At 60.0% G+C, this 57,245-nt stretch carries 50 protein-coding genes; 13 read left to right on the forward strand and 37 right to left on the reverse strand.

Features of this window, described 5'->3' with window-relative positions; translation table 11 throughout:
* Positions 1–193: 193 nt before the first annotated feature.
* Complete coding sequence (locus tag GA0061102_RS09350) at positions 194–880, reverse strand: hypothetical protein (RefSeq protein ID WP_092846189.1); 687 nt, start codon at positions 878–880, stop codon at positions 194–196.
* 164 nt (positions 881–1,044) lie between these two features.
* Here GA0061102_RS09350 and GA0061102_RS09355 point away from each other — a divergent pair, with 164 nt between their 5' ends.
* Positions 1,045–1,347 carry a TOBE domain-containing protein gene (locus GA0061102_RS09355; RefSeq protein WP_245297954.1) on the forward strand — a complete coding sequence of 101 codons (303 nt, stop codon included), beginning with the start codon at positions 1,045–1,047 and terminating at the stop codon, positions 1,345–1,347.
* Between the two features lie 347 nt (positions 1,348–1,694).
* Positions 1,695–2,753, forward strand: coding sequence for a sensor domain-containing diguanylate cyclase (locus GA0061102_RS09360; protein ID WP_092846193.1), 1,059 nt, complete (start codon positions 1,695–1,697; stop codon positions 2,751–2,753).
* Between the two features lie 266 nt (positions 2,754–3,019).
* On the opposite strand, the gene GA0061102_RS09365 is transcribed toward GA0061102_RS09360, so the two are convergent.
* From GA0061102_RS09365 to GA0061102_RS09435, 15 genes are all read right to left on the reverse strand, one after another.
* Entirely contained in the window at positions 3,020–4,474 is a 1,455-nt protein-coding gene (locus tag GA0061102_RS09365; protein ID WP_092846195.1) for an NCS1 family nucleobase:cation symporter-1, read from the reverse strand.
* 399 nt (positions 4,475–4,873) lie between these two features.
* On the reverse strand, positions 4,874–5,698 hold the full coding sequence (locus GA0061102_RS09370) for an ABC transporter ATP-binding protein (RefSeq protein WP_092846197.1): 825 nt from the start codon (positions 5,696–5,698) through the stop codon (positions 4,874–4,876).
* A complete protein-coding gene (locus GA0061102_RS09375; RefSeq protein ID WP_092846199.1) occupies positions 5,695–6,684 on the reverse strand; it encodes an ABC transporter ATP-binding protein in 990 nt (329 codons plus the stop codon). The genes GA0061102_RS09370 and GA0061102_RS09375 overlap by 4 nt, the downstream gene beginning before the upstream one ends.
* 2 nt (positions 6,685–6,686) lie before the next feature.
* Positions 6,687–7,544, reverse strand: a complete 858-nt coding sequence (locus tag GA0061102_RS09380; RefSeq protein ID WP_092846201.1) for an ABC transporter permease — start codon at positions 7,542–7,544, stop codon at positions 6,687–6,689.
* 3 nt (positions 7,545–7,547) lie between these two features.
* Entirely contained in the window at positions 7,548–8,552 is a 1,005-nt protein-coding gene (locus GA0061102_RS09385; RefSeq protein ID WP_092846203.1) for an ABC transporter permease, read from the reverse strand.
* A 118-nt stretch (positions 8,553–8,670) separates the two neighbouring features.
* Positions 8,671–10,572 carry an ABC transporter substrate-binding protein gene (locus GA0061102_RS09390; RefSeq protein ID WP_092846205.1) on the reverse strand — a complete coding sequence of 634 codons (1,902 nt, stop codon included), beginning with the start codon at positions 10,570–10,572 and terminating at the stop codon, positions 8,671–8,673.
* Positions 10,573–10,763: 191 nt separating this feature from the next.
* Complete coding sequence (gene arfA / locus GA0061102_RS09395; protein ID WP_092846207.1) at positions 10,764–12,272, reverse strand: arabinosylfuranosidase ArfA; 1,509 nt, start codon at positions 12,270–12,272, stop codon at positions 10,764–10,766.
* Positions 12,273–12,494: 222 nt separating this feature from the next.
* Positions 12,495–13,421 (reverse strand): ArsR/SmtB family transcription factor, encoded by a 927-nt coding sequence (locus GA0061102_RS09400; protein WP_092846209.1) that lies wholly within the window; start codon positions 13,419–13,421, stop codon positions 12,495–12,497.
* A gap of 391 nt (positions 13,422–13,812) precedes the next feature.
* Entirely contained in the window at positions 13,813–14,889 is a 1,077-nt protein-coding gene (locus tag GA0061102_RS09405; protein ID WP_167667941.1) for an ABC transporter ATP-binding protein, read from the reverse strand.
* Positions 14,890–14,903: 14 nt separating this feature from the next.
* On the reverse strand, positions 14,904–16,823 hold the full coding sequence (locus GA0061102_RS09410) for a glycoside hydrolase family 127 protein (RefSeq protein WP_092846213.1): 1,920 nt from the start codon (positions 16,821–16,823) through the stop codon (positions 14,904–14,906).
* 19 nt (positions 16,824–16,842) lie between these two features.
* Positions 16,843–17,706 carry a carbohydrate ABC transporter permease gene (locus tag GA0061102_RS09415; protein WP_092846215.1) on the reverse strand — a complete coding sequence of 288 codons (864 nt, stop codon included), beginning with the start codon at positions 17,704–17,706 and terminating at the stop codon, positions 16,843–16,845.
* Positions 17,703–18,617: a carbohydrate ABC transporter permease gene (locus GA0061102_RS09420; RefSeq protein WP_092846217.1), complete on the reverse strand. Its 915-nt coding sequence runs from the start codon at positions 18,615–18,617 to the stop codon at positions 17,703–17,705. Before GA0061102_RS09420 ends, GA0061102_RS09415 begins: the two co-directional genes overlap by 4 nt.
* 65 nt (positions 18,618–18,682) lie before the next feature.
* Positions 18,683–19,921 carry an ABC transporter substrate-binding protein gene (locus GA0061102_RS09425; protein WP_092846219.1) on the reverse strand — a complete coding sequence of 413 codons (1,239 nt, stop codon included), beginning with the start codon at positions 19,919–19,921 and terminating at the stop codon, positions 18,683–18,685.
* Between the two features lie 42 nt (positions 19,922–19,963).
* The gene (locus GA0061102_RS09430; RefSeq protein ID WP_425348523.1) at positions 19,964–20,977 is read right to left on the reverse strand and encodes a LacI family DNA-binding transcriptional regulator; all 1,014 of its coding nucleotides are present in this window, start codon (positions 20,975–20,977) and stop codon (positions 19,964–19,966) included.
* Positions 20,978–21,359: 382 nt separating this feature from the next.
* Positions 21,360–23,348: a DUF4139 domain-containing protein gene (locus tag GA0061102_RS09435; RefSeq protein ID WP_092846221.1), complete on the reverse strand. Its 1,989-nt coding sequence runs from the start codon at positions 23,346–23,348 to the stop codon at positions 21,360–21,362.
* A 323-nt stretch (positions 23,349–23,671) separates the two neighbouring features.
* On the opposite strand from GA0061102_RS09435, the gene GA0061102_RS09440 reads away from it, so the two are divergent.
* Positions 23,672–24,172: a hypothetical protein gene (locus tag GA0061102_RS09440; protein ID WP_208858627.1), complete on the forward strand. Its 501-nt coding sequence runs from the start codon at positions 23,672–23,674 to the stop codon at positions 24,170–24,172.
* Positions 24,173–24,208: 36 nt separating this feature from the next.
* On the opposite strand, the gene GA0061102_RS09445 is transcribed toward GA0061102_RS09440, so the two are convergent.
* Both GA0061102_RS09445 and GA0061102_RS09450 read right to left on the reverse strand, forming a co-directional pair.
* Positions 24,209–24,517: a hypothetical protein gene (locus GA0061102_RS09445; RefSeq protein ID WP_092846223.1), complete on the reverse strand. Its 309-nt coding sequence runs from the start codon at positions 24,515–24,517 to the stop codon at positions 24,209–24,211.
* Between the two features lie 304 nt (positions 24,518–24,821).
* Complete coding sequence (locus GA0061102_RS09450; RefSeq protein WP_092846225.1) at positions 24,822–25,697, reverse strand: haloalkane dehalogenase; 876 nt, start codon at positions 25,695–25,697, stop codon at positions 24,822–24,824.
* Positions 25,698–25,879: 182 nt separating this feature from the next.
* Between GA0061102_RS09450 and GA0061102_RS09455 the strand changes: the two genes are divergently transcribed.
* A complete protein-coding gene (locus GA0061102_RS09455; RefSeq protein WP_092846227.1) occupies positions 25,880–26,482 on the forward strand; it encodes a TetR/AcrR family transcriptional regulator in 603 nt (200 codons plus the stop codon).
* Between the two features lie 283 nt (positions 26,483–26,765).
* Here GA0061102_RS09455 and GA0061102_RS09460 read toward each other — a convergent pair whose 3' ends face one another.
* From GA0061102_RS09460 to GA0061102_RS09470, 3 genes are all read right to left on the reverse strand, one after another.
* Positions 26,766–28,289: a multicopper oxidase family protein gene (locus GA0061102_RS09460; protein WP_092846229.1), complete on the reverse strand. Its 1,524-nt coding sequence runs from the start codon at positions 28,287–28,289 to the stop codon at positions 26,766–26,768.
* Positions 28,290–28,398: 109 nt separating this feature from the next.
* On the reverse strand, positions 28,399–28,698 hold the full coding sequence (copM, locus tag GA0061102_RS09465) for a CopM family metallochaperone (protein ID WP_245297958.1): 300 nt from the start codon (positions 28,696–28,698) through the stop codon (positions 28,399–28,401).
* Positions 28,699–28,820: 122 nt separating this feature from the next.
* Positions 28,821–29,015, reverse strand: coding sequence for a heavy-metal-associated domain-containing protein (locus tag GA0061102_RS09470; RefSeq protein ID WP_092846233.1), 195 nt, complete (start codon positions 29,013–29,015; stop codon positions 28,821–28,823).
* 164 nt (positions 29,016–29,179) lie between these two features.
* Here GA0061102_RS09470 and GA0061102_RS09475 point away from each other — a divergent pair, with 164 nt between their 5' ends.
* The gene (locus tag GA0061102_RS09475) at positions 29,180–31,681 is read left to right on the forward strand and encodes a heavy metal translocating P-type ATPase (RefSeq protein ID WP_092846235.1); all 2,502 of its coding nucleotides are present in this window, start codon (positions 29,180–29,182) and stop codon (positions 31,679–31,681) included.
* Between the two features lie 56 nt (positions 31,682–31,737).
* Positions 31,738–32,187 carry a Cu(I)-responsive transcriptional regulator gene (cueR, locus tag GA0061102_RS09480; RefSeq protein WP_092846237.1) on the forward strand — a complete coding sequence of 150 codons (450 nt, stop codon included), beginning with the start codon at positions 31,738–31,740 and terminating at the stop codon, positions 32,185–32,187.
* A gap of 173 nt (positions 32,188–32,360) precedes the next feature.
* Here cueR and GA0061102_RS09485 read toward each other — a convergent pair whose 3' ends face one another.
* Positions 32,361–33,599, reverse strand: a complete 1,239-nt coding sequence (locus tag GA0061102_RS09485) for an NADH:flavin oxidoreductase/NADH oxidase family protein (RefSeq protein ID WP_092846239.1) — start codon at positions 33,597–33,599, stop codon at positions 32,361–32,363.
* A gap of 87 nt (positions 33,600–33,686) precedes the next feature.
* Between GA0061102_RS09485 and GA0061102_RS09490 the strand changes: the two genes are divergently transcribed.
* Positions 33,687–34,172, forward strand: coding sequence for a MerR family transcriptional regulator (locus tag GA0061102_RS09490; protein ID WP_092846241.1), 486 nt, complete (start codon positions 33,687–33,689; stop codon positions 34,170–34,172).
* A gap of 168 nt (positions 34,173–34,340) precedes the next feature.
* On the opposite strand, the gene GA0061102_RS09495 is transcribed toward GA0061102_RS09490, so the two are convergent.
* Genes GA0061102_RS09495 through GA0061102_RS09535 form a run of 9 tightly spaced genes read right to left on the reverse strand, consistent with a single transcriptional unit; the run spans position 34,341 to position 43,711 of the window.
* On the reverse strand, positions 34,341–35,222 hold the full coding sequence (locus GA0061102_RS09495; protein WP_092846243.1) for an intradiol ring-cleavage dioxygenase: 882 nt from the start codon (positions 35,220–35,222) through the stop codon (positions 34,341–34,343).
* 7 nt (positions 35,223–35,229) lie between these two features.
* Positions 35,230–36,984, reverse strand: a complete 1,755-nt coding sequence (locus GA0061102_RS09500; protein WP_092846245.1) for an FAD-dependent monooxygenase — start codon at positions 36,982–36,984, stop codon at positions 35,230–35,232.
* Complete coding sequence (locus tag GA0061102_RS09505) at positions 36,977–38,092, reverse strand: branched-chain amino acid ABC transporter permease (RefSeq protein WP_092846247.1); 1,116 nt, start codon at positions 38,090–38,092, stop codon at positions 36,977–36,979. The genes GA0061102_RS09500 and GA0061102_RS09505 overlap by 8 nt, the downstream gene beginning before the upstream one ends.
* A 7-nt stretch (positions 38,093–38,099) precedes the next feature.
* Complete coding sequence (locus GA0061102_RS09510) at positions 38,100–38,963, reverse strand: branched-chain amino acid ABC transporter permease (protein WP_092846249.1); 864 nt, start codon at positions 38,961–38,963, stop codon at positions 38,100–38,102.
* The gene (locus GA0061102_RS09515) at positions 38,950–39,672 is read right to left on the reverse strand and encodes an ABC transporter ATP-binding protein (protein WP_092846251.1); all 723 of its coding nucleotides are present in this window, start codon (positions 39,670–39,672) and stop codon (positions 38,950–38,952) included. Before GA0061102_RS09515 ends, GA0061102_RS09510 begins: the two co-directional genes overlap by 14 nt.
* Positions 39,672–40,391 (reverse strand): ABC transporter ATP-binding protein, encoded by a 720-nt coding sequence (locus GA0061102_RS09520; protein WP_092846253.1) that lies wholly within the window; start codon positions 40,389–40,391, stop codon positions 39,672–39,674. The genes GA0061102_RS09515 and GA0061102_RS09520 overlap by 1 nt, the downstream gene beginning before the upstream one ends.
* 49 nt (positions 40,392–40,440) lie before the next feature.
* A complete protein-coding gene (locus tag GA0061102_RS09525; protein ID WP_092846255.1) occupies positions 40,441–41,721 on the reverse strand; it encodes an ABC transporter substrate-binding protein in 1,281 nt (426 codons plus the stop codon).
* A 56-nt stretch (positions 41,722–41,777) separates the two neighbouring features.
* Complete coding sequence (locus GA0061102_RS09530) at positions 41,778–42,839, reverse strand: maleylacetate reductase (protein ID WP_092846257.1); 1,062 nt, start codon at positions 42,837–42,839, stop codon at positions 41,778–41,780.
* A complete protein-coding gene (locus GA0061102_RS09535) occupies positions 42,836–43,711 on the reverse strand; it encodes a dioxygenase family protein (RefSeq protein ID WP_092846259.1) in 876 nt (291 codons plus the stop codon). Before GA0061102_RS09535 ends, GA0061102_RS09530 begins: the two co-directional genes overlap by 4 nt.
* A 98-nt stretch (positions 43,712–43,809) precedes the next feature.
* On the opposite strand from GA0061102_RS09535, the gene GA0061102_RS09540 reads away from it, so the two are divergent.
* Positions 43,810–44,760 carry a LysR family transcriptional regulator gene (locus GA0061102_RS09540; protein WP_092846261.1) on the forward strand — a complete coding sequence of 317 codons (951 nt, stop codon included), beginning with the start codon at positions 43,810–43,812 and terminating at the stop codon, positions 44,758–44,760.
* A gap of 85 nt (positions 44,761–44,845) precedes the next feature.
* Here the strand turns inward: GA0061102_RS09540 and GA0061102_RS09545 are convergent, their stop codons facing one another.
* The 5 genes from GA0061102_RS09545 to GA0061102_RS09565 all read right to left on the reverse strand — a co-directional run bounded on the left by GA0061102_RS09545 (position 44,846) and on the right by GA0061102_RS09565 (position 50,357).
* Positions 44,846–45,286 (reverse strand): lipid-binding SYLF domain-containing protein, encoded by a 441-nt coding sequence (locus GA0061102_RS09545; RefSeq protein ID WP_092846263.1) that lies wholly within the window; start codon positions 45,284–45,286, stop codon positions 44,846–44,848.
* Positions 45,287–45,556: 270 nt separating this feature from the next.
* On the reverse strand, positions 45,557–46,444 hold the full coding sequence (locus tag GA0061102_RS09550; protein ID WP_245297955.1) for a branched-chain amino acid ABC transporter permease: 888 nt from the start codon (positions 46,442–46,444) through the stop codon (positions 45,557–45,559).
* A gap of 22 nt (positions 46,445–46,466) precedes the next feature.
* Positions 46,467–47,204: an ABC transporter ATP-binding protein gene (locus GA0061102_RS09555; RefSeq protein WP_245297956.1), complete on the reverse strand. Its 738-nt coding sequence runs from the start codon at positions 47,202–47,204 to the stop codon at positions 46,467–46,469.
* A gap of 97 nt (positions 47,205–47,301) precedes the next feature.
* Positions 47,302–48,456 carry an ABC transporter substrate-binding protein gene (locus GA0061102_RS09560; protein ID WP_092846265.1) on the reverse strand — a complete coding sequence of 385 codons (1,155 nt, stop codon included), beginning with the start codon at positions 48,454–48,456 and terminating at the stop codon, positions 47,302–47,304.
* A 20-nt stretch (positions 48,457–48,476) separates the two neighbouring features.
* The gene (locus GA0061102_RS09565; protein ID WP_092846267.1) at positions 48,477–50,357 is read right to left on the reverse strand and encodes a branched-chain amino acid ABC transporter ATP-binding protein/permease; all 1,881 of its coding nucleotides are present in this window, start codon (positions 50,355–50,357) and stop codon (positions 48,477–48,479) included.
* A gap of 168 nt (positions 50,358–50,525) precedes the next feature.
* Between GA0061102_RS09565 and GA0061102_RS09570 the strand changes: the two genes are divergently transcribed.
* Genes GA0061102_RS09570 through GA0061102_RS09590 form a run of 5 tightly spaced genes read left to right on the forward strand, consistent with a single transcriptional unit; the run spans position 50,526 to position 55,627 of the window.
* Positions 50,526–51,407: a MurR/RpiR family transcriptional regulator gene (locus GA0061102_RS09570; RefSeq protein WP_092846269.1), complete on the forward strand. Its 882-nt coding sequence runs from the start codon at positions 50,526–50,528 to the stop codon at positions 51,405–51,407.
* Positions 51,408–51,452: 45 nt separating this feature from the next.
* Complete coding sequence (locus GA0061102_RS09575; protein WP_092846271.1) at positions 51,453–52,115, forward strand: cysteine hydrolase family protein; 663 nt, start codon at positions 51,453–51,455, stop codon at positions 52,113–52,115.
* A 22-nt stretch (positions 52,116–52,137) separates the two neighbouring features.
* The gene (locus tag GA0061102_RS09580; RefSeq protein WP_092846273.1) at positions 52,138–53,484 is read left to right on the forward strand and encodes a glutamine synthetase family protein; all 1,347 of its coding nucleotides are present in this window, start codon (positions 52,138–52,140) and stop codon (positions 53,482–53,484) included.
* Between the two features lie 14 nt (positions 53,485–53,498).
* Positions 53,499–54,317 carry an N-formylglutamate amidohydrolase gene (locus GA0061102_RS09585; protein ID WP_092846275.1) on the forward strand — a complete coding sequence of 273 codons (819 nt, stop codon included), beginning with the start codon at positions 53,499–53,501 and terminating at the stop codon, positions 54,315–54,317.
* Positions 54,317–55,627, forward strand: a complete 1,311-nt coding sequence (locus tag GA0061102_RS09590; RefSeq protein ID WP_092846277.1) for an aspartate aminotransferase family protein — start codon at positions 54,317–54,319, stop codon at positions 55,625–55,627. The genes GA0061102_RS09585 and GA0061102_RS09590 overlap by 1 nt, the downstream gene beginning before the upstream one ends.
* Before the next feature lie 303 nt (positions 55,628–55,930).
* On the opposite strand, the gene GA0061102_RS09595 is transcribed toward GA0061102_RS09590, so the two are convergent.
* The gene (locus GA0061102_RS09595; protein ID WP_092846279.1) at positions 55,931–57,124 is read right to left on the reverse strand and encodes a LacI family transcriptional regulator; all 1,194 of its coding nucleotides are present in this window, start codon (positions 57,122–57,124) and stop codon (positions 55,931–55,933) included.
* Positions 57,125–57,245: the final 121 nt, after the last annotated feature.

The following is a 57,245-nucleotide window of genomic DNA, read 5'->3' on the forward strand; positions in this document are numbered from 1 at the left end:
GTCGGACGCTGCACTATCCGGCTCGCGGGTGGCGTCCGGGCCGGCATTTGGAATATTAGCATCTACCACAGGTTTAGCGACCTGCCCGGATGGGCAGGGTCGGTTCCGCGCTCGATTGGCCTACTGTCCTGATGTTCCTGCGACGGCCCTTCCTTGGCCGTTGGAGGGCAGCTCTTGTCCCGAGCTGCACACGCTATTTCCGAACCTTGCCAACGGTCAGCCGGCCGCTGCTCCCATCGGACAGCGTTACCTTTCCCCATGCCGACATGAGGTCCGCCGCTCTCGTGACTTCGATCCGCCCCGTGCGGCCATCCGAGCATTTGACCGGCAGGGCGATTGTCGGGCGCCGATCCGTCAGGTCGTAAGTGCCTGAGCATTTTGCCGAACGCCGTGACGACTGAACCGAAAAGCGGCCGTTGCTACCCGATGCTATGGTCGAGCCCTTGAACGTCTCGCCGGAATCCATCTTAGCGGAAGCCGGAAGAACGATGTCGGCTTGCCTGTTGCTCTGCGGCTTCGACGGTCTCGAACCGGCAATCCTCAAGGCCCTCGCAATGCTCGGGGTCATGACACCACTTCCGGCAAATTGAACATAGTCGTCATAGGGAATGGCGCCTCTCGCAATAGCAGTCAGGACCCGGCGGCAGAACTCAAAACGAACATTGGCCTCAGGCACGCCCATGAGCTTCGCTAGTCTTTCCTGCACCTGCGGATTGATGCCGTGATGGCTACATTCCTCGATATTCCAGTTGAGAGCCGAGGGATCGCTCAGCACGTTCTTATCGTTCTCGTACCCACTCTTGCGGGCGATTGCTCCAGCATTCGCCGACAAAGGAAGCGCGACCATTGCGATGGCCGCCAAGATCATGAGCCTTTTCATTCTACCTCCCATTGCGCTGTTGATATGTTTAGCGTTCCCGCATGGCTTGTGAAGTGCCATTAACGGGTGAGGAGAAAAGATATTCGACTATCCCCCGCTTACCGGTCTGACCGACCTCTGTCAGCCCGACTTTGAATTACCCGGCTATCGGTTGGAGGGTTCTATTGCTATGCTTTGACCCTAGCAATTTTGACCGCATCGGCAGCCGCGACGCGATCGGCATCCGGCCGAAGGACCTCTATCTTGGCGATGCCCAGACGGGCGGAGCATTTCAGGCCAGGGTCCGTGTGCAGGGTGTCGAGCTGGTGGGGGCAGAAAGCTATGTCTACGGCGTTCTCGCCGATGGCCAGGCGATCGTGTTTCGCGTCTCCGGGCGGCCGCAGATTGGCATCGACAGCGAGCTTACCGTCGCAAGCTCAACCAATGTCCTGCGTTTCTTCGTTAGCCGGGGTAACCGAACGCAATAGCCATTGTGAAACATTGCTGTGCGCTTGCAACCGAAGCCGCTGCGTGGCTTGGCCTAGCTTTCGCACGGACAGGTGGGAGTTTCCTGGGCGCGATTGTTCGATATATGCAGGCACTAACACTAACATCGAACTCGGATCACCCAACAGGGCAGACCGATTGTGCATAGGCGAAGTCGGCCCGATTAGTTCGACGGAGGGACCTCAGTGGTCTTTGTAATCCACCTCCAATTTTGCAATGGCGTCTTCTGATCTGCCAAGCGCAAAGTTATCCTCCGGTTTCTCATCTCGGATTAACGATTTTACGATAGGAATTGTCCAAGGGGAGCATCATCGAAAGCCGGTGAAACATGGAAAATGCAGCAGATGACACCGAATTGAGCTTCCATCGCTCCGGTTGCCGTCTAGCGTCCGCCTCGCAGGCTCCACTCTACTCCTTGCTGGAGCGACTCCACGCCGTCCTAACAGGTCCTTTTGACAGGCAGACCATTTGGCAGCTGCATCGTCAGATCAATCAGCAGGCTGCGCTTATCCGCGAGGCCGACATTGCCCTGGCCGGCGCCGAGATCTTCGAGCGCGCCTCCGTGGCTGCATCCATGGGCACATGGCGGTGCGAACTGCCGAGCGAGCAATTGACGTGGAGCGGTGGAACCTATGACCTTTTCGGCTTTCATCGCAGTCATGGACTTGTGCGTGGCGACATCCTGAGAACCTATTCGGAGGAATCCCTGGCCCGTCTGCAGAAAGTCCGCAGTGATGCCATCGAAACAGGCTCTGGCTTTAAACTTGATGCGGAAATCCAAGGTCCGGATATCGGGAAACGGTGGATCAGAATATTCGCCACGGTCGAACGCCAAAATGGGGAACCAATCCGGCTCTTTGGTATCAAGCAAGACATTACGGAAGAAAGAACCGTCTTTGAGCATATGCGGCATCTCGCCGAACACGACGTAATGACGGGGCTTGCCAACCGCACTCAATTTCAAGTGCAGCTTGCCAAGATCTGCGGGCCAAGCGGATCAGGCGGAGCCCTGATGCTCATTGACCTGGACGAATTCAAGGAGATCAATGATACGCTCGGGCATGGCGCTGGAGACGAGTGCCTGATCGAATTCACGCGTCGGCTGTCGACGATATGCCAATGCGCTGATCTGATTGCCCGCATTGGCGGAGATGAGTTTGCGGTCCTCTTCAGCCCCGCCACCGATCGGCACACCATCGAACGCGTCGCTCAGCGTTTGGTTGACGCGGCAAAGGCGCCGATGAACTATTCCGGGTCCGTTTTCAATGTCAGCGCTTCCGTTGGGGTTGCCTTTGCAGAGGGCGAGACGCCGACCGCTCTGTTCACGAAAGCCGACCACGCGCTCTATGCCGCAAAAGCAATCGGCGGCGACGCCTTTCAAGGCTGAAATGACGTTGTCTTCGACGTAATCGCCAGCAGATAACCGGCGCATGCGGCCCGCGGTCTGGCCAATATATGCGATTGAGGGGAATCGAACCGAGAACCCGGTGCTCACGCAGGCAGCATAAGGTGAATTCGCCTTTTAGAAGACAATTGCCAACTCGTGAAAACTGAAAAAAGGATGACGTGCGGTGCGCGCCATCCTTTCTCTAATTTCGTTGTGCCGGTCCCTAAAGTAGCGTCAACTTAATGATCCGCCGGCAACGGCCCTGGTCACGTTGCAGCCCCGACAGCGGAGCCGCGAGTGCTTACACGAAGCACGTAGTAGACTGCCCCACCAATGCCGACGCCGAAGAACCAGCCATAGGTCGCCCACCATTCCGGCAGGATCGACGTGAAGGTCGGCAGGATCGACGAGAACAACGCTCCAACCACGAGAGCGATAAAGGCATTTCTATGCCAGCCGGCCTGGAACCGAAACTCGCCACTTTCCTGGTAGAGCGCAGCAACATTTAGCTCGCCTTTCCGGATCAGATAGTAATCCACCATCATGATCCCGAAGATCGGGCCCATGCTCGAGCCGATGAAGTTGACGAAGTGCGCGGCACTCGTCTCCCACGGCGCGAAGGGATAGAGTATCAGCGCGATCAGGGCCGCAATATAACCGCCCCGCTTGAAGCTGATCTGCCGAGGGAAGACGTTGGAAAAGTCGAATGCCGGCGAGACGAAGTTTGCGACAACGTTGATACCGAGCGTTGCTACCGCAAAGGTCAATGCAGCAAGCAGTGCCAAGAACCAACTGTCGAATTTCGCCGAGATCGCCTCAGGATGTAGCAGCACTTCGCCGTAGACGGTGAAGGCAGCGGTCGTTGTCACACCAGCGACGAGGCAGAAGGCAAGCAAGTTAATTGGCAGGCCCCAGAGATTACCCCTCCGCAAAGTTTTTACGTCCGTGGCATAACGCGAGAAGTCGCAGAAGTTCAGATAAAGCGCTGCAAAGTAAGTGATCCAGGTGGCGGCCACGGCTGCAAGCGCTGGGAAGGAACCCGGCTCACCGGGTACACCTGCGTCCTTCGTCTTTTCCAGCAATACGTCACGCGGGATTTCACTACCGAAGGAGAAGGTGCCTGCCTTGACGATCAAATAGATCGCAAGCACCAGCATCATGATCCAGACGGCGGGACCAGCCAGATCCTGAAATTTGCGCACCGTCTCCATGCCGCGCTGGATGATCAGAAGCTGCAGCGCCCATACGACGACGTAGCAGATGACCTCGAGCGTTGAATGGCCGAGCAAATGGCTGTTTTGATGGTACGCTAGAATGCTCTCGTTGCGGATGAGAAGAGCGACGATGGCACCCGAGGCAGCCGCAGTCTGAGCGCCATACCAGAAGCAGGCGACGACAGCCCGCACCAGTGCGGGGACATTTGCGCCGAAGGTTCCAAAGGAAGCGCGGGCAAGAACAGGGAATGGCACGCCCGTCTTAACACCCGCATTGCCGACCAGGCTCATAAGGAAGAAGATGACCAGCGAGCCGATACCGATCGCGATCACGAAGTTGATGAAACTGCCGCATAGCAGGAAGAGACTTGCGGCAAGATAATATCCCCAAAGGCTGTGAACGTCCGACGTCCACACATTGAAGATACTGAACGCGCCCCATTTCCTCTCTTCGGCAGGCGCCAAGTCTTCGTTATACAGTGAAGGCGATGGATTTTGTATTGTCATTTCCCCTCTCCCCTATGTCTCCGAGTCCGTTGGACTCGAGGAGCAGCATGCTCCCAAAACGGCCATGTGACAATTGGGATATGGTAAGTGTTAGGATACGTAGAGTTCCGTTTCAAAGAACACGGAATGCCGCCGAGGAGTCGAGGCTCGAATCTATCGATGCGACCGGTAATTTTAGACTCACCATTGATGAAATGAGCGAAATCGCAAGATTGGCGGCACCGAGAGCCGAATTGCAAACCCACCCGGCCTCGCTCCAGCTTAAGACTGAGACCGGCTCGTGCAGTCTCATTGCGATAGTCGCACTGAAGTGATCCAGGCGCACACGCCGAGCGGATGCAAGAATGCGGTCCACCCAAAGCCACGACAAAGCTGGCTCAGCGCGAGGCCGGCAAGCGCCTAGGCCAGCGATGCTGGTTCCATATCCGGGCTAGCGGACAGGACTGCTTCCTTTAGGGCGCGCGAATAGGGATGCTGCGGATTGTCAAGCACAGCGCGCGCACCGCCTTGCTCGACGATCTCACCCTTTTTCATGATGATGATGCGGTCACTGATGTAGTAGGCGGTCGCTAGATCATGGGTGATGTAGATGATCGAGAGCCCAAGTTCTTTCTTCAGCTGGCCGAAGAGGTTGACGATCGCCATTCTGAGGGAGGCGTCGACCATGGAAACGGGCTCGTCGGCTACCAGCAAGCGTGGTTGCGGTATGAGCGCACGCGCAATAGCCGTGCGTTGCAGCTGGCCGCCCGATAGTTCATGCGGAAACCGGCCCTTTACCTCGGCAAGCGTCAGGCCGATATGGGCAAGCGCATTGTCCGCCATACGCTCGACTTCCGTACGGCTCGGCCGATTGCCATCGGGCGCGAAATTCCTCGCCGTTTCGAATAGATATCGATCGACCCTCTTGAGCGGATTGAAAGCCTCGAAGGGGTTCTGAAGGACGGGCTGAACCTCGCGCATGAAGGCGCGCCGGTCGGACCTCCCATGAATGGCAACGGGCATACCGCGAAAATTGAGTGCACCCGATGTCGGCGCCGTTTGACCGAGGATCATCGACGCAATGGTGGATTTGCCGGAACCGGATTCGCCGACGATAGACAGGATTTCCGGCTCTTCTCCCAAGGTCAGGCTGACATCGCGCACAGCGGTTATCTGGCGGCGGCTGAGCATACCGCCCTGCCGATAAATTTTGCTGACATGCGAGAGTGAAAGAAGATCGCTCAAACCCGTCCTCCCGTCACTGCGAAGCAGGCAACGCGACGATCAGGTTCGATGGCTACCATCGGCGGCGCTTCGCGACTGCAGATATCCATGCGCTTGGGACAACGTGGATGAAAGCGGCATCCCTCCGGCGGCATGGCGAGATTGGGCGGTCTGCCCTCCAGCGAGGGCCGCGTGGAGGCATCGCCGATCCGTGGCAGGCTTGCGACCAGATGCTGGGTATAGGGATGAAGCGGCAGTTGAAAAAGCTTGCGCGTCGGCGCTTCCTCGACCAGCCGCCCGGCATAAACGATGCCGATACGGTCGGAGACGGCGGCGTGAACGCCCATGTCGTGGGTGACGAACAGGAAGGATGAGCCCATCTCGTGCTGTATCTCGCGGATCATCGACAGCACGTCGCGCTGGACGATGACATCAAGCGCCGTCGTCGGTTCATCGGCGATGATGAACTCCGGCGTCAGAATGGTCGCGAGCGCGATGGTCATGCGTTGACGCATGCCTCCGGACAACTCGTGCGGATAGGCATCGAGAAGATGCGCGTCGAGTTTCAATCGCTGGAGATGGGTGCCCACACGGTCGAAGAAGGTGCTGCGATCGACCTTCATGTGGCGGAAAGCAAAATCCGTGAATGAATGCCGGATGCGCCGCACGGGATTGAGCACGTTCATCGATCCCTGCATGACATAGGACAAATGCCGCCAGCGAAGCGATGCCCGCTCCTGCGGCGTCATCGCGCAGATATCCTGCGTTCCGCCATTGAAGTGAAATTTGACAGCGCCGGAGACGACGCGAAGCGGCGGTCGGATGGCACCCGCGATCGTCTTGATCAGCGTCGTCTTGCCGCTGCTCGATTCACCGGCAACACCGTAGATCTCACCGCGACCGATCGACAGGCTGACATCATCCACCGCGCGCACCTCGCGATCGACGCCATAGAGGAAGGCTCGATAATAGGCCTTGAGGTTGCTGACCTCGACGACAGCCTCCATACCTAGCCTCCCATCCGGTTCAAACGACTGCGCGGGTCGTTGTATTCATTCATCGACATCGACAGCAGGAAGAGCGCCATGAACAGAACGACGATGGCAGCCACGGGTGCTCCGACCCACCACCAGTTTCCGGCGATCAATGCCGAATGGGCATTGGCCCAATAGATCATCATGCCCATGGTCGGCGTCTCGATATCGGTAAAGCCGAGCACCGAAAGCGTGATCTCCATGCCGATCGACCAGATCATATTGTTCATCGTTGTGGCGAAGACGATCGGCAGTACATAGGGCAGATGCTCCTCGACGAGGATCTTACGCATGCTCATGCCGGAATAGATGCTCTGCGTGGTGAAAGGCCGCGTCTTGAGGCTGATCGCCACCGAGCGGATCAAGCGCGCGTCATAGGACCAGCCCAGCGACGCCATGACGACGATAAGCACCGTCCAGGTCATTTCGTCCTTGAGTACGAAGTAGAACAGGATCAGCAGCGGAAACTGCGGAATGACCATGATGCTGTCATTGATCGCCATCAGCACGCGATCGAGGGCGCCGCCGGCATAGCCAGCCACCAGTCCCACGACAAGCGAGATAATGCGGGACAGGAAGGCGACACCGATGCCGAAATAGAGGGTGTTGCGGAGCGCTACCGCGAGTTGCCAGAAAACATCCTGGCCACGCGATGTCGTGCCAAGCCAGTATTGCCCATCCGGCGGCATGTCCGGCGGCAGCAGATAAAGATCGGAAGGGCCGTAGGGTGAGAAATAGGACAGGATCACCATTCCGACGATAACGGCAAACAAAAGCAAACCGCAAAGGAATTCGGCATTCTGGCGAGCGAGGTCGCGAACGATCGTCAGCATGGCCTACTCCACCTTGATGCGCGGGTCGATCAGCGGACCCAATATGTCGACGATGAAGACTGCCGCGGCGACGCCGGCGATCGATAGCGCACTCAGCCCCAGGACAAGGCTGTAATCGCCGGCATGGACGGCCGAAATCAGAAGATTGCCGATGCCGGGATAGCCGAAGACGATCTCCGTGATGACGGTGCCGTTGAAAACAGCGCCGAGCGACATGGCAAGGCCGGTAAACTGCGGCACCATGGCATTGCGTGCGATATAAGACCTTAAAATCCTGCGCTTCGGCACGCCGCCAAGCTCGGCAAAAACAACGTAGTCCTCGGTGATGATATTGGAGACGAGCGCACGCATGCCGATGAGCCAGCTGCCGGTCCCGACGAGGATCAAGGATAGCGCCGGTAGGATGGAATGTCGGAGAATGTCGAGCACCAGTGTGAAGGACAGCTCCAGACTGGTGTTCATCTCATAGCCGCCGTTGATCGGCAGGATCGGCCAGATGTAGCCGAACAAGATGATCAGCACGAAGGCGAGGATGTAATAGGGTATCGGCTGCATGGCGATGAAAACGAGGCTCACGGCCTTCAGTATCATGCTATTGCGATAGTAGCCGGTGAGCGCGCCGATCATACTTCCGAGCAGGAATGTGATGATGACGGAAACGGTCATCAGGCCGATGGTCCAGGGCAGCGCCCTTGCGATGATGGCGGAAACGGGCGTTGGAAATGCCGAGAGCGACGGCCCGAGATCACCGGTCGCGAGGCGGCCCCAGAAATGCAGATACTGCTGCCAGATGGAGCCCTCGAGACCGTAGAGCTCCCTGAGCGACTGGCGCATCAGTTCGACGGCGCGGGGATCCGATTGGCCCATTTGCTGGATTGCGCCAATGCTTTCCTCGACCGGATCGATCGGTGTCAGATGCGTGATGAAGAAAGTCGCTGATATGCCGAGAAAGACGACGAGCAGAAACTGGCCAAATCGTTTCAACACGAAAACTGGATAGGACGTCATGCCGTCGTTTTCCTTGCTGCCCGCACTTCATCTCTGATCGAAAAGATCGCCGGACCTCTTTTCGTGCCCGGCGACAGGTGCCTGACGCGGCGCGTTCGCCGCGTCAGGGTCGGGAGAGCTAAGGTTGCGCCGGCTTGAGCTTCACCATCATCAACCGGGAGTTCGCCCAATTGGGAACCGGGTCGGTATAGGGGTCAGCTATGGTCGGATAACCCTTCCAGTAGGTCGTGTCCATCGAGGTGAACACGTTGTAGGACATCAGCGGAATGGTCGGCATCTGCTGCGCAACGAGCTTCAGATAGTCCTTGCCGAGTTCGATACCCTTCGGATCATCGGCGCTGATGCGACGGATGTTTTCGATGATCTTGTCGAGTTCGGGATTGGACCAGCGCTGCCAGTTGCGCGGCGCCTGGTTTTCACCCTTCTTCGCGACGAACTCGGAGTGCCAGCTGTCGAGGAAGAACGATAGATCCGGATCGCCGCCCCAGGTCTCGACGCTCCAGGCGATGGCAACCTGATAGCTGCCGGGCTGTAGCCCCACTTGCCAGAGATTTGTCGTGGGTGCCGCCTTGGAGTCGATCCCGAAAGCTGCCCATTGCTGGGCAATCAGCGTTCCGGCGCGGGTGAAGACCGAGCGAGTATCACCCTCGACCGTCAGGCGGATCTTGAAGGGCTGACCGTCGGGTGTCATCCATTTGCCATCGATCTTCTTGAAGCCGGCCTTCTGCAGAAGTTCGGCGGCGGCCTGCGGATCGGGCTTCCACCAGCCATAGCCGAAGGCATTGCCGATCGCGGCCGGATCGGTCGGGATCTGATCTTTGTACTTCGGCTGCTTGCGCAGGATATCGGCGATCTGCTGGCCGATCGTCGGATCGTATGGCTTGATCTTGCGCTTGCCGGTGTCGATCTCGAAATTCTTCAACCAATCCTGCAGCGGAGCCTGATAATCCGTCATGGCGATCGCCGTTGGCGGAACGCCGAGCGCGGAAAGCGTCGCTGTGCCGCGATAACTTGCCATGTCGACGGCCTTGATGTCGATCAGCAGCGCCAGTGCCCAGCGTACGTCCGGATTCTGGAATACGGGATCCTGGGTGTTAAAGATCACCGCTGGCAGGGTCGGGTCTGGATGCGCGAAGGGGAAGCCGGGGAACCAGCTTTCGGCCGTTTTCGATTTCTCCTTCAGCGTGAACATGCCTTCGGGCGTGTTGTCGTGAATGATATCCAGATTGTGTTCGAGCTGTGCGATGGTACGCTTGTCCGGCGGGCCTGGATCGACATAGGAGACATATTTCGGAGCCGGCTCGCCAAAGCGCGCGAGCGAGGTGCGCTGCCAGTCGTCACGTTTCTCCCAGGTATACCATTTGCCCTGCGGATCATAGGCCTTCAGCTTGTAAGCGCCGAGCGAGACGGGATTGGCATTGTCATAACGTACGGGATCGGCGACCTTCTCGAAGACATGCTTCGGCATGATCCAGGCGCCGTTCCAGCGAACCGTGAAGATAGCGTGAAAGCGCGAATTCGGCTTTTTCAGCTTGAAGACAACGGTATAGGGATCCGTCGCCTCGACGCTGGCGACCTGGACCGAAAAGGCGGCACTCCAGACCATGCCGGGATGATCCATCTGCGTCTTGACCGTATAGACCACGTCGTCAGCGGTAAATTCGACGCCGTCGCTCCAGTAAAGACCCTTGCGCAGTTTCACCGTCATCTGGGTGAAATCATCATTATATTGCGGCTTGTCGGCAGCCAGCGAATTGTCCCAGGCTGCGCCACCCAGACCCTTCTCCGGATCGATGTACCAGAGCGTATCCATGGTCAATTGCTGGAGGCCGGTCGAAACGCCGCCGCCGCCATTGACCCAGATATTGAACCAGCCCGGATTCTTGATCGTTCCTTCCGGATTCTCGACGATCAAGGTCTCCTTGCGAGGCAAGGACGTATAATCCTGAGCCTTGGCCGCCGCGACGAGGCCGAACGTGGCCAGCGCGACACCGAAGGCAAGCTTCTTCCACTGCTGCATGAACTCCTCCCACTTTTATCGATTACGCGGCGCGCCCGGACAAAACGGAGCAGACCACGACTTTCACCCTCTTTCCCGACTGGCAGCAAACCTTGTGCGGCGGTTCGGGTTCGCAAAAGATCGGCGGTCGCCTCCTCGCGACCGTTCGACCATTTTCAGTGCCGGGGCGCATCGGCCCCGGCGGCAAGGCGTCACACCGCCAGCCGGATCACCGTGTAAGACAGCGGCTTCAACGTCGCACGCAGCCGGCCATCCTCGACTTTGGCATCGCCGGTATTGGTCGGGACGACGGCGTTCGGTCGCGTTGCAGTGTTGACCGCCTGCAGATCGCTGTGGACCATCTCATGCTGTTCGACGACACGGGCGCCGGTGAAGCCTTCGAGACGGGTGTCGAGATCAAGAGCGCTGTCCGGATGGCGGTTGACGGCAAACAGCGTGACCATTTTGCCCAGTTCGTCATGGACGGCTGACACATCGAGATAGGGCACATCGTCGGCTTCGTCGCTGTCATAGGTCGGACCGTCGGTGATGAGACACAGCGCGTAGCCACGACCATATTTCGAGGCGAAATAGAGCGGATAGTAGATGGTCTGCCGCCATGCCGGGCCGCCATCTTCCGTCATGATCGGCGCGATCACGTTGACCAGCTGGGCTATGCAGGCAATGCGCACACGATCGGAGCGGCGAATGAAGGTGTTGAGAATACCTCCGACCTGCAGCACGTCTTCGAAATTATAGACATCCTCGAGCAGATGCGGCGCATCCGGCCATTCGTCGCGGGCAAGGATCTCCTTGTCCTGCTGATTGGAGTGGTACCAGACATTCCACTCGTCAAAGGAAATGCCGATCGTCTTCTTCGACCGCTTCTTCGCTTTGATATAGTCGATTACGCCGCCGATGGTAACGATGTAGCGGTCAAGCTTCTCGGCCTTTGCCAGATAGTTCAGCGTATTCCTTTCGCGATTGGCGAAATACATGTGCAGCGAGATATGATCGGCGCTGTCATAGCACTGCTCCAGAACCTGCGCTTCCCAATCCGGATAGGTCTTCATGTCGGAATTGGATGAGCCGCAGACGACCAGTTCGAGCGATTTGTCGAAGCCGCGCATGGCCTTGGCGGTCTCGTCGGCTAGGCGTCCGTATTCGTAGGCAGACTTGTGCCCAACCTGCCAGGGGCCGTCCATTTCATTGCCGAGGCACCAGAGCTTCACCCCATGCGGATCGGCCCAGCCATGCTTGCGCCGGAGATCCGACCAATAGGTGCCGCCCGGATGATTGCAATATTCGAGGAAGTTTCTCGCCGCATCCAGCCCACGCGAGCCGAGGTTGACGGCAAGCATCGGCTTGGTCTTGGCTTTTTTACACCAATCGACGAATTCGTTGACGCCGATCTGGTTGCTCTCACGCGTCCGCCAGGCAAGGTCCAGGCGCACCGGACGCTCGGAGCGGGGGCCCACCCCGTCTTCCCAATTATAGGCGGAAACGAAATTGCCGCCGGGATAGCGGGTATAGGGCGCGTTGAGCTCGCGCACCAACTCGATCACATCCTTACGGAAGCCATGCTCGTCGGCAGTCGGGTGACCGGGCTCGTAGATGCCGCCGTAGATCGCCCTGCCCAGATGTTCCAAAAAAGCGCTGTAAAGCCGATCGTCAATGTCGGCAATTCGGAAATCACGATGGACGATCACATGCGCCTTCACGGCCTTCCTCCCATATGTATCAGATATTTCGTTCTTATACCTTGATCTTGATACACTTTTAGAAGGTCGTCAACGCGTACCAAAGGGAAAATACCGCGAGATTCATGATAAAGACAGCCGAAATCGGGAAAATAGCCTATAAAAACAAATGATTATAAAAAATATGACTTATCGGAAATTTATGCGGGTTATTGGCTATATATCACAATATATGATATAGATTTACGCCAAGTCGATGCGCATCAGGATGTCGCGGCCGTAGTTGCCGAAGCCGCGACCGAAAATATTGATGCCGCCAGTGTTGCGTGCATCGTCGGCAATCCCGACCCGCAAGCGGATCGAGGAATGCTGGCTGATGGCGAGATCATCGATCGTCACATCGGAAGCGGCAACGCCGTCGATAAAAGTGCCTTTTTTCGAGATTCGCCAGGTCTTCAGCTTACCGTACTGGGAGCCTTCCAGCTTCCACCAGCTTGGCGTGAAGGCTCCGCGCTTGTCGCCGTAATCGCCGGGGGACGTCCATGTCCCGACGGCGACACCGTTGATCCAGACGGTAATGTCCGACGGCCAATCCGGATTGGTGCCCGGCACCTCGGACGAAAGCTCCATCGAGAATTCGATGGCGTTGACATTCCTATTCAAGATCTTGGCATTGTTCGGGAATTTATATTCGACATGGCCGCGGCCGAACCATAGGAGGCCGGCCTGCATGCGCTGCGGGTCAAGGAAATAGTCGGGAACATCGAGCAGACCGATCACGCCGTCGGTTGAACACAGCCCGCATGGCGCGTGCGTCTCGCAGCTCGTATAGAGGCCGATCGGCATGGCGACTTCGATCACGTCTTCATCGTGCTTGAAGGCCTGATCCTCGAAACTGAGCAGGATTTCGTCGTAAAGCGCGGTGCAGATCTTCTGGTAGCCCTTGCGCGCTTTCGCAGCCTTGGTCTCGACAAGACCGGCTTCCTCAAGGATCATGATCGCCGTTGCGACTGTGGATTGCGGCAAATCCAGTTCCCGGGCGATCTCGTTGACATTCATCGAGCCCTTGGCGCAGAGCAGCTTCAGCATATCGACGCGCGCCGGCGCCGAAAGAGCCCTAAAAACGGCAGCATTCTCACCCGCATAAATTGTCAGAAAGCCGCGCTTCATTGAATCCCAGACACCTCATCAATAGGTTTCATTTATATCAAGATTTTTGATTTTACAAGAGATGCCGTGGGGCCGGCTTATCTGGCACCCCAATCCAATGTCATAGGGCGTGGAACAGTCATGCAAACAGATACAATCTTGACACTCACGGCCACCTTGGACGAACCATGTCAAGGCATCGTATCTGCAGTAAAGCGCCGGAGCCGAGCGTCCCGCTTGAAGCTCGCATGAATGCCGATGATCTACCCGGCGCTGGAACGGGATAGCCTCAATTCGAGGATATAAAATGAAGCGTTCCCTGACATCACGGCGCACGCCGACGCTGCTCGCCCCTGTGCCGCACGCATCGCTCGTTGAATAGATACCATCCACCGATAAGCGAGCCGCCCGGCTAGGCAATCAGGCGCTCGCCCTCGGTGCTGAAGAAAAGACGGTTTCTGGAGGAGTGATCCAGGTTGATCGAACTTCCCGGCTCGACATCGGGCCCGGCCCTCTGCTCCACCACCAGGTTTTGGCCGTCGTCCAGCGCACAATAGATATATCTGGTGCCGCCAAGATACTCGGAAAACTCTACCTTCGCCGGTATCGACAGGTCATGCGGTTCGCCGAGCACAATATGCTCGGGCCGGATGCCCACAACGAAATCGGCGCCAACGGACGGCATTGCTGGCACTTCCTGCGCCTCGAATATCTTGCCCGCGATCTGGAAACGCCCAGCTCCCTCACTGGTCGCCTTGAGGAAATTCATCCGCGGAGAGCCGATGAAACCGGCAACAAACATGTTGGAAGGGTTTTCATAGACCTCTCTCGGCGTGCCGAACTGTTCGATACGTCCGCTGCGCAGCACAACGATCTTATCGGCAAGCGTCATCGCCTCGGTCTGGTCGTGCGTGACATAGATCATCGTGTTGCCGAGTTCCCTGTGCAGCCGCGCAATCTCGATGCGCATCGACACGCGCAACTCGGCATCGAGATTCGACAAAGGCTCGTCGAAAAGGAAGACGTCGGGCTTGCGCACGATGGCACGGCCGATGGCGACGCGCTGACGCTGGCCGCCGCTGAGCTGACCCGGACGACGCTCGAAGAGATGGTCAATCTTGAGGATGGACGCGGCCTGATCCACCCTGCGGCTGATCTCGGCTGCGTCCGTGCGGGCCATCCTCAGCCCGAATGCGAGGTTCTCCCGCACCGACATGTGCGGGTAGAGTGCATAGGACTGGAAAACCATCGCGATGCCTCGATCGGACGGATCGAGGTCGGTGACATCCCGCCCCTTGATGCTGATCTCGCCTTCGGTCACCTCCTCGAGCCCGGCGATCATCCGCAGAAGCGTCGACTTCCCACATCCAGAAGGGCCGACAAACACGACGAAGTCCCCCTCATTGATGTCAAGATCGATGCCGTGCACCACCGCGAGACTTCCGTAGGACTTCTGGACGGCCTTTAGGGACACGCTTGCTCTATCCATGGAATTCATCCCGATCACTTTTCGGACTGGAGCCACACCAGCATGGCGCCCGGATCACGATTGTCCCAGAGATGATAGGGCACGAGTGTCATCGTTGCCGCCACCTGCTCGGGAGGACGGGTACGGTAGAGCGATCCGTTCCAGCCGTTGGTGTCCTCCTTCGACACGTCCAGCTCGACGGCAACGGCGCCGTTCAGCCTCTCGATTTCCTTGATCCGATAGCCCTTCAGATCCTGCGGAACCACGAAAGCGTTGAGATCACCACCATTATCCGTCTCCTCGACGCAGTAGATCAGCGGGCCGCGGGCGAGCGCGACGCGGCCGACGTCGTGGCGAACCTTCGGAGAAGCGTATTGCGGACGCAGTTCGAGCGGGAGTTTAAGCTCGATGACATCGCCCGTGTTCCAGGCTCGTTCGAGACGCGCATATCCGTCAACGACCGACGAACTGAGGTCGACCGGGCTTCCGTTGATCTGTAAGGCCGCACCGTCAGCCCATTCCGGTATGCGCAAAGCGATTGCGAACGTCGACGGCACCGTCGTCTCCACCTCGATGCGGATATCGCCGTTCCATGGATAGTTGGTGCGCTGGGCGAGCTTTACTCCTGCGCCAGCCATTTCCGCCTTCACGCTGCTTTCGCCGTAGAGATGCACGGCGATCTCGTTGTCCGCCACCGCATACATGTACGAACCGATCGAAGCGACGAGCCGTGCGACATTCGGGGGGCAGCACGGGCAACGATGCCAGACCCAGCGATGGTGCTTGCCCGTGCTCTCCAGCGGATTGTCGTAGAAAAAGGTCTTGCCATCAATGGAAAGCCCCGTAAGCGCGCCGTTATAGAGCGCTTGCTCCATGATGTCGGCGTAGCGGCGATTGGGGCCGCGGCCGAGCATGCGGCTTGCCCAAAAGACGAGACCGACGGAGGCACAGGTCTCGGCGTAAGCCGTGTCGTTCGGCAGGTCGTAATAGTCAGTGAAGCCTTCGTTGCTAGCGGCGGGACCGATGCCGCCCGTGACATACATCTGCTTGACGGTAAGGTCATCCCAGAGCGTCTCCAGCGTGCTTGTCAGCGTATCATCCTGATACTCGGTCGCGATGTCGGCCATGCCGGAGTACTGATACATGGCGCGTACCGCGTGACCGACGACCTTGCCCTGCTCGCGCACGGGAAGATGGGCTTGGCTGTACTCATACGTCTTGTGTACGTAATTCTTTGGATCGCGCCCCCCGCGAAGAGCTTCGGCAGTGAAGAAATGAGGCTGGCTGCCACGCTCGTCGATAAAGAATTTGGAGAGATCGAGATACTTCTGTTCTCCTGTGACGCGCGCCAGCTTGACGAGCGCCAGTTCTACTTCCTGATGGCCGCAATAGCCGGGGATCTGCCCCTCGCCGTGACCAAAAACCTTGATCAAATGGTCGGCGTATCGGCACATGATATCAAGCAATTTGCGCTTGCCCGTCGCCTGATAATAGGCCACGGCGGCTTCCATCAGATGTCCTGCGCAATAGAGCTCGTGATGGTCGCGAAGGTTCGTCCAACGCTTGCCGGGCTGCACGCGCTGGAACCAGGCGTTCACATAGCCGTCTTCCTGCTGCAGCTTTTCATACATCTCGATGATGGCGTCGGCACGCGCCTCGAGTTCCGGGTTCGGCTTTCGATACAGGGAGTAGGCGATGGTTTCGATCGACTTGCCAAGGTCGGAATCCCAGAACATCTGGGTCGAGCCCGTCCACTTTTCATCGATCGGGATCACGATGCCCGGGCTCGGCCGATCGACGTCGATCGCCTGGATCATCCCGGCCTTTTCGCAGCGGTCGAGCAGAATTGCCGCAGTGGAGTCACAGACTGCGTCCTGCCACTTCCCCCAAAATCCGTCGAGCGTGACGTCGGGAACCGCAACGGGGCGGAATTGGCTTTTGTTTTTGGCTGTCATTTTGAAACTCTCCTTTGAATTACTTGACCGCGCCGGCCATGAGCCCGCGCATGTAGAAGCGTTGAAGAAGCAGGAAGACGATGAGACATGGGATGACCATGACGACGACACCCGCCTGAACGGCGCCCCAATCGATGGCCCCCATGCGCGAGGCACGGACGGCGGTCATCAAGACGGGAAGCGTGAACTTGTCGTTGCTCGACAGCAGCACAAGTGCCGCGAAAAACTCGTTCCAGGCGTTGAGAAAGGCGAAGATCGCCACTGTCACCACACCCGGCAGGACGAGCGGAAAGAGCACGCGAGCCAGCAGCCGGAGATCGCGCGCTCCATCGATACGGGCGGCCTCCTCGATCTCCTTCGGCACCGCGTCGAACGCATTGCGCATCATGAACACGGAGAAGGGAAGCTGCAGGGTGACATAGACGAGCGTCAGCCCGATCAGGGAGTTGTTCAGCCCAAGCCGTGACAGAATGATAAACAGCGGCGTCAGGATCGACTGGAACGGGATCATCAAAGTGGCGATGATCAGAATGAACAGCGCGTTCTTGAATGGAAACCGGTAGCGAGAAAAGCCGTAGCCCGCCAGGAGACTGATGCCGACGGTCATGATGACCGTGGCGATCGCCACGAACAGCGAGTTGAACATGTGATGCCAGATGCCGGAGCCGAACCCGTTCAAGGTACGGTAGGCATCGACGCTCACGCCGGACAGCGGCCATGGTGGCAGCGGCGGCAGGGCGGTCTCGCTGCGCGGCCGAAACGACGCCATCAGCATAATTGCGAAAGGCGCGAGGAAGAAGAGGACGACGGCTGCCCCGGCAGCGTGGAAGGCCGTGTTCCGGCGCGCATTTCGGCGGCTGCGGATGGTGCGGCGGGCGGTCATGGGCGATCCTCCCCGACCCTCAGCAGCCAGAGCTGCACGATGCTCAGCGCCACCAGGATGACGAGCAGCGCGATCGAAAGCGCCGCGCCATATCCGAGATTGAACGACACGAACGACTGATTGAAGATGTAATAGACGATGGAAATCATGCGGTTTTGCGGACCGCCGCTCGTCATGATGTAGAACTGGTCGAACGCCAGGATCGAGCCGGTCACGGACAGGATAAGCGCAAGAGCCATCGTCCGGCGCATCAAGGGGAGCGTCAGATGGCGAAAGCGCTGCCACGAACTCGCGCCGTCGATGCGCGCAGCCTCGATCAGCTCGGATGGAATTCCCTGAAGACCCGTCAGCAGGATGATCATGGTAAAGCCCGCAACCTTCCAGACCACCATGACGATGATCGTCAGGAACGCGGTATCGAAGGTTGCCAGCAGATTTCGGCGGCCCTGGGTGAGACCCAGCATTTCGAGCACTGGCGAGAAGAGGCCGCTGTCAACATTGGCCAGCCACACCCACAGCAGCGAGGCCGAGGCGAGACCAATGACGACCGGCAGGAAGATAATCGTGCGATAGGCGGACACACCTTTGCGCGGCTTGTCCACGAAAAACGCCAGCGGGAATGCGACGGCGAAGATGGCGATCGTCACGACCAACGTATACTGCGCGGTAAAGCCGAGCGACGTCCAGAACCGCGGATCGCCGAACATGCGGGTATAGTTGTCGAGACCGGTCCATCGTGGCACACCCATCAGCGGCCATCGATGAAGGCTCATCCACGCCGTGAGCAGAAGAGGCATCACGAAGAACACCGTCACCAAGGCGATGGCGGGGGCGATGTAGGCGAGGCCGCGCCAGCCCCCTCTCCTCCGGCGTTTGCGCTTCGGAGAGACGGAGATGATTTGCGTCGTCATCTTTGATCTCGTCGTATTGTCAGGGAATTGAGGACCGGAAGCACGGCGCACCTCCGGCCCGACGCTTATTGAGCGCTGTCGATAATCGACTGCATGCCCGCCTGGCCGCTCTGGAACGCGCCATCGACGTCGTCGCCGAACATTACGGCGTTGATGAAGTTCGACCATGGGCTGTTCGGACTGTTGATCAGGTCGTTGAACTGCAGCGTGTACGGCGTCTTGGCGATCTTGATCGCCTCGGCGGCGACGAGCAGCCTTGGATCCTGGCCTTGCAGCACCTTGTCGGCAATGTCCGTCCGGGTCGGCAGGCTCCCGTTCTTGGCCATGATGGTCTGGCCTTCCTCAGAGTAGACGTATTTGAGGAATTTCTGGATCTGCGTGACATGGGGTGCGCCCTTCGTCACGACGATGTTGTCGCCGCCGGCAAAGGACGACGCCTTGCCGTCAACGCTCGGGATAAGCGTAACGCCGAAGTCGACCTCGGGATGCTGGGTGATCAACGTGCCGATGGCGAATGCGCCAAGGCTCTGCTGACCAACCTTGCCTCCGAGGAACTTCAGAAAGTCCACGCCGTTATCGGTCGCGGCACTGGCAGGCACCACACCGGATTTGATCATCTTGCGATAATCTTCCACGGCTTTGCGCATCTGCGGAGAATCCAATGTCGCAGTCTTCGCATCCGCCGACAGGATATCCGCACCGGCGCCCCATACGAGCGGAGTGAAGGTGAAGATCATACAGCCGCCGCAGCCGCCGCCCGAGAAATAGAAGCCATAATCGTCTTGGCCGAGCTTGCGGATCCTCTCGGCGTTGGAAGCGATCTCCTCCCAGGATTTCGGTGCCTTGTCAGGGTCGAGACCGGCCTGCTTGTAGAGCCCCTTGTTCCAGGCGAACACCGACGTTTCGACCAGCAAGGGCAGCCCATATACTTTCCCCTCGTAGGTCCCCTGCTTGACGTGTGCGGGAGCGAGAGCGTTGAAGTACGGCAGCGACTTCGCGAAATCCGTCAGGTCCTCGAGCTGCCCCGCCGAGGCGAACGAGGGCGTATAGATCAGATCGAGGGCGATCGCGTCGGGCGCCTGTCCGCCAGCCACTGCGGTAGCGTATTTCTGAACCATCTGGTCCGATGGAATTTCGGTGAGTTCGACCTTGTCGGAATTCGCCGCATTGAAGGCGTCGATGACCGCCTTGAAGGCTCCGCCCCCGCTGCCCGATCTGACCCACATCGAAACGGTTTCGGCGGACGCGGCCGACGACAGACATATCGACAGCAACGCCGTTGCTGCAAGCATTCTCTTGAGCATTACATCCTCCATATGAAGGGACGATTTTCGCCCCGCCTCCCGTCAATTTCCCTGATCGCTGCTCCCGCAGGACTGTCGAACGACCAAACTGCATGGAAGCTTGCGCAGACCCGGCGCCACCGGCCGACCCTCGGCAAGATCCAATATCGTCAGGCCGGCGATCCGGCCGAGTTCCTTCAAGTTCATGTCGATTGTCGTCAGGGCCGGCCTGGTCTGGGCCGCGACAATCTCCCAATTGTCGAATCCCACGACTGCAACATCTTCCGGGACGCGAAGGCCCCTTTCCCGCAGGGCATCTACGACCCCACGGGCGATCTGATCGTTGCCACAGAATATGCCGTCCGGACGCTCCCCCTCCGCGTCGAACAAGGCGGCGATCGACTGGTGCCCCCAGGCTTCGGTCCATTCTCCGAAGAGGACTTTCGCATCGGGTCCGACCGTCCTCTGAAACGCGTTTGCTCGCTCCAGCGCCGACGCGAAGCTCTCCGGTCCGGTAATGTGAACCAGCCTGCGGCGGCCAGTAGAACGAAGCCGGGAAATTGCAAGTTGCGCACCTTGCGCGTCATCAGCGGTTAGAATGACGCTCCCCTCCGTCCCCTGACTGTAGGCGTATACGACCGGCACCGGCAGGCCAGCGAGATCGACCGGGAGAGACCTGTCGATCCGCTTGCCTGTCGCGATGATGCCATCCACCTGCTTGTCCAGCATGGCGTCGACATGGATCTTGGCCAGTTTCGGGTCGTCTTCTATAGCGCACAGGAAAACCGATACGCCCTGATCGACCAACGCCTCCGAAATGCCCGACATCAACGGAAGCGTGAAACGGCCATAGGTGTCGTTGGTCAGAAGCCCGACTGTGAAGCTTCTATTGAAGAGCAGGCTCCTCGCAAGCGCATTCGGACGGAAGCCCACGCCTGTTGCTATCGACTTGATCTTGTCACGCGTCTCAGCGGTCATCCGCCCGGTATCGTTCAACGCCTTCGACACCGTCGAGACGCTGACGCCTGCCGCCTTGGCGACGTCGTGGATCGTTACGCGACTGCTCCTGCCCACCAAATCCAGTTCCTCCTCGCACAAGAGAAAAGCCTTTCCCAAATTTATTGTCAATAAGAGAAAACGTTTTCTCAGCCGAACAGAAGTGAGCTTTCACGATCGACATTAAGGAATAGCGGTAGATTCCCGGAGTTGGAAACGGTTTGTCGGGCCCGCGCAGTCCAGCCCACATCATCGACTGGTTTCATGTCGCCATGACGATCCAGCGCAGGCAGCAGATCGCCGATCCCAGCGCACGATCCTGGTCTTGTTTCCTGGTGAAGTTTCCGTTCGAAGCGAGACGATACCGGTGAAGCGAATATCGCGCCTTGCGGAACTGGCACGCCGACTTCAGACGGAGCTGGTCGGCGCACGAGTGACTTTCTCTCCGGCAACGCGTCCGGTTCTAGAACGTCTTGATTATGTCCTCGACCCTCGACGTAAATTTGGAGAGCGTTTCGCGCATCTTGGTTTGCGCACCTTCATTCTGGTCGATCTTCTTCTCGATTTCGGAGAGCTTTTCGACATAGCCCTTTTGCTGATCGCTGCCTGTCGGCATCACCTTGAGGTTCTCTCGGGTACGCTCCTGGCTCGCCTGCAGAGCTTCATGTTCCTCGGCCGCGCGGTCCAGCTGGCGTCTCGTCTCGAACTCGTCCTTTTTGGCTTTCGAAAGCTCGCCGAGCTTGTCCTTGATCACAGGATCAAGCGAGGTGGAAGACCATTGCGCGAGGTCGACCGCGTTCAAATCGGCGAGCTGAAACGATTCCCCGCCGGAACGGGTAAGCACCGCCTTGACCTCCCGCGTCTCACCCTTCCCGATTTTGACCTTGAGGCGATAATCGGTGGCGCTCTCGCTCTTAAGGTCGGGCGAGGTGAACTCCCATCCATCGCGCTTGGGGTGTTCGATCAGGATCGTACGCTCGGCATCGGCGGCACCGCGAACCACATAGACCGTTTCCTCGCGCATGATGTTCTTCGTAACGAGAACTCCGTCCACGACCTTGATTTCCACGGTCTTGACGCCGTTATCGGATCTGGTCTCGACGGTAACCTTCTTGTCCAGTGCAAAGCTCGACATTCGGGTGTCGCCGTTCGGCAAGCCGATGAGGCTCGAGTCTCCGATATAGCCGCCCTTGTTGTCGTATACGGTGAGGATGCCGCCGGGCAGGCTCACTCCCGTGGAATTTTCGAGCGAAACTGCCGAGATCGGATGGCTGTCGCCACGGTCCGGGCGATAAAGCGAGACGAGTTCGGCCGACACTTCCTTGTCGACGATCGGAACCGATACCGTGTCACCGTTCCGGATGTCGTAGGTGTCGTCGAGCTTGAACGTGGCCGAGATGTCCCCCTCGGAGGAGGTCGCAGACTGTGCATAGGACATTGCCGGCGATGGGGCGACCGCCGCTGCGACCGGCATGTTCCTTCGTCTGGCAGCACCATCACTCTTCATCGCTTCCATGGCAGCGCCCTCGGGCTCTTCCATTTTGGCGAAGGCGGCTCCGTTTCCGGAATCGGCTTTGGGAATTCCTACATTGTCCACGCTGATTGGCAGCTCGTCGCGGTTTTTCCAATAGCGGTCATGCAGGCGCTGGGTCAGCGTGACGGGGGAGCTTGAGGTGAGGACCAGACTGACGTCCTTCCAGTCCTCGCCGGTTGCATTCTCAAGTACCGCCCATGCCTGCAGCCTGGCCTTCCCCTCGTTTCCGACAACGACACGGTAGGACGTCTTCCAGACGGGTGCCGCGACGACATATGAAAAGTCGACGGCGCGTTTGCCTTTCCCGTCGATCTTGACCGCGATGCTGCGCGTCGTGTCCGTAACGTTATTCCCGACAACACCTATGGCGGATGCAATTTTCGCCCGAACCGCCGGATCATCGAATTTCACCAATGAGGAACTGTCGAGCTCATATCTGGAGATCTGGCCATCATCGTTCATCAGGTTGAGGAGCAAGGCCTCTTCCCCGTTGGCCCTCTTTTCGGTCTCGACACCGAGGATCGTGCCGGCCCCGGTGTTTTTTCCCCCGATCGCGACCCTAGATCCCTTGAGGGACATCAGGAGCTTGGGAAGGGAAGCAAGATCATCCGGCGTAAACGGGAGGTTCTTGAAGGTTTCATCAAGAGGGTTCGGCCCGGCCAGGGACAGATCCTTGACGGTTCCCGTCGGATCGAACACCACGAGCGACTTGAGGATGTCGTTTACCTGATCGAGAGGCACCTCGATTCTAATTTCGCCATTGCCATCAAGCAATGCAGTCCGCCTGATTTCGGCAAGGCCGCCCGAGGATAGGGTGATCGACTTCACCGGGGAGTTTGTACCCTCCTCGGCAAGAGAGGGTACGGGGGAGAGCATGGCAATTGCCGCAGCGGTCGATAGCAGAAATCGTCTGGTCATGTGGTTCCTCTCACAAAGGAAAGGAGGCGTGAGGCCTCCCTTGAATATCGCCCTTGGGTTGATTGTAAACCGGGTTCAGGATTCGGGTCCACTGGCTACCCTGCGCCTTCTTGGACTGATGGACCTTCATCTTTCCTTGCGATCCAAGCCGGAGTGCAAGCCGCCGAGAATTCGTGAAATAGTTGAAAAGCGCCGTCAGCACATCAACGTTGGATCGCGCTGATTGCATTTGAACTGTGAATTCAGCTAATTCGATTTCGAATACAAAGTTCAAAATGGATCGAAACGGCCATAGTCTTACACGCCAATGGCAGGTGCCTGATATGAAAAAACGCTTTTCGTGGGTTCGGGCGGCATCCTTTACCGCCTTGGGATTGCTTGGAACGAGTACTTGTGTTCGAGCCGGATCCGAAAACGCGTGGCTGGAGGATCCCGCGAGCCACTGCAGATTCGTTGCCCCAGCCTCCCTGACAGCCGGGCCAACTTTCTGGATAGGAGCTTGCCCGGATGGCAAGGCCTCCGGAACCGGCATGCTGCGCCGCCGGGACGGTGATCGCGTCGGTGCGGCCTTCTTTGGGAAAATGAAGGGTGGAGTCCCCCATATAGGCGTTGTTGACCTCGTGGACGGATACCGGGCCGGCAATTTCGATCGCGGTGACATTGGCGCCCAAGCGGAATCGAACCCGCAAGTTCGGATCGATGCTTTTCGAGCGGCTATCGAAGCCGCTCGGCTCGTAAGTTTAAAATACAAGGCGGAGCACAAGGACACATCCGCACAATTCTACGAGACGCTCGCCAAGACGTTTGAAGCTCAGATCGAGTGAGCGGCCACCGCTTTGCTGGATGTGCCGTGTCCGCGATCACGTGCCCAGCCAGTGATATTCGGCAATCGACGCGCGGCCTGTCTTCTTGTCGTAAAGACAAATCAGGCTGACGTTCTTCTTCGCCGCACCTTTGCCAAGACGGCCGCGCAGCAGCACGGCAATCTTGCCGGTCGCGTCATCGAAGACCACAGGCGCCGATGCTTCAGGCGTATCGATGCCGGATTGGCCGATACATGTGCCATTCACCTTCGCGAACAGCGCATTCCATGCGGCATTGCTCGATGCAGACGCATACTGGCAGGCGGTCAAAGCAATCGCTGCGGTGATGGTGATTTTCTTTAGCATCCTGTAATTCCTAAAGATTTTGCGAGAATCATTGTCAGTTCTGTCCGTGGGCCGAAGTATGATAATAGTGCAGCGCGCGACAGATGGCATCCCTCGTTTGGCTGGTCACATCGGCGAGCGCCGCGTCGCAACGACCAGGCATCGATACGGGAAATTGAAGGCCTCCATTGAAATCCGTTGGAATTACAGAATGGGTCAGCGCCGTGACCTCCCCCCTCTCCCTCTCATGGAATTGGGGAGGATCGTGCGCTTACCCGCGCGAGCAATAGTCATCTGCTGGAACTGATTGAGCTCGGACTTGATCTTACACGGCGCCGGCAATCAGGCGCCGAACCCCTGCCGCAATAGCCTGAGGATGATCTTCCTGCAGATAGTGGGCACCGGCTCCGAGCGAAACGACCTCGCAGTTATGGAGCGTGGGCGCGAAATGTCTGGCAAATTCGGGAGATACCAGGGCCCCGGGCTCTCCTACAAACAGCACTTTCGGATAGGTGCTTTCTCGCAGCGCGGCATGGGCATTTTCGAGAAGCGCCCACACATCGTCAGGTTGGCCGGCTATCGGCATTTCATTTGGAAAACGCCATACCGGACGGCGCGTTTCCGGCGTAGGGAACGGCGCTCGATACGCGGACATTTCCTCCCCCGTGAGCTGGCGCTTGATCGAGCCGGGAAGGACCCGTTCCACGAAGACATGGTCTTCCATAATGAGTTTCTCGCCGATTCCAGGCGTGCGAAATTTCTGAAACAGTTCTCGTGCCGCCGGAACCTGATGGAACTCGTTCCAGCTTTCTATCGGCCGGATGAACTCCATGAACGCGAGGCCACGCACGAACTCGGGCCGGCGTGCCGCACGCTCGAACGCGAATGCGGTGCCCCAATCCTGAGCGACGATAAAAGCCGATGGAATCTCCAGAGCATCGATGAACGCATCGAGGTAGCGAATATGATCCACGATGCGATAGTCGATGTCCGGCTTGCCCGATTGCCCAAAGCCGATGAGATCGGGCGCGATGCAACGGGCTTCCTGTGAAACATCCGCGATGATGTGCCGCCAGATATAGGATGACGTTGGGTTCCCATGCAGAAAGAGAACGATAGGCGCATTCTTTGGCCCCGCTTCTCGATAGGCCATATGAGAGTTCAGAACCTCGACGCGAGGCAGTTCCAGATGGTGGGTCATTGGAGCTTCCCTTCTTCAATACGGATGTCCGTATTGATTTGATGTGCAGTGGCGACGATGTATCGGCCCATCCGGTGCCTAACAAGAAAGGCCGCAGACGATGGGAAATGGCATTCAACCTTGCAGGAGGGTCTCCTCCTTCGCCTCTTGATTTTTAATACAGACGTACGTATTGTCAAGTCATGCCAAAGCCATCGAACAAAAACGAAATTATAGCCGCCGGGCTGCATGTCATGTTCCGCAAGGGATATCACGGCGCGGGAGTAAGAGATGTCGTTGCCGAAGCGGGCGTGCCCCAAGGCTCCTTCACCAATCACTTCCGCTCCAAGGAAGTCTTCGCCGCAGAAGTCCTCGACCACTATTTTGCGCACACGCGAAAGCTCGTCGGCGACGCGCTCAACGATCGCTCCCTGCGACCTCGCGAACGCTTGTTGCGCTACCTCGACATCATCACGAAACGCCTCGCAAACGACGACTACCTTCGCGGCTGCCTGATCGGCGATTTCAGTATCGAGGTTTCACAGGTTAGCGAACTGCTGCGCGAACGGCTTGCTGAGATCTATAAGGAATGGTGCAAGCCGTTCGAACAATGCGTCGCCGAAGGGCAGCAGGCCGGCGAAATCAGCGCGCAGTTTTCGGCGAGCGATCTCGCGGATTTTCTGCTCACCTCCTGGGAAGGCGCAATTCTGCGAATGAAAGTGGAACGGGGTCCAGAACCGCTCGACCGCTTCAAACGGATCGCATTTGCTACGGTTTTCGCTGCAGAGCGGTTGGACAGGGCCTAAGGCGATCGCAGCCTTGATCGCGCAGCGTCGAGCGTCTGGCATATTGTGCTGCGGGCCTTGGCTATGCGAATGGCGAGTTCGCTTTACCAAAGTCCGGTGCTTGCCAGCCTTTCAGCTGTGTTTCAGCATCCCGTTATATTATTAGTTTGTGCAAATGCTCACGCCCCCAATCGAGCATTTGCACGCGGCGCCCCATAAGGCTCCAGCTCTGCCTCATGCCAGCGAGGCAGAGCCCTTTCTCCATAACCTTCCCGACCAACGAATTGCATGCGCTGCGCCCAGACTAGGCCCGAACGTCGATCGTGCCCATCATGCCGAGCTGCTCGTGTTCGAGGATATGGCAATGGTACATGCGCGGACCGGGCAGATCCTGGCGCAGAAGGAAGCGCACTGTTTCGCCGGCTGGGACGTTCACGGTGTCCTTCCACGCCCGGTAGGCGGGTTTTGTCACCTCGCCGTCTTTCTCATGCTCGACAACCTGGAACTGCGTCCCGTGTACATGGAATGGGTGGTCCATGTCCGCCTGGTTGACGATTTCCCACAGCTCAACCTGCCCCACTTTCGATACTTCGTCGATGCGATCCATATCGAAGCTGGCGCCGTTGATCAGGAACTTCATCCCCATATCGGAAGACATTGACATACTGCCCTGATCCATCCCGCCCATGGATTCCGTCAGCACGAAGCGGCGCGTGATCGTCGGCTCGCCAAGCGGCGCTATGGAGCGCAGCTTGGCGGGCAACGGCGGTACGGAGGGCGCTGTCTCCGTTGAAACATTGGCGGTCAGAAGCGTCATGCCGGCTTCGTTCGGCTTGCCAGGTCCCATCCATCCGTGCTCATAGTCGAGCGCAATCAGCTTCGCTACCCCCGGCTGATCGAAGGACACGATAAGTTCGACCCGCTCGGCCGGCGTCAGCAGCAACTCCTCGACAGCAACCGGGGCCTCGATCAATCCGCCGTCCATTCCAATGACGGTCATGCCGGCGTTTTCGAACTTGAGGCGCAGGAATCGCGCGTTCGTCGCATTGAAGAGCCGCAGACGCCGCTTCTCGCCGCGCGCCGCGGTCATGGCTGGATTCTTCTGGCCGTTGACGAGCACATGGTCGCCAACCCGCCCATTCATCAGATCCACCATCGAGCTATCCGGCATCGTTCCGTCGGCACCGAGCCTCAAGTCCGTGAACATCAGGACCGTGTCGCCATATCCCGCTGGGATCGGGTCTTCCTTTGGCTTTACCAGGAAGATGCCGGCCAAGCCGCGATAGACCTGCCGAGCGGTCAGGCCATGCGGATGGGGGTGGAACCAGTAGGAGGCGGCACTGCCTTCCGGCAGATCGAATGCGTACACCCGCTCACGACCAGAGGCCACCGGGTCGGCCGGATTGCCATCCTGATCGGCCGGAACCGGCATGCCGTGCCAATGGACCGTTGTCGACTCGTTCGGAATCTCGTTCCTGAACGCAATCTCGATCCTGTCGCCCTCGCGTGCTTCGATCACCGGATTGGCGCCGTTATAGGCAAGCACCGGCGTATCGAGCCCCTCGGAGAACCGTACCGTACTCGGACCTGCAGTCAGCTTTGCCTTGAACGTCCCCGCGACACCGGATTGATTCTCCAGGCGCGGCAGATCCCGCAGCGGCAGTCCCTCAGGTAGAACGGGTTTGCCCCCGCCCTGCGGCATGTTGTGATTGCCATGGCCGCCCATCGCGCCCATGTCGTGGCCGCTCATATCATGTTTCATCCGGGCCGCAGTGGGCTTGGCAATTGCGAGGCCTGCGAGGCTTGCCAGAAAAGTCCGCCGATGCATCGATTATCTTCCTCTCGCTGATGACGGACTGCTGGCGACAAGGTTGCTCAGGTCCGTCTCGAATTTCGCGCTTCCGCGGACGCGACCCCGAAGAGCCGGTCCCCGGATGTTACTTGCCGTGTTCGGCGAGCCATTTCCTCATCGCGGCGATCTCACCCTCCTGGGCCCTGATCACCTCTTCGGCCAGTTTGCGGACCGCAGGGTCCTTGCCATATTGCAGTGCCACTTTCGCCATGTCGATCGCACCCTGGTGATGCGGGATCATGCCTCGCATGAAGTCGGCATCGGCATCGCCGCTATAGTCGATCTTCATGCCCTTATGCATGCGGTCGTTGGCTTCGGCGAAAGCCTTGGTGGACGGATTGTCCGCCGCCGACATCCCGTGGCCAGACATGTTCATTCCCGACATATCGTGACCCAACATGGAATCGCTCTTGTTCAACTGGCTCTGCGCAATCGCGAGGCCCGCACTGACGGCGATCGCACCTGCAACGAAGATCGGGGTGAGCTTGTTCATGATCTCGCTCCTGATCAGTTCGCCGCCGCCGGGTAGCCAGCCTCTGCGAGAACCTGCAAAATAGCATTCTGTGTTGCCGTCGTTACGACCTTGACCGCACGCGCATCAGGATTGGCCTCGACCTTGGCGTTCGGATCGACTGACTGGATCGCCTTGGTGACTGACCTGGCGCAGCCACCGCAGGTCATGCCTTCGATTTTGAGTTCCATGAAAAATCTCCTTGTTTTTGATCTGACGCCACTCAAGGTGGGGCTTCCAACGATGGGAAGGTCAAGTGACGTCAAACAAAAAAATTGCTATTGACCTTCCCATCGTTGGAAGCCTGATCCTCCGCTCAACTCAAATTTTTTTTGGAACGAGAAAGGAGGCGGCTATGAATGCTCTCATTCGAGCGACAGGCACGTCCGCTGCAATATCACTCCCGATCGAGGGCATGACCTGCGCATCCTGCGTAGGTCGCGTTGAAAAGGCCCTGAAGGCTGTTCCCGGCGTCGAGACCGTGTCGGTCAACCTTGCTACCGAACGAGCCAGCATCACGACAAATGCCACTGTCGACCGCGCCACGCTCGTCGCGACCGTCGAAAACGTGGGCTATTTTGTGCCCGCAAGATTCGCCGCAGCCGCCGGCTCCATTGAACTCTCGGTGGAAGGAATGACATGCGCGTCCTGCGTGGGCCGCGTCGAACGTGCCCTGAAGGCCGTTCCCGGCGTCACGCAGGCGGTGGTCAATCTGGCAACCGAACGCGCGACGATCCAGGGATCGGCCGATGTGGCAACCCTGATCGCGGCGATCGAAGATGTCGGCTATGAGGCAAAGGTGGTCGCCGCCGCTGTTGGCGAGACCGAAGACGAAAGTGCCGAACGCGCCGAGAAGAAGGAAGCCGAACGCCGCGAACTCACCCGCGATTTCACCGTCGCCGCGGTGCTGACCGCGCCAGTGTTCCTCATGGAGATGGGAGCTCACCTCATTCCAGCAGTGCATGGCCTCATCGAAGCTTCGATCGGCATGCAGTGGAGCTGGTATATCCAGTTCGCGCTGACGACGCTCGTGCTCTTCGTTCCCGGCATCCGCTTCTATGACAAGGGGCTTCCGGCGCTGTGGCGTCTTGCCCCCGATATGAACTCGCTGGTCGCGGTCGGTTCGCTTGCGGCTTACGGCTATTCGCTGGTAGCGACCTTCGCGCCAGGCTTCCTGCCGCCCGGCACGATCAATGTCTATTATGAAGCCGCAGCTGTTATCGTGACGCTCATCCTGCTCGGCCGCCTGCTCGAAGCTCGCGCCAAGGGGCGGACATCCGAGGCGATCAAGCGCCTGGTCGGCCTTCAGGCCAAGACCGCGCGCGTTCGTCGCGACGGGAAGACGGTCGATCTGCCGATCGGCTCGGTCGTTGCCGGCGACATCGTCGAGGTCCGCCCCGGCGAGCGGGTTCCCGTCGACGGTGAACTGGTCGAAGGCGAGAGCTATGTCGATGAATCGATGATCACCGGCGAGCCTATTCCGGTGTCCAAGACGGTCGGCAGCGAGCTGGTCGGCGGCACGGTCAACCAGAAGGGCGCCTTCGCATTCCGCGCGACCGCCGTAGGCGGCAACACGGTGCTGGCGCGGATCATCCGCATGGTCGAAGAGGCACAGGGTTCCAAGTTGCCGATCCAGGCCATGGTCGACAAGGTGACGATGTGGTTCGTGCCGGCGGTCTTCGCTGTGGCGGCACTAACTTTTGCGGCCTGGCTCTACTTCGGTCCGTCGCCTGCCCTCACCTTCGCGCTGGTCAACGCCGTCGCGGTCCTGATCATCGCCTGCCCATGCGCCATGGGCCTTGCGACCCCGACCTCGATCATGGTGGGCACTGGCCGAGGTGCGGAATTCGGCGTGCTGTTCCGCAAGGGTGAAGCCCTGCAGCTGCTCAAGGATGCCAAGGTCGTGGCTTTGGACAAGACGGGCACCCTGACGGAAGGTAAGCCAACGCTGACTGATCTGGAACTGGCAGCCGGCTTCGACCGGACAAGCGTGCTGGGCCTGGTTGCGGCCGTCGAAGCCAAGTCGGGGCATCCGATCGCTCGCGCGATCGCGGAGGCGGCGGCTTTGGAAGGTGTGGCGCTGCCGACCGTGTCCGACTTCGAGTCGGTGACAGGCTTCGGCGTGAAGGCGAAGGCAGGCGGCAAGCGCATCGAAATCGGCGCGGACCGCTATATGGCCGAGCTTGGGCATGATGTGGCCGGATTCGCCGCGGTCGCCGAGCGCCTGGGCAACGAGGGCAAGTCCCCGCTTTACGCGGCAATAGATGGCACGCTCGCAGCGATCATCGCGGTCGCGGATCCGATCAAGGAGACGACGCCTGCCGCGATCAAGGCGATGCACGATCTCGGCCTGAAGGTGGCGATGATCACCGGCGACAACGCCCGCACCGCCAAGGCTATCGCAATACGGTTGGGCATCGACGAGGTCGTGGCCGAGGTGCTGCCGGACGGAAAGGTCGATGCGGTTCGCCGCCTCAAGGGCCAGTATGGCAAGATCGCCTTCGTCGGCGACGGCATCAACGATGCGCCGGCGCTTGCTGAAGCTGATGTGGGTCTCGCCATCGGCACAGGCACGGATATCGCCATCGAGGCGGCCGATGTCGTCCTGATGTCGGGAAGCTTGCAGGGTGTGCCGAACGCCATTGCCTTGTCCAAGGCGACGATCGGCAATATCCGGCAGAACCTGTTCTGGGCCTTCGCCTACAACACGGCTTTGATCCCGGTTGCGGCGGGCGCGCTCTACCCGACCTTGGGCATCCTGCTCTCGCCGGTCTTTGCTGCCGGTGCCATGGCCCTGTCGAGCGTCTTTGTGCTGGGCAATGCGCTTCGGCTCCGCCGCTTCAAGATCGCCAACTGACAATCAGATACAGCCGGTCCTTAACGGGCCGGCTGCTCTACCCAAGGAGACTATGCATGAATATCGGAGAAGCAGCGAAGGCATCGGGCGTTTCGGCCAAGATGATCCGCTATTACGAACAAACCGGCCTCATTCCCGCGGCCGGCCGAACCAATTCGGGCTATCGCGACTATTCCGGTACGGATGTTCATATGCTGCGCTTCATCCGCCGGGCACGCGATCTCGGCTTTTCGGTCGCCGAGATCAGTGATCTGCTCGGGCTTTGGCGCGACGAAACCCGGCAGAGCGCCGAGGTCAAGCGCCTAGCGCAAGGTCATGTCCATGAGTTGGAGAGGAAGATCAAAGATCTTCAGGACATGGTTCACACGCTGACTGTCCTCATCAACTCCTGCCGGGGCGACCACCGCCCGCATTGCCCGATCCTCGAAGGTCTTGAGTCGGATCAAGACAATGAGGCTGCGTCGATCCAACCTCGCGCCGGTGCCGTTGATCGCTCGCTGCGGTAGTAGGGCAGCTCCGCAATGGGTTTCACATCGAAGGAGATCTGCAGGATAGAAACAGCAGTCGCAGAGGCATCCCTAGGAACTATGCACTTGTCCCACCATCTCCGCCCTTAGCTGCGAATGCTTGTAGTGCTCCAGCTATCCACCGATAGCATCCCTCAAGGCGGCCCTGAACTTCAAGCCGCCGCTGTGCGCGTTTCGATCCAACGGCGATAGCGCCGGGCGCGGCAACGCGTTCCCAGTTGCGAGAGGACCAGCGCCCACGTAGGCGACACGTTCGGGGTCGTGCCCTGCCGCCGGCTGAGGCGGGTCAGCTGGTATTTGACGGCCGCCATATGCGCCGTCGAGGCAAGCTGCTTGTTCTTCCAGGCAATGGGCCTCAACGCCGGAACATCCGCCCGGCCGCTGCGCCAGTTGCGTGGCAGGCCCGGCTCGATCGCAAGTGCCGTGGCAATCCCGGCCATCGCGACGCCGCTGTCGACGACCTTCTCGGCAATCTCCCGCCTGCGGATGCCTCCCGTCACCATGAGCGGCATGGTCGCCACCTTCGCGATATCGCGGGCGAAGTCGAGGAAATAAGCCTCACGGGCGAGGGTGCGCTCGTCGCGCGCCGAGCCCATCATCGCAGGCGCCTCGTAGCTGCCGCCAGAAAGCTCGACGAGATCGACGCCGAGGGTGCCGAGCATCGTCACGACAGCCTGCGCGTCCTCTGGCGAAAAGCCGCCGCGTTGGAAATCGGCCGAGTTGAGCTTGACGGCCACCGCAAAACCGGGCGTGACCGCAGCCCGGATGGCCCGCACGATGTCGAGCAGCAGGCGTGCGCGGTTCTCAAGGCTTCCACCCCAGCGGTCTTGCCGACGGTTCGTCAGCGGCGAGAGGAACTGGCTGAGAAGATAGCCATGTGCCGCATGGACCTCGACGCCGGTAAAACCCGCACGCTCCGCAAGCATCGCGGTCTCCACGAAACGGCGCTCGACCTCTGCGATATCGGCAAACGTCATCTGGCGCGGCACCGGAAACTGCTTCGATAGCGCGCCGATATCCACCGCAACCACCGAGGGCGCCAGTGTCTGCTGACCGAGCGCAGCCGGCATCTGCCGGCCGGGATGATTGATCTGCATCCACACCTGCGCACCATGCGAACGTCCAACCGCAGCCCAAGCCTTGAAGCGATCGAGATACCGATCATCCTCCAGCACCACGCCGCCGGGGCCAGTCATTGCACGCGCATCGACCATCACGTTGCCGGTGATGATCAATCCGGATTCGCCATCGGCCCATGCCTGATAGAGGCGGAGCAACTCTCCGGAGGGTGCATGGTCGTTATCGGCCATGTTCTCTTCCATCGCAGCCTTGGCGATGCGGTTGGGGATGACGGCGCCATTGGGCAGTTTGAGCGGAGAAAACAGGGACATGAGGGGTCTCCAAAGATTGATTTGAAGGCACCATAACCTTTGAGTTAAGTTTAAGGTCAAGCGGGTTTCCGTTGAGGATTGTCGACCATGAATATCGGGGAACTGGCCAAACGCACCGGCCTCAGCAGTTCACGCATCCGCTTCTATGAGCGGGCTGGTCTCCTGACGACGGTCGATCGCGGGCCGAACGGCTATCGCACCTATCCGCCGCAGGCCGTGCTCGTGCTCACGCTGATAACGACCGCACAGAATGCGGGCTTCAGCCTGGAGGAAATCCGCAGGCTGCTACCCTCCGATCTGGAGCGATGGCAACACGACGGACTGCTGGAAGCGCTCCGCCGCAAGGTGGCGGATATCGAGGCGCTGGAGGCCCGGCTTGCCGAAAACAAGGCGCAGCTTGTGTCGCTTATCGCAGACATCGAGGCAAAGCCGGACGACATCGACTGCGCAACCAATGCGCGCCGGGTCCTCTCACGCGTGGTTGGACAAGAGACGGAGAGCCACCTCGAGGGCGCTGGTGACATCAAGCCGACCGGCAAGGCGAGCCGTCGTTGGCAAACGAAGGCCGGTTAGGTGTCACAGGTAAGGGAGCAAACGAATCTGCACGCAGCACCAGGACAGTTGCACGACCGGCGTTATCCGACTCACTACGCTCCTCCCCAAAAGTCAGCCGCCGATGCCACGAATGCATAGGCGGCATTGAGGAAGACCTATTTATCTGCCAAGCGACGGCCTAAGCACCTAGCGGGATGGTGCCAGCACAAAATCGTGGTCGACTTTCCAGAACTTGCCGTCAAAGCCAAGCTCTTTGGCGCGGGCGTGATCATCCACGAGCTTGAATTCGGCAAGCAGGCTCTCCTTGACGCCGAACACCGCATCGGAATGGATGTAAGGATCGTCGGGATCGAAGATATGGGTCGTCAGCGTCTCGAAACCGTCCGCCTTGATGATGTAATGCAGGTGAGCAGGGCGGTAGGGATGACGGCCGAGTGCATCGAGCAACTTTCCAACAGGCCCATCGTCGGGAATCGGATAGTATTTCGGCTTCACCGCCCGGAACCAGTAATGTCCGTCCTTGCCGGTACGAAATATACCGCGCAGATTGAAATCGGGCTGGATGCCCTTCTGTTGGACATCGTAGAAGCCTTCATCATTCGCTTGCCAGACATCAAGCACCGCGTTTTCGATCGGCCTGCCCTCGGTATCGAGGATGCGGCCGCTGATCACCATGTCCTCGCCCTTCTGGTCGAGGCAGATATTGGCGCCCATGGGAAGCTCCGGCGCATCCGCGACATGGAAGGGACCGAGGACGGTGCTCTCCGAGGCGCCTGACGGTTTGCGATTGTTGATCGCGTCGACCAGCATCGACACACCGAGCACATCCGACAGCAGGATGAATTCCTGCCGCCAGTCCGTGCAGGTATGGCCGGTGCGGGTGAGGAAGAAGATAGCCTCCATCCATTCGTCCTGGGTCGGCTCCAGCTCCTTCACCGCCTCATGCAGCTTGCGGGTGACGACCTCCATCACCTGTTTCAGCCGCGCATCCCTGGCGTTGGCGTTGCGGCCGGTAACAACCTCGACGGAGTTTTCCTCGGTGAAATAGCCTTTTTCTTGCACGCTCATTGTTGCCTCACAGATCCAGAATTGTCGTCAGCACGCGGCGAAGCTCGCGCTCCGGGTCGTCAGCGGCCGCATCGGAACGCCAGGCGACATGATGGTCCGGACGCACGAGCAGCACGCCGGAATCTCTTATGTCCCGCGCCCGCGCCCAGTCTCCAGTCAGGTCTTGCCATTCCTGTCGCGGACCGATCTTGTGGGCGGCGATTGGCAACTTCAATTCCTTCGACAACGCTTTTGCCGCCGCGATCCAGCCGTCGCCGCCGATGCCGGTCAGCACCGTGAAAACACCGTGACCGGTAAGATCGAGGCTTGATACCCTCTCGCCGCTATCGCTGAACAACCAGGCATGCGGCAGCCGTGCGCCCGGCCAAGTAGTCGGCTGAAAATGCAGTTCCGCATCCCTCTCGAAGGCCGGTTCCGGCTGTCCGTCCTTGACCACGGCATTCGAAGTGTAGCGATGGTTCATTTCCACGCCATGTGCGTCGAACTCGTAGACCTTATAAGCAATCGCCTCGCGGATTGCCGTGCGCTGACGCTCAGCATCGGCCGTGTCGTCGCAGCGCGCATCCATGTTCTGCTGCATCTTCACCGGATCGACGGAATCGAGCAGACCCAGCGACTTGAAGATCGGACCGAACTCCTCGATCGATTTGTTGGCGCGGGTGACGATCTGCTTGGCGATCGGCGCACGTTCGGCCTGGTAGCTATCGAGCAGGCCAATGCCGGCCTGACCTCTAAGGACCATGGCAAGCTTCCAGGCAAGGTTAAAGCCGTCCTGGATCGAAGTGTTGGAGCCGAGGCCGTTCGAGGGCGGATGGCGATGGGCGGCATCACCCATGCAGAACACCCGGCCGTTCGACATGGTGGTCGCGTACATGTTGTTGACGGTCCAGGTGGAGACGGATTTGATCTTCGGCTTGAGATCGGCAACGCCCACCAGTTCGCGCACGACCTTGGTGGCGAAAGCGTCGTCGACCTGTGGCGCCGGCTGGTTGATGTCATAGCCCCAGACAATCAGCCATTCGTTCCACGGCCGCACCATACGCACCAGGCCCATGCCGATGCCGCCGACATCGGCACCGGGCTGCAGCACCCAATAGAGCACCGACGGCCGATGGGCGACGTAGCGCGAGAGATCGGCCTCGAACAGGATGTTCATCGAGCCGGCGACGCCCATCTTGCCTTCGAAGGTCAGGCCCGCCTGTTCAGCCACCTTGGAATTGCCGCCATCCGCGCCGATCAGGAATTTCGAGCGGATGGTCAATTCCTTGCCGGTCAGCCGATCGAGACAGGTCGTGGTGACGCCTTCCGCATCCTGGACATGGCGCACATACTCCGTCGACATGCGAGCCTGCGCCCCGCGCGAGCAAGCCGTCTTGAACAGCAGCGGCTCCATGTAAGTCTGCGGCAGGTCATTCATATGGGCAGGCGATGAAAGAAGGTGCTCGGCGCGCGAGAGTGGATGGTTGCCCCAGCTCTGCATGCGGCCGATCTCCTCACCGGCGACCGCCGTGCAGAAAACGTTCTGTCCCATCAGATCCTGCTCGACCGCGAAGAGATAGGCCTCCTCCTCCACGTCGCGACCGAGATCGCGCAGAACCTCCATCGTGCGCTGGTTGGTAATGTGCGCGCGTGGCGTGCTCGCCAGCCAGCGATAGCGGTTGATCACCATCGGCTCGAGACCGTAGCTAGCAAGCAGCGCTGCCGTCGCCGAGCCGGCGGGTCCCGTGCCAATGATCAGAACGTCGGTGGTGATGTCAGCCATTTGGCCCTCCCTTTTCATCATGCAGGACAGGTCCGCCCTTCAGCAGGCGGCGGACCGGAAAAAGTTCCCAGCCGGTACGGCTGGAGATGAGACCCCAGAGGCCCCGTGGTGCAAACAGCATCGCGACGATGGCCAATGCGCCCAGAGCCAGCAGATACCAGGAGCCGTAGCTCGAAAAGGCATTCTGCAGCAGGAAGAAGACAAGCACGCCGACGAGCGGCCCTTCGATGGTGCCGATACCGCCAATGACGACGATGAAGACGACGTAGGCGGTCCAGTCGGTGAGCGAGAAAGCAGCATCGGGGGAAATGCGCGCCTTTTGCAGGTAGATGAGCGCGCCGACCATGCCCGTCACGAAGGCGGTTGCCAGATAGACGACGATCTTAAGCCGGCGCGCGTCGACGCCGAGCGCGCGTGCCGCCGTCTCGTTATCGCGCACGGCGGCAAGGCCAAGCCCCTGTTTGCTGCGCAGCAGCCTGTAGATGAAACCGATCGTCAGCGCCGTAAGTGCTAATGCCAGCCAATAGGCAAGCGCATCGGCCGCGGCGGCGGAGCGCATGCCGAACCAGTTTTGCAGCAATGAAATACCCAGCATGTCCTTGGTGGCTTCGCGCGGCAGCGACGTGCCCGTTCCGCCGCCGAGCATCTTCCACTGGGCGAAAAGCAGCCGTCCGACTTCGGCGATGACCCAGGTGCCGATCGCGAAATAGGGGCCGTAAAGCCGGAAGGAGAAGAAAGCGGCCGGCGCGGCGATCAGCATTGCGAAGAGCCCGGCCAGTGGAATGGCAAGGATCGGGTCGACACCGGCGAGAATGACGAAGCCGAACAGCGCATAGGCGCCGCAGCCGACGAAGAGCTGCTGTCCCACAGAGATCAATCCGGCATAGCCGGCGAGCAGGTTCCAGCTTTGCGCCAATGCCAGCATGGTCAGGATGAAGAAGAGATCCTGCACGACGCCGCGCGACATGACAAAGGGGGCAGCCGCCAGCACGGCCACTGCGACGAGCGAAAGGATAGCGAAGAGGCTGGAAAGCCGCGTTCGTGTTTCCACTCGCCAGCCTGTAGGCGCTTCCATTTGGGTCGACATTGTTTCGAAACCTGGAGTCATGGCCGCCTCAATCCACTGCCCGAGGGAAAAGACCGCGCGGCCGGAAGAGCAGCACGAGCAGGAAGGCGATATGCCCGGCAAGGATCTGCCATTCGGGATTGATCGCCGCTCCCATCGTCTGGGCAACTCCCAGGATGATACCGCCGGCAAGCGTACCCCAAAGCGAGCCGAGACCGCCGATGATGACAGCCTCGAAGGCATAGATCAGTCGTGCCGGCCCTGCCGTCGGATCGAAATTCGCGCGCATGCCGAGATAGAGCGCCGCGACAGTTACGATCATCATCGCAAGCCCTGTGGCAATGGCGAAAATGGAATTGGGCCGGATGCCCATCAGGCTCGCCGTGACAACATCATCCGAGGTGGCGCGGAAGGCGCGACCGAGCTCGGTGCGGTAGATGAGCTGGTTGAGTCCGACGATGACGAGGACGGCCGAAGCAAAGGTGAGGAGCGGCATCAGGCCGGCACTGACGCCGCCAAATTGCAGCGAGGCCGTCTCCAAAGCACCTGCAGAGATACGCCGGCTGTCGGCTGTGAAGCCTTCCAGAAGTCCGTTCTGGATCACGATCGACAGACCGAAAGTGACGAGCAGCGGCGGCAGAATGTCCTTGCCGAGCGTTCGATTCAGCAGGTGATATTGCAGCAGCCAACCGACGGCGAACATCAGCGGTGCGGCGATCAGCGCAGCCAGGAAGGGATTAAGCCCGAGGAAGGAGACAAGCACCAGGATCAGGAAGGCCGCCAGCACGATGAGATCGCCATGAGCGAGATTGACGAGTCGCATGATGCCGAAGACGAGGCTCAAGCCTGCTGCAAACAGCGCGTAAAGGCCACCGAGTAGAACACCTTGCAGAAGCGTATCAAGCCAGTTCATGGGTGTCCGCTCCAAAATAGGCCGCATGGATGTCAGCGCGATCGAGTTCGGCCGGGCGCCCGGTCAAGGTGATGCGACCCTCCATCATGCAATAGACACGGTCGGCAACCTTCAGCGCCTGGGCGATATCCTGCTCGACGATGACGATGGCCGCACCTGCGGCCCGGATCTGGGAGAAGGCGGCGTAGATGTCCTTGATGATCACGGGGGCTAGACCGAGGCTCAGCTCATCGCAGAGCAGTACTTCGGGATTGGACATCAGCGCCCGGCCGATCGCGACCATCTGCTGCTGTCCGCCGGAAAGCGCGGTTGCCGGATTGCGGCGTCTCTCCTTCAAAACCGGAAACAGTGAATAGATGCTGTCGAGCGTCCAAGGTCCGGCGATCCGGCGGCCATAGCGGCCGATCTGGAGATTTTCCTCGACCGTCAGCGACGGGAACAGTTTCCGTCCCTCCGGCACAAGCGCGATGCCTCGGCGGACCACATCGGAAGCGGCAATCGCCCCGATCGGTTCGCCGCGATGCAGGACCATGTCGGGCCTGTTGGCGATCACGCCGGCAATCGAGCGCATGAGGGTCGATTTTCCCGCGCCATTGGCCCCGATGACGGCAATGGTCTCGCCGGCCTCCAGATGGAGATCAACGCCAAGCACAGCCTGGAAATCTCCATAGGAAGCCATGAGGCCGCAGGTTTCGATGAGGCTTGCCATCAGACTTCCATCCCCAGGTAGATCTCGCGCACCTCACTTGAGGCCATGATCGCGTCGGGCTCGCCGATGCCGATCACCCGGCCGAAATTCAGCACGAGAATGCGCTGAACCACCGCCGTCAGCGCATGCAGCACATGCTCGATCCAGATGATCGCAACGCCGCGTTGGTGAACCCGCTTGATGGTGGCGACGAGCTGACGGCATTCGCCTTCCGTCAGGCCGCCTGCAATCTCGTCGAGCAGCAGCAGCTTCGGCTGGGTCGCCAAGGCCCGGGCCAATTCCAGGCGCTTGCGTTCCAGGAGTGTCAGCGATCCAGCAGGCATGTTCGCCTTGGCGATCAAGCCGGTCTCGACGAGAATGTCTGCGCAAAGATCCGAGACGTTCCTCTCGGTCGCCTGTGCCCCAAATGCGCCGGCGACCAGCAGATTTTCATAAGCAGTCAAACGTTCGAAGGGCTGCGGGATCTGGAAGGTGCGGCCCATGCCCGCAAAGCAGCGCTGCATCGGCGGCGTGTGGGTGACATCACGCCCGTCAAAGCGGATCGACCCGCGCGCCACGGAGAGGTTGCCGTTGATCAGGTTGAACAGCGTCGATTTGCCGGCGCCGTTCGGCCCGATGATCCCAAGTGCTTCCCCCGGCTCGACCGAGAAGCCGATATCCTCGGCGACAACGAGCGCGCCGAAGGATTTCGAGACTCCGTTCAGTTCCAGTATGGGCATTGTCGTTCTCCCTGGAGACTGCCCGACCAAATGCCGGGCAGCTCTCCTCTCACGCCAGAGCTTCGAGCTTGCCGCCGAGCGGCACATTCGGCGCCAGCCCGTTTTCGACAACGACGAGATCGTAGCCGCCGCCCGATTTCAGCCGCCATTGGCCGCCGACCAGAGGCGTCTTGGCGACATTCTTCTGGGCAAATGGCGGAAGCTTTTCGCTGCCCCAGGCAATCGGGCCGACGAGCGTATCGAGCTTCGTTTCACCGATCGCCTTGGCGACCGCCTTGGCATCGCCTACATCTTCCGTCCGCTTCATGACGTCGACGGCGAGTTCGAACAGTGCGTGGGCAAAGCCGATCGGCTGCGTCCACGGGCGGCCGGTCGCCTTCGTAAAGGCAGCCGCGACCGCCGATGCGGTCTCGCCGGTCAACGACGACGTGAATGGATGCGTCGGGGTCCACCAGACTTCGGTCGAAAGATTGTGCCCGGCATTTCCCAGCGCTTCGACGGTCTGCGGGAAGAGAAGCGCCTTGCCGATCGAGGCGACCTTCGGCTTGAGGCCCTGCTGCTTGGCCTGGTTCCAGAACGTCGTGAGGTCGGGCGGAATCATCACCCCGGTCAGAATATCGGTGCCGGCCTGCTTGAAGGCGTTGATCTGCGCGGAAAAATCATCCGTGAGATTCTGGTAGCGGCCGGTATCCGTCAGCCCGTAGCCAAGCTTTTCGAGGACTGGCGGGAAACCGACGACCTTGTCGCCCCAGGCATTGCCGTCGCCATCGTTTGGAAACAGACCGCCCACCTTCTTGTTCGTCTCAATCTGGCCCCACATGCCGGTGAAGACCGCGATAATGTCTTCCAGACCCCAGAAGAAGTGATAGGCATAGTTGAACGGCTTCCACGAGGCGGGGTCGCCCGGATTGCCCTGCTGGCCGATGAACCAGGGTTGCCACGGCGCGACCGTCGAAATGCAAGGCATCTCCTCGCCCTCGCATGTGGTGGAGACCGGATTGGTCGTTTCCGGTGTCGAGGAAACCAGCATCAGGTTGATCTGATCGTCGACGATCAGTTGCTTTGCCACTTCTGCGGCCCGGTTCGGGTTCGACTGGCTGTCCTTGACCACGACCTCGTAGTTGAAGCCCTTTGCCTTCGTGGTCGCCAGGAAGGCATCGATGACGAACTTGTCGGCTTCGCCGAAGGCGGCGAGCGGCCCCGTCTGCGGGCTGACATAGCCGAGCTTGATCGCCGTATTCTTGGCGATCGCAGGCATGGCCAGGCCCGAGGTTGCGAGCAGCGCACCGCCGGCAGCCGTCGTCTTCAGAAAGTCGCGTCTCGTGAACATGCTTCCTCCCCTCATTGTCTCTCCTCCCAAAGAGTGCGCCCACGGGCGCCTATGTCTCAGTCCTTCGGCCGCCGGCCCTCCCATGCGTCCTGCAGAAGCGTGCGGATCGACTCCCGGTCGATCGGTCGCGGGTTCCAGTAGGGATTCTCGACGGCGACCGAAGCAGCACGATCGAGATCGGCCTCCGTCAGCCCGAATTCCTTGAGCGACAGCGGCGCACCGATCGCCTTGGCGAAATCCCAGAGCCCGCCGCCAATCGAACCACCGAAAATACCGGCTGCTTCCGCCAGTTCCGGCGCTGCGGCATCTGCGTTGAATGCAGCCGTGTGCGGCAGCATCACCGCATGGGTTTCGGCGTGCGGCGTATCGAAGGAGCCGCCAAGCGTGTGGCAAATCTTGTGATGCAGTGCCATGCCGACGGTGCCGAGCACAGAGCCGCAGAGCCAGGCGCCATAAAGCGCATCGCTGCGAGCCTCCGCATTTTTCGGATCATTCACGATAACAGGCAGGCTTCGCGCAAAGGCCCTCAGGCCTTCCAGCGCCATCAGACTCGAAATCGGATTGCGATCCCGCGCATAGAGCCCTTCGACGGCATGCGCCATGGCATTAAGGCCACTCGTCACGCTCATCGCGACCGGCAGCCCGAGCGTCAGCGAGGGGTCGTAGATGACGATTTCCGGCAGAATCCTGGCATCGCGCACCGTCGTCTTCCGGCCGCCTTCAGTCTGCCCAAGGATCGGCGTGACCTCCGATCCGGCATAGGTCGTCGGAATGACGATCTGGAGAAGATCGGTGCGGTAGGCAATCGCTTTGCCGAGCCCGGTGGTCGATCCGCCACCGAGGGAAATGACGCAGTCCGCCCCTGTTTCCGCCACCACCTTCATCGCCGCCTCTGTAACCTCGACGGGCGTGTGCATGGTCGCACCTGAGAAGACACCGCAAGCCAGCGAGCCGATCTCAGAGGCCAATGCCTCCGCATCCGCCTTCTGATGCGGCGTCGCGAGCACCAAAGCCCGCTTGCAGCCGACTTTCGCTATCCATTCCGCCACCTTGTTGCGGCTGCCGACGCCGAAGACGATCTGGGCTGAGCTACCTGCAAAAGAAAAATCTTGGGTCATCCTACTCTCCCCGGCTTTGTCCGCACCATGACGAAGGTGAGGTTGACCGCCTTGGCACGCTTTCCGTCGATATCGACAGGCTCGAAGCGGGCGACGAGTTCGGGCCGCACGCCAAAGAGCGCGTCTTCGCCAAGATGCGGGTCGCTCGCATCGTAGATATGGGTCGTGATCGTCTCGAAACCCCTCGCCCGAATGACGAAGTGCAAATTCACAGGACGGCGCAGCGGATAGCCAGCTTCGGCCAGCAGCCGCCCGACAGGTCCATCGTCCGGCACGCCATAGCCTGACGGCATTACCGAGCGATAATGGAAGCGTCCGTCAGCATCCGCGCGGAAAAGGCCGCGGAGATTATGTTCCGGCTGGAGATCGGGCTGCTGGTTTTCATAGAAGCCCTCACCATTGGCCTGCCAGGTGACGATTTCCGCACCGGCAATCGGCAGACCGTCCAGATCCTCTACCCGCGCGGAGACCATCAGCGGCTCGCCGACGCCGTCGAGCGAGATCGAGGAGCCGGAACTCCGCTCCGGCGCATCGTTACGAAAGAATGGCCCGCGAATGGTATTGGGCGTTGCTGCCTTTGGACGCCTCGAATTGATCTCCTCCACCAATGCCGACGCACCGATAAGATCAGACAGAAGCACCCATTCCTGGCGCCTCTCATCCGAAGCGTGTCCCACCTCGGTCAGAAATGCGATGACCTGACGCCACTCGTCCTGGGTCGGGCGGAACTGCTTGATGAGATCATGCACGTGGGTCACGACGGCAGCGAGCAGTCGCGGCAGATTGCCGTCGCCATTTGCGGAAAGCCGGTCGGAGAAGACCTCCGACGACGTCGCCTCGCTGAATGTGAGCGCCTTGGCATGCCCCGCCATGCTCATCCTCCAAAATCCGCTGTGCAGGTTGAAGGCACATTAGCAGCAGAAAGAACATGGATTGATGATTTTGTTGCGCATCAGTATAACGGATCGTTATGAAATTCGACGAACGCCACCTTATTCAACTTGCTGCGGTCGTGAAGACGGGCGGCGTGACGGAGGGTGCCGCCCTGCTGGGATTGGCGCAACCGGCCGTTTCGCGTACCCTTTCGATGCTGGAAAAACGCGTCGGCGAGCCGCTCTTCATCAAGGGTCGCCGCCCGCTGCAGCCGACGCCGCTCGGCCTGTCCTTGGCCGAGCACGGCTTGGTCATGCTGGCGGCTTCGCGCAAGGCATCCGATCTCGTCGAAAGTTTCAGGGTGGGCAAAAGCGGTGTCGTGCGGATCGGCGGCACGCCCTTCTTCATGGATGCGCTGATCACCGGACTGTGCGCCGAATTCCAGGCGAGCCATCCGGATGTGCGCATCGACCAGAGCTATGGCTATTTTCCGGACCTGCGCGCGGCGCTCAAGGCTGACCAGATCGATCTTGCGATCTGCCCGATCGACATTCTCGACGAAGGATCCGGGCTCGAATTTCAACAGATTCTTCCCGGACGCAATGTCGTCGCCTGCCGGATCACGCATCCGCTGCTTCTCAAGCGCCGGCCGCAGCCGAGCCACCTTCTCGACTATCCCTGGATCGCGCCGCCGCCAGGCAGCCCGCTGCTTGCGGATCTGCGCGCCCTGCTGCTCTCATTCGGCGCAACCGAAATCAAGATCCGCTTCTCAGGCGGGTCGCTCATGAGCGTGATCAACTATCTGAAAGCCGCGGATGCCTTGACGATCATGCCGCATAGCGTCGTATTTGCGCAGCGCAAGGAAAAGACGATCACCGCACTGCCGATCACGATTCCTCACCCGGAGCGCGCGCTAGCGATCCTCAAGCGCATCGACGCCCCGCGTGCGCCCGCCGTCGATCAATTCGCGGAATTCGTGCGCACCGGTTTCCAGGACCTTCGCCATCTCATCAAGCGCCATGAAGAGGCCGTGATCTGGGGAATTTGAGCAATAAGTGTGGAGCGGATAGTCCCTGGAAGGGCTCAATCGCCAAATCGGGCCCATCCGAGGAATGATGAACGGCGCGCTGCCGTCACTTCACCGTGATGCTCATGCCGCTGATATCGGCGTTGATTTGCAGGCCTACCTGCCTGCCTGAGAGTTCGAGCTGGGCTCCCTTCTCATTGGTCATGACGATGACCTGGGCTCCTTTGCCGACGGCGCCGCCACCGCCCGCGGCTCCGTAGACCCCCGTTACATCTCCGGCGCGGCGAATGTGGCGAACGGCGCCTTGGAAATAGGTCTTGGAAGCCCCGAAGGCGAGGCCGCCAGAGATGCCGCCGATCGAGACGGGATAGTGACGGCCATGAAAGGTCAGCGTGCCCTCGCCTCCGGAGCCACCGACGAAGAAGGCCGCCTTGTAGACGGCGAAGCGGATCGTACCGCTATCGGCATGCGCTGCGCCGGCGAGGCTTACTCCCGTGGCCGCGATGACGGCAAACGCGACTGAACGAAATCTGGACGAAATCTTCATGATGCGAACTCCTTAAGAGCGCCGCTTACCCAGGGTCGGCCGGGCACGTCAGCGTCGGATCAAACTTACCATAGAACAGTTTAGCGCCCTCATTAGTTCCAACCACGCGAACTGAATCTGCATGCGGGAAGGCCGCCACGAGCCGAGGACGCACAGCAAAAATCTAGCGAGCATCGATCCAAATGCGGCATCTGCGATATAACCAGATGCGCGCAAGATCCCCTCTATCGGCATCAGCGCTAATGGCCAGCGAACCACACAAACGGTGCTTCAAAGCTTGACTACCGTCTTGCGTGCGATCAGGCCTTGCGGAGCAAAGAGCAACACGGCGATGACGAGTAGGATGGTGAAGGCGTCGCGGTAGCTGAGCAGGCTTTCCGGCAGATATGCCTGCAGAAAGACCTCTATGAAGCCCAGTAGGAAGCCACCCGCGACCGCCCCCGACAGGCTGCCGAGGCCGCCGATGATCGCGGCGATGAAGGCCTTGAGAACAGGCAGGAAACCCATCAGCGGATCGACGCTGCCGCGCTGAGCCACCCAGAGAATGCCCGCAACGCCTGCCAGAAGGCCCGAGATCGCAAAGGCCGTGGCGACGACGGCATTGGCGCGAATGCCCATGAGGCGCACGATGGCGAAATCCTCGGAGGCCGCGCGCATGGCCCGGCCAAGCACGGTGGTTCGCAGGAAAAGGTTCAATCCCGCCAGCATGATGAAGGTCACCAGGATCGAGATCCCCTGGATGATGCCGATATGCAGTCCTGCGATCTCGATCGTGCCGGAAAGGCTCATCGGCATCGGGACGGGCTTCGGGCGCGCCGAAACGAAATTCTGGAAGAGCACGCGCAGGATGGCGCTGACGGCAAAGCTGGTCAGAAGCAAGGTGGTGCCGCTGGCGCCGCGAACCGGCCGGAAGGCCGTGCGCTCCATCATAAGTACCAGCACGATCGCGACCGCCAATGCCACGACAATTGCCACCCCGAAAGGCAGGCCGACGATCAGCGCAAAGCAGAGGCCGTATCCGGCCGCCGTCATGAGCTCGCCGTGGGCGAAATTGATCAGGCCCATGATCGAAAAGACGACGGCAAGACCAAGCGCCAGAAGCGCGTAGGTGCCACCAAGGCTGAGCGCGTTGACCAGCTGCTGCAGAAACATGTCCATGAGATGAATTCCCTTTTGCCGGTCAAGCGCCCAGATAGGCGCCCTGGATTTCGGTGGAATTGCGAAGGTCGGCCGCAGTGCCGGAGAGCACGACCCTGCCATTGGCCATCACATAGCCGGCATCGGCGATCTCGAGCGAAAGAGAGACGTTCTGCTCCACGAGCAGGATCGTCAGCCCGCGCTCGCGCAGGCCCGAAATGAGTTCGAAGATCTGGTCGACGATCTGCGGTGCAAGACCGAGCGACGGTTCATCGAGCAGAAGCAGATCCGGCGAAGACATCATCGAGCGGGCAATCGCCAGCATCTGCTGCTCGCCGCCGGACAGCGATCCCGCCTTTTGATGCAAACGCTCCTTCAGGATCGGGAAGCGCGACAACATGTCTTCGCGCACGGCATCGATGGCCCCTCTCCCCTTATGCATCGCGCCGCCGAGGAGGAGATGCTCGTCGACGCTGAGGCTCGGAAAGATGCGGCGCCCTTCCGGCGTCAGCGTCATGCCCATGCGTACGATCGTCTCCGGCGGAAGCGCTGAAATATCCTTGCCGCCGAAAGTCACTTTGCCGGCCTTCTTCGGCGCGAGGCCGACAAGCGCGTTGAGCGTCGAACTCTTGCCGGCGCCATTGGCGCCAAGCAACGTCACGATCTGCCCTTTGCGAACCTGGAGATCGACGCTCTTCAGAGCCTCGACCGGGCCATAGGCAACCTTTAGCCCGCTAACATCAAGCAAGGGGTCCTGGTCGGAAATTCTACTCATCATCATCGGGCAAATCCTTGCCGCAGCCTCTGCGCCTGAGCCATAGAACGAATTCATTCCGGCGACATGCCACCGGCAAAGCGCCGGGGGCATGTCGTTCAGATCACGGAGAAGGAACATCCGCGGCGTTCGGCACGCCCTGGCTGACCAGCGAGCGCTTGCCGCCGTCAATGCGGACCAGCGAGACCGAACGCAAGGGCATCCCTTTGGTGCCGGCATAGGTAATGGCGCCGGTCACACCCTTTACACCTTCGAGAGAGGCGACGGCATCGCGGATAGCGGTCGGTTCAATGCTGCCGGCCTTGGTGACGGCTGCCTCGATGACCTTACCGAGATCATAGCCATTCGCGATGTAGACCGTATCCGGATCCTGCCCGGACTTGGCCTTGTATTTCGCATTGAAAGCCGCAAGCGGGCTGCCCTCGACGGCAAAGCCGGCGGTGGTGAAGACGACGCCGTCAACGAGCGGGCCAAGACCAAAGGTGGTGGGCGAGTCGATGCCGTCGCTGCCGAGGATCGGCGTGTTGACGCCTGCGCCGCGCAGCTGGCGTATGAAGGCCGGGAAATCAGGCTCATAGGCAGCCGTCATGATGACGTCGGGCGCGGGGTTCAGAGCCTTGATCTTCGTCACCTCGGCGCTGAAGTCCTGTTGGCCCATGCTGAAGGTGCCCTCGCCGAGGAGTTCGCCGCCCTTAGCCTTGAAGCTCGAGGCAAAATATTCCGGCAGCTTCAGCGTATAGGCAGTATCCGGAGACTTCAGGATATAGGCTTTCTTGAAGCCCTTATCCGTGGCATAGCCTGCCAGGACGGCGGCCTGCACGTTGTCGGCGGGATAGTTTCCGAACATATAGTCGCCGACAGCCAGCGGCATGGTCGGTGTCGTCGCGCAGAACGAGAAGGCCGGAATATGCGCCGCCTGCGTGATCTGGCCGGCTGCAATCGAAGGATCAGCATCGCAGGGCGTGATCAGGATGCTGATGCCCTGATCGACAAGTTCCTGCGCGACGAGAGCGGTCTGCCCCGCATCGGAGCGGGTATCCTTCGCAACGAGCTTGATCGGGAACTTGCCCGCAACGCCGCCGGCAGCGTTGATCTCGTCGACCGCCATCTGCAGACCTTTGAGCGACGGCTGGTCATAAGGCTCGAGAGTGCCGGTCTGGGCCGTGGCCAGCCCGATCACGAGATCGTCAGCCAGGGCCGGTAGAGCCATGGTGCCAAACACGCTTGACAGGAACAGAACCTTCAATGTCGACTTCATTATTATTCTCCTCTGGATTGTTATGCTGTCTTGCCGCTGGTGTGCGGATCGAGATTGAGTAAGGGCGCCTCGGTCTTGGATGGCTCGTGCTTTGCAGCCGAGCGGCGGCGGCCGATATAGGCCTCGATCACGGCAGGATTCGACTGGATCTCGGCCGGCGTACCGATGGCGATCTGCTGACCCTTGTTCAGAACCACGACGACATCGCACAGGCGCATGATGAGCTTGAGATCGTGCTCGACCACGAGGAGGCCGAGGCGGTACTTCGTGCGGATCCGGTCCAGCACGGCCATCAACTCCATCGTCTCTGCCGGGTTCATGCCGGCTGCCGGCTCGTCGAGCAACAGATAGCGGGGCTTCAGCGCCAGGGCGCGGGCGATTTCGAGACGCCGTTGCGCACCGTAGGAGAGTGTCCCCGCCAGCTGGTCGGCAACGTCGCCAAGGCCAACCTCAAGAAGCGCTTCGCGGGCAAGATCGACGGGATCCGCGCCATCGCGCGCTATCGCGCTTGCGGCGACTGTGACGTTTTCCAGCGCAGTCAGGTTCTTGAAGAGACGGATATTCTGGAAAGTGCGCGCAAGGCCGGCAATCGGCACGCGGTGAACCGGCAGCGAAGCGACATCCATGCCACCGATGGTCACCCGCCCCGTCGAAGGCGGCACGACGCCTGAGATACTGTTGATCAGGGTCGATTTGCCGGCGCCGTTCGGGCCAATCAGGCCGGTGACGAGGCCCGGGCGGACTTCGAAGTTCGCATCCTCGAGCGCGACGAGCCCGGAAAACCGCTTGCCGACATTTTCCACGCGCAGCACGTCGCCTTCAACGCTGGATGCTTCCGTTGTGGCGGGCTTGACAGCAGGCCGCACCTTCCCGGCAGCCAGGCGCTTTAGGAATGGCAGCTGCTCGTCGATCTCACGCACGCCGAGAAGGCCGTCCTGCAGACGATACATCACAAGCAGGATCGCCAATCCGATGCCGATATCGGTCAGACCGAAGACGGTCGGCAGGGAAAAGAAACCGAGATCGACGCCGCCTTCGAGTTTTCTGAGCAGCTCGACGATCACCATGATGACCGCCGTGCCGATGACAGCGCCGGAAACGGTCGTGATGCCGCCGAGGATCAGCATGGCGAGCAACAGGAAGGTCAGGTTGAAATAGAAATCCTTCGGCGAGAAGGCACCGATGAAATGACCGAGCAGTACCCCGGCCGCCCCGGACAGAACGGCCCCGAGAACCCAGGCGAGGAAGCGGTGCAGCCGCACATTCACGCCGACGGCGGTGGAGGCGATTTCGTCTTCACGCGAGGCGCGCAGCTTCATCCCCGCGCTTGAATCGCGGTAGATGCGCGCAATCGCCACTGCAAGGATCGCGAACGGCAAGGCCATCCAGATGTTCACCGCACGCGGTATCCCGAAGAAGGTCTGGCTGCCGCGGGTGAAATCGCTCGATGCAACAAGCACGACATGGACGATCACCAGAAAGCCGAGCGTGCAGATCGAGGCCGACGATCCGGCAAGCCGTGCCACCGGAATACCGATTGCAATCGCCACCAGCGCCACAACGACCAACGCGACGAGAAGCGCTGGAATGAAAGGCATGCCCCACCCCGTCGCCCATGCAGGCAGATGCGGCAGGGCTGTCTTTTGTATGATCGGGCTGATGGTCAGCAGCCCGGCGGAATAGGCGCCGATCGCCATGAAGCCGGTGTTGCCGAACGAAATGATACCGGAATTGCCGCTGTAGACGGAGGTACCAATGACGGCGACGACGTAGATCAGGAACAGCGTTACCAGCCGTTCGCCACCTCCCGGAAAGAGGCCTGGCGCCACGAGGGTCGCAATGACCAGGGGGAGCACCGTCGCAACGATCCCGACGACGGTCCCACGCCTTATGCGCACCATCAGAATTCTCCCGATTTTTTAGGCCCAGGTTTTTTGGGCCGTTCCCGCAACAAACGTTAATCGAGAAAATCAATATGTCAATCTTGTTTCAATTTCTGTTGACTGATAGCAAGGATGTAACAAAATGAAGATTAGCGAACCAACGCCGATCACAGGGGGAGATAGGAAGTGACCATTCGAGATCGCCTCACAGAAGGGGGCATCGATTTTACCCGAGCCGAGCTCAAGATCGTCAGGCAGTTGCTGTCGAACTATCCGGCGGCGGCCCTCAACACTGTTGCCAACCTCGCCTCGGCGGCCGGCGTCAGCAACCCGACGGTCGTGCGCTTCGCCAACAAGCTGGGATACGAGGGCTATGCAGAGCTGCAGGCCGCGCTGCTGGGCGAAGTGCAGGAACGAATGAGCTCGCCGCTGTCGATGCTCGACACCCGTAAACCTTCGCTCGAGCAGGAAAACTTCTATCAGTACTTCATGCGCGCCAGCATTCACGCGCTCGAATCGTCGATGCATATGCTGCCGCCCGACGATTTCGAAGCCGCGATCGATGCGGCAGCCGACCTGAACCTGAAGGTTCATTGCCTGGGTGGGCGCTTCAGCGGCTTCATGGCCGGACTTCTCTGGGCCCATATGAAGCAGTTGCGCCCCGACACCCGCTGGATCAACGGCTCGCAGGCCGATCAGGTCGATCACCTGGTGGATTTCGGCAAGCGTGACGTCCTCTTCGTCTACGACTATCGACGGTATCAGATCGACACCATCCGCTTTGCCAGCCAGGCGGCAAAGCAGGGTGCGCGGATCGTGCTTTTTACCGATCGTTGGCTTTCGCCGATTGCGCAGTTCGCCTCCGTCACCCTGACGGCAACCGTCGATACGGTGTCGCCCTACGACACGATGGTCCCGGCCATCGCACAGACCGAAGCCCTGATTGCCGGCCTTACGGCCCGGCTTGCAACGCAATCGCGTCAACGGATCGAACGCATGGAAGAGCTGCGTCGCAGCTACGCCATCACCGAGGACGCCTACACGACAACGGTCGGCAACGGGACGTGAGATCCCGCGATAACGACGAAACAGAATTTCCTTTGGAGGACAGACATGGCCATGATTGAAGTGCAATACGGCAAGGATGTGCTGCGGCGTGACAGCGCCTACGAACCCGGCATGACCAGCGTGCTTTTCGTCGACATGCAGCGCATCTGGTGCGAGCCGAACCTCGACCCGACCCATCCGCAGGATGCCGCCAGCTACTATCACCGGCGCCTGCGCGATACGGTAGTCCCGAACCAGGTTCGTATCCTCAACGCGGCCCGCAAGGCCGGCTGCAACGTGCTGCACACGATCATCGAAAGCCTGACGCTCGACGGCCGCGACCGTTCGCTCGACCACAAGCTTTCCGACATGCATGTGCCGAAGGGTTCGCCGGAAGGACAGGTGATCGATGCGCTGAAGCCGATCGATAACGAGATCATTCTGCCGAAAACATCCTCCGGCGTCTTCAATTCGACCAACATCGATTACGTGCTGCGCAATCTCTATACGCGCTATCTCATCATTGCTGGCGTCGTGACGGACCAGTGTGTCGACATGGCTGTCCGTGATGCCGCCGATCGCGGATATCTGGTCACCGTGGTCGAGGATGCCTGCGCCACCTACAGCCAGGAACGCCACGAGGCCGCCCTTCGTGCCTATTCCGGCTACTGCTGGACGACAAACACCGAGACCGTCGTCCGCCGCCTTACCGCGCTCGGCCAGGCCTGATCGTTTCAAAAAGGGGAACAGCATGAACGACAGCAGCAACGGCAAGGCGCTCTCCGACCTGACGGAACTTGCGACCTTCGTCACGACAGACATTGCCGGCATCACCCGCGGCCGCAGCTTCGCAGCCTCCGATATCGAGGACTACCTGCGCAAGGGTGTCGGCTGGGTGCCGGCGAACCTCGCTTTGACGCCCTTCGACCTTATCGCCGATCCGAATCCGTGGGGTTCGGCCGGCGACCTGCGCCTGATGGCCGACCCCGCCAGCAAGGCGCGCGTAACCTGCCTGCCGGATGTCACGCCCCTGCATTTCTACCACTCGGATATTACCGACCTGAAGGGCGAGCCTTGGGATTGCTGCGTGCGCAGCTTCCTCAAGGCGACGCTTGCCGACTTCGAGAAGGAAGCAGGCCTGAAGGTCATCGGTGCGGTCGAGCAGGAATTCCAGGTGCTCGGCGCCGATTGGCCTGCTGCCCCCGCCTTCGGCCTGCGCGCCCAGCGCCGCGCCGAGCCCTTCGGCTCGCTGCTGATGACCGCGCTCAAGGAAGCCGGTGCCGCGCCGGAAATGTTCCTGCCGGAATATGGCAAGGACCAGTTCGAAGTCACCTGCCGCCCGGCCCCGGCGCTTGTCGCCGCCGACCGCGGCGCAACGATCCGCGCCGTCACCAGGGAAGTCGCCGCCCTTTTCGGCTGGAATGCCAGCTTCGCGCCGAAGACCGATCCGAACGGTGTCGGCAACGGCGTGCACCTGCATGTCAGCTTCACAGACCTCGACGGCAATCCCGTCACCTTCGACGCCTCCCGCCCCGGCCGGCTTTCCAAGGTCGCCGGCTCCTTCGCGGCCGGCGTCATCAAGCACCTGCCGGCGCTCGTCGCCTTCACCGCACCCTCCGTGCTCTCCTACATGCGCCTTGTGCCGCACCACTGGAGTGCGGCCTATACGTGCCTCGGAGAAAAGAACCGCGAGGCGACGCTACGCATCTGCCCCACGCTGGATCTGCCCGGCAGCAACCCGGCAAAGCAGTTCAACATGGAATACCGCGCCGCCGATGCTTGTGCGAGCCCGCACCTGTCGCTGGCGGTCGTGCTTCGCGCCGGGCTTGAGGGCATCCGCGCAGGACTTGAACAGCCGCCGCTGATCAACTCCGACCCTTCAGAATTCTCCCCGGAAGAGCAGAGGAAGCTTGGCATCCGCCGCCTGCCGTCGAGCCTTGCCGAAGCGCTCGATACACTGGCAGCCGACGAGGTGGTGACCGGCTGGTTCCCGAAGGACTTCCTCGATTGCTACTTCGCCATGAAGCGCAAGGAGATCGAGATCGTCGACGGGCTTTCGCCCGAAGACCTCTGCGCGCGCTACGCGACCGTCTACTGAGCAATGGACAGATCATGACGTCGACTAAGGTCATCATGCGGTCCGAGAGCCGATTGCAGCACGACCCCAGCCAGCCGCTGCTCGCCATCGACGAGCCGCCGCCCTATGCCGTGATCAATCCGGACGGGGCGTCGCCCTATCTGCTTCTCTGCGAGCACGCTTCCAACCGCATTCCGCGCGCTCTCGGCGAACTCGGCCTGCCCGAGGCCGAGCGCCAGCGCCACATCGCCTGGGACATCGGCGTCAGTGCGCTTTCCCAGCATCTCAGCCGCGCGCTCGACGCGCCGCTGTTCATGACCAACTATTCGCGCCTCGTCATCGACTGCAATCGGCCGCTCGGCGTGCCCTCGGCGATCCCGGAAATCAGCGAGACGACGGAAATCCCCGGCAATCTCGACCTGACGGACGCCGAAAGACAGCAGCGCATCGACACATTGTTCACGCCATTTGCCGACGCCGTCGCGCGCCGGCTCGACCACCTGCAGGAAGAGGGCAAGCGCCCGTTCGTGGTCGGCATCCACTCCTTCACACCTGTCTATTTTGGCAGGCAGCGCCCCTGGCATGCGGGCATCCTCTATGGCGAAGCCGCCGGTTTCGGCCAGACGCTGATCCGCGAGCTGCAAAGCGAAGCCACCCTCACCATCGGCGACAACGAGCCCTACAACATTCATCCCGACGAGGACTATACAGTACCCGTCCATGCGGACGACCGCGGGCTTCCTGGCGCGCTGATCGAGGTGCGGCACGACCTGATCGACACATTCTCGGGCGTTAGCGAATGGGGCGAGCGCCTCACCCGCTGTTTCGAGGCAGCCCTCAAGGAGCATGGCTGATGGCCGGAAATCTCTACGGGCGCGACGGGGCGACGATCGGCAACCTGCAGAAACTGCGGTTCTTCCCGCTCGCCGTCGCCGGCGGCAGGGGGCCGCGGCTCGTGGAGGAAGACGGGCGGGAGCTCATCGATCTCTCCGGCGCCTGGGGTGCGGCCAGCCTTGGCTACGGCCACCCCGCCATCGTCGAAGCCGTCTCCCGCGCCGTTGCCAATCCGGCCGGCGCGAGCATCCTTTCCGCCTCCAATGCACCGGCTGTGGCGCTTGCCGAAAGGCTGCTGGCAACCTTTCCCGGCCGGGGCGCGCATAAGGTCTGGTTCGGTCATTCCGGATCCGATGCCAACGAGGCCACCTACCGGGCGATCACCCGGGCGACCGGCCGCACCGGCGTCATCGCCTTCATCGGCGCCTATCATGGCTGCACCGTCGGCTCGATGGCCTTTTCCGGCCATAGCGTCCACGCCGATGCCGCAAAGGTCGACGGACTGATCCTGCTCCCCTATCCCGATCCCTACAGGCCTTATCAGGGCGACCCGACTGGCGATGCGGTCCTCGCGCTTCTGAAGGAGAGGCTGGCGGCCGTCCCGGCCGGTTCCATCGCCGCCGCCTTCATCGAGCCGATCCAGTCGGACGGCGGGCTGATCGTGCCGCCCGATGGCTTCCTGCAGAAATTCGCCGATATCTGCCGCGCGCACAGCATCCTCGTCGTCTGCGACGAGGTGAAGGTGGGGCTTGCCCGCAGCGGCCGCCTGCATTGCTTCGAGCATGAGGGCTTCGTGCCTGATATCCTGGTGCTCGGCAAGGGGCTCGGCGGCGGGCTGCCGCTCTCGGCCGTCATCGCGCCGGCCGAAATCCTCGACTGTGCCAGCGCCTTCGCCATGCAGACCCTGCACGGCAATCCGGTTTGCGCCGCAGCCGGCCTTGCCGTTCTGGAAACGATCGAAGCGGAAGACCTCGCGGCGGCAGCCGAGCACAAGGGCAAACTGCTGCGCGAGGGATTGGCCCGACTGGCAGAGCGGCATGCCCTGATCGGCGATATCCGCGGCCGCGGCCTTGCCTGCGGCGTAGAACTGGTCCGCAACAGGCAGAGCCGTGAACCGGCAAGGGCCGAGACGGCGAAACTCATCTACCGCGCCTATGAACTCGGCCTCGTCCTCTACTACGTCGGCATGAATGGCAACGTCCTGGAAATGACCCCGCCGTTGACCATGACAGAAGGCGAAATCAGCCAGGCGGTGAACTTGCTCGACCAGGCCTTCACCGAACTTTCCACCATTTCAGACGCAGTCATCTCGCAGTTTGCGGGCTGGTGAACAGCGTGCATACTCAGGGGAACAAATCAAGCTGGTCGCTCCTAGCGCATTTCCAGGAAAAGTGCGCAGCGGTTTTCCGTCCGCAATGCGTAAAGAAACAAGAAGATAGAGCGTCTTCGCGATTCGAAGAAAAGCGGAAATGCTCTGATGGGATCCGAACCGCCGGCCCTATGATTTTCCAAAGTGTCCCAACGCTCTGATCCGCCCGCCGGCAGCCTTCATGGAGAGCGATGGCGGTCGATATCCGGGGAAGCCGGAGCCCTGTCTGACAAACAGCATCGCCCTAGTTCGGGCATCGGGCCGTCATCGAAGTCCATCCTCTTTGACACCCACAAGCATCGGAAAACTGATTTCAGGTTTCAGCAAAACCTGCCTTTCAACCGTATGATCGCCGGCAATACTGGCTAGCAAGACGTGTCCCATGCGCTCGCCCGTGTCTGTCAGGTCTTCATAGATGGTCTCGACCTTGGGCTGGATCTGACTGAGCAACTTCGAGGTGCGCTTTGCCACCACATCATATTCGACACCGAGCGTAAAACCGTTGTCACCCATGCCAGTGATCGTCGCTAGGGCCGAAACCTCACCGCCGCAGGCAAAACCATCGGGAAAGCCGGGCTCAGATGCGCGACGGCTCACATAGTCGCGGATCTGTTCCACCGGACAGTCCAGGTCGATCTCCTTCGGGATCTCGTAATCGACCCCCGCTTCGCGAACGGCCGTCATGAAACCATGCAGCAGATGCTGCGAAAAAGTCAGCCGCCTTGGCGGAAGGATGATCAAGAGCTTTCGTCGGCCGCGTTCGACCAGCCGCTTGGTCGCCTCATAGGCGAAACTGAAGTTATCGTAGTCGACGAATGGATGATCAACGGTGAATTCCGTCCGCCCATGCGTGACAAAGGGAAAATTATTTTCGAGCAGAAGGCGAACACGGGGATCGAAAGGTTCGGTTCGGGAGAAAATCAGCCCGTCAACCATTCGATTGCGCACCAGATATTGCACCGCCTCGATATTGCTTCCGTTGATGAAATTCGGTGTCACGATCAAGTGGTAGGCGGTATTCTTCAACGCCTTGGCCAGGCCGTGCATTATGGAAATGCCGTAGCCCAGGATCTCCTCATGCGGATCAAGCAGGACGCCGATGACGTTCGTCTTGCCCGTCTTCAGACGCTGCGCCGCGCGATCAGGTAGATATCCGATTTGAGCAGCAACTGCGTGGACGCGCTCGCGCGTCTCGACCGAAATCTGCGGCGCATTGCCCAGTGCGCGGGACACGGTTGTGACGGCAAAGCCGGTCATCTCGGAAATTGTGCGGAGAGTCGGCTTTCCGCTTTTGCCCACGGGCGTCGCAAGGGACGCGGATCTTCCGGGAATATCTTTCAAGAGAATACTCAGCCTGCATCGGAGTCGGCGTCTTGTACGCTGTTTCGGCACGAAGTGCAAATGCGTTAACGAAAACGTTTTCCGCGCCGATATCTGAGTAAGTATGCCTGAAGACATGGAGGATTTCGTCGCTAAAAGTAAGACTATTCAGCTATTTATGCCAATTTCAGAAATCCGAAGCGAGATCTTGACTTGAGCTTATTTGTAACGTTTTAAATGCTTTTGCGGCGATTGAGGC

The sequence above is a fragment of the Martinezella miluonensis genome, assembly GCF_900094545.1.
Lineage (GTDB): Bacteria > Pseudomonadota > Alphaproteobacteria > Rhizobiales > Rhizobiaceae > Rhizobium > Rhizobium miluonense.

What these genes read in the sequence shown, in the direction of transcription:
- GA0061102_RS09350 (WP_092846189.1), bottom strand. Translation starts at nt 880, where the DNA reads ATGAAAAGGCTCATGATCTTGGCGGCCATCGCAATGGTCGCGCTTCCT.
- GA0061102_RS09360 (WP_092846193.1), top strand. Translation starts at nt 1,695, where the DNA reads ATGGAAAATGCAGCAGATGACACCGAATTGAGCTTCCATCGCTCCGGT.
- GA0061102_RS09365 (WP_092846195.1), bottom strand. Translation starts at nt 4,474, where the DNA reads ATGACAATACAAAATCCATCGCCTTCACTGTATAACGAAGACTTGGCG.
- GA0061102_RS09375 (WP_092846199.1), bottom strand. Translation starts at nt 6,684, where the DNA reads ATGGAGGCTGTCGTCGAGGTCAGCAACCTCAAGGCCTATTATCGAGCC.
- GA0061102_RS09380 (WP_092846201.1), bottom strand. Translation starts at nt 7,544, where the DNA reads ATGCTGACGATCGTTCGCGACCTCGCTCGCCAGAATGCCGAATTCCTT.
- GA0061102_RS09385 (WP_092846203.1), bottom strand. Translation starts at nt 8,552, where the DNA reads ATGACGTCCTATCCAGTTTTCGTGTTGAAACGATTTGGCCAGTTTCTG.
- GA0061102_RS09390 (WP_092846205.1), bottom strand. Translation starts at nt 10,572, where the DNA reads ATGCAGCAGTGGAAGAAGCTTGCCTTCGGTGTCGCGCTGGCCACGTTC.
- GA0061102_RS09400 (WP_092846209.1), bottom strand. Translation starts at nt 13,421, where the DNA reads ATGAAGCGCGGCTTTCTGACAATTTATGCGGGTGAGAATGCTGCCGTT.
- GA0061102_RS09405 (WP_167667941.1), bottom strand. Translation starts at nt 14,889, where the DNA reads ATGGATAGAGCAAGCGTGTCCCTAAAGGCCGTCCAGAAGTCCTACGGA.
- GA0061102_RS09410 (WP_092846213.1), bottom strand. Translation starts at nt 16,823, where the DNA reads ATGACAGCCAAAAACAAAAGCCAATTCCGCCCCGTTGCGGTTCCCGAC.
- GA0061102_RS09415 (WP_092846215.1), bottom strand. Translation starts at nt 17,706, where the DNA reads ATGACCGCCCGCCGCACCATCCGCAGCCGCCGAAATGCGCGCCGGAAC.
- GA0061102_RS09420 (WP_092846217.1), bottom strand. Translation starts at nt 18,617, where the DNA reads ATGACGACGCAAATCATCTCCGTCTCTCCGAAGCGCAAACGCCGGAGG.
- GA0061102_RS09425 (WP_092846219.1), bottom strand. Translation starts at nt 19,921, where the DNA reads ATGCTCAAGAGAATGCTTGCAGCAACGGCGTTGCTGTCGATATGTCTG.
- GA0061102_RS09435 (WP_092846221.1), bottom strand. Translation starts at nt 23,348, where the DNA reads ATGACCAGACGATTTCTGCTATCGACCGCTGCGGCAATTGCCATGCTC.
- GA0061102_RS09440 (WP_208858627.1), top strand. Translation starts at nt 23,672, where the DNA reads ATGAAAAAACGCTTTTCGTGGGTTCGGGCGGCATCCTTTACCGCCTTG.
- GA0061102_RS09445 (WP_092846223.1), bottom strand. Translation starts at nt 24,517, where the DNA reads ATGCTAAAGAAAATCACCATCACCGCAGCGATTGCTTTGACCGCCTGC.
- GA0061102_RS09450 (WP_092846225.1), bottom strand. Translation starts at nt 25,697, where the DNA reads ATGACCCACCATCTGGAACTGCCTCGCGTCGAGGTTCTGAACTCTCAT.
- GA0061102_RS09455 (WP_092846227.1), top strand. Translation starts at nt 25,880, where the DNA reads ATGCCAAAGCCATCGAACAAAAACGAAATTATAGCCGCCGGGCTGCAT.
- GA0061102_RS09460 (WP_092846229.1), bottom strand. Translation starts at nt 28,289, where the DNA reads ATGCATCGGCGGACTTTTCTGGCAAGCCTCGCAGGCCTCGCAATTGCC.
- copM (WP_245297958.1), bottom strand. Translation starts at nt 28,698, where the DNA reads ATGTCGGGAATGAACATGTCTGGCCACGGGATGTCGGCGGCGGACAAT.
- GA0061102_RS09470 (WP_092846233.1), bottom strand. Translation starts at nt 29,015, where the DNA reads ATGGAACTCAAAATCGAAGGCATGACCTGCGGTGGCTGCGCCAGGTCA.
- GA0061102_RS09475 (WP_092846235.1), top strand. Translation starts at nt 29,180, where the DNA reads ATGAATGCTCTCATTCGAGCGACAGGCACGTCCGCTGCAATATCACTC.
- cueR (WP_092846237.1), top strand. Translation starts at nt 31,738, where the DNA reads ATGAATATCGGAGAAGCAGCGAAGGCATCGGGCGTTTCGGCCAAGATG.
- GA0061102_RS09485 (WP_092846239.1), bottom strand. Translation starts at nt 33,599, where the DNA reads ATGTCCCTGTTTTCTCCGCTCAAACTGCCCAATGGCGCCGTCATCCCC.
- GA0061102_RS09490 (WP_092846241.1), top strand. Translation starts at nt 33,687, where the DNA reads ATGAATATCGGGGAACTGGCCAAACGCACCGGCCTCAGCAGTTCACGC.
- GA0061102_RS09495 (WP_092846243.1), bottom strand. Translation starts at nt 35,222, where the DNA reads ATGAGCGTGCAAGAAAAAGGCTATTTCACCGAGGAAAACTCCGTCGAG.
- GA0061102_RS09500 (WP_092846245.1), bottom strand. Translation starts at nt 36,984, where the DNA reads ATGGCTGACATCACCACCGACGTTCTGATCATTGGCACGGGACCCGCC.
- GA0061102_RS09505 (WP_092846247.1), bottom strand. Translation starts at nt 38,092, where the DNA reads ATGACTCCAGGTTTCGAAACAATGTCGACCCAAATGGAAGCGCCTACA.
- GA0061102_RS09510 (WP_092846249.1), bottom strand. Translation starts at nt 38,963, where the DNA reads ATGAACTGGCTTGATACGCTTCTGCAAGGTGTTCTACTCGGTGGCCTT.
- GA0061102_RS09515 (WP_092846251.1), bottom strand. Translation starts at nt 39,672, where the DNA reads ATGGCAAGCCTCATCGAAACCTGCGGCCTCATGGCTTCCTATGGAGAT.
- GA0061102_RS09520 (WP_092846253.1), bottom strand. Translation starts at nt 40,391, where the DNA reads ATGCCCATACTGGAACTGAACGGAGTCTCGAAATCCTTCGGCGCGCTC.
- GA0061102_RS09525 (WP_092846255.1), bottom strand. Translation starts at nt 41,721, where the DNA reads ATGTTCACGAGACGCGACTTTCTGAAGACGACGGCTGCCGGCGGTGCG.
- GA0061102_RS09530 (WP_092846257.1), bottom strand. Translation starts at nt 42,839, where the DNA reads ATGACCCAAGATTTTTCTTTTGCAGGTAGCTCAGCCCAGATCGTCTTC.
- GA0061102_RS09535 (WP_092846259.1), bottom strand. Translation starts at nt 43,711, where the DNA reads ATGGCGGGGCATGCCAAGGCGCTCACATTCAGCGAGGCGACGTCGTCG.
- GA0061102_RS09540 (WP_092846261.1), top strand. Translation starts at nt 43,810, where the DNA reads ATGAAATTCGACGAACGCCACCTTATTCAACTTGCTGCGGTCGTGAAG.
- GA0061102_RS09545 (WP_092846263.1), bottom strand. Translation starts at nt 45,286, where the DNA reads ATGAAGATTTCGTCCAGATTTCGTTCAGTCGCGTTTGCCGTCATCGCG.
- GA0061102_RS09550 (WP_245297955.1), bottom strand. Translation starts at nt 46,444, where the DNA reads ATGGACATGTTTCTGCAGCAGCTGGTCAACGCGCTCAGCCTTGGTGGC.
- GA0061102_RS09555 (WP_245297956.1), bottom strand. Translation starts at nt 47,204, where the DNA reads ATGATGATGAGTAGAATTTCCGACCAGGACCCCTTGCTTGATGTTAGC.
- GA0061102_RS09560 (WP_092846265.1), bottom strand. Translation starts at nt 48,456, where the DNA reads ATGAAGTCGACATTGAAGGTTCTGTTCCTGTCAAGCGTGTTTGGCACC.
- GA0061102_RS09565 (WP_092846267.1), bottom strand. Translation starts at nt 50,357, where the DNA reads ATGGTGCGCATAAGGCGTGGGACCGTCGTCGGGATCGTTGCGACGGTG.
- GA0061102_RS09575 (WP_092846271.1), top strand. Translation starts at nt 51,453, where the DNA reads ATGGCCATGATTGAAGTGCAATACGGCAAGGATGTGCTGCGGCGTGAC.
- GA0061102_RS09580 (WP_092846273.1), top strand. Translation starts at nt 52,138, where the DNA reads ATGAACGACAGCAGCAACGGCAAGGCGCTCTCCGACCTGACGGAACTT.
- GA0061102_RS09585 (WP_092846275.1), top strand. Translation starts at nt 53,499, where the DNA reads ATGACGTCGACTAAGGTCATCATGCGGTCCGAGAGCCGATTGCAGCAC.
- GA0061102_RS09590 (WP_092846277.1), top strand. Translation starts at nt 54,317, where the DNA reads ATGGCCGGAAATCTCTACGGGCGCGACGGGGCGACGATCGGCAACCTG.
- GA0061102_RS09595 (WP_092846279.1), bottom strand. Translation starts at nt 57,124, where the DNA reads ATGTCTTCAGGCATACTTACTCAGATATCGGCGCGGAAAACGTTTTCG.